Genomic DNA, 57671 nt, shown 5'->3' on the forward strand with positions numbered 1-57671 from the left:
CTGAAAAAGGGAAAATAAGAATTATTGACCAGTTGTTTTATCTATTCGGAATGACTCGTGCAGTTCAAATGACAATAACCTTGATAGGTATTTTAATTGCTTTAGGATATGTTGTTGCGACGCAATCATATCAAGATATCCCTGCAATAGGGAAACGTTTAGTTGCGATGATTTTAGGTGCGAGTATTCTTTCTTTAATATTATTCCTGTATCAATTTGTTGTTTGTATGTATTATGCAGTTAAGGTAGATACAAATAGAAAGTATAAACTTATCCAAATGAGTTTTTCTATCTTTTATTACGCATATACGTTTGTTTATGCTCAAATTGTTGGTCTAATTAAATGGAAGCAACAACATACATGGGTGAAAACAGAGCATAATAAGACAACGATAAATCATAAAGCGGATAAATGATAAAGGTTTAATATATTTCCAATAGAGAAATGAAAGAGCGATGCCATGAGGCAACGCTCTTTCATTTTTTTGTTCAAAGAATGCTTGTAAGAAAGCGATTAGTTGTGGGATCAGTAGGAGAATAAGACAAGATAACTTATCTGGTGGAAGTTTCACTGTATGGAAGATGTACTTGTGATAGTATATGTAGTAAGGATAAATTAAAAAGTCCTGCAAAACAGGACCATATTATTCTTCGTCTTTATTTTGTTTTTCTAATTCAACTAGCTTTTGAATTAAAATGTGTTGTGGCATATGCATGAGCTGTTCGAGCGGCACACCTAATGCTTTTGATAAGCGAACTGCAGTGTCTGGAGAAATTTGTAATGGTCTCATAGAAGTACCTCCTTTTTCGTATAGTATAGCATAAGATTGGGGGAGTGAGGATGACTCTTATATTTGCACATCGTGGTGCAGCGGGAACGTATCCGGAAAATACAATGGTTTCATTTGAAGCGGCGGAGGCTTTTAGAGCGGACGGAATTGAGCTTGATGTTCAACTAACGAAAGATGGAAAGGTTGTCGTCATTCATGATGAAACGGTGGATCGGACAACAAATGGAAAAGGTGCGGTTCGAAATTATTTATATGAGGATTTATGTAAGTTGGATGCGAGTTATAAATTCGGTGATAAAGTAGGTTTTTGTAAAATACCTCTTCTAGAAGAAGTATTAGAATGGCTCGCCAAAACGAAATTGCTACTCAATATTGAATTTAAAAATAATAAAATCCCATACAGAGGTTTAGAAGAAGAGGTTATAACACTTGTACGTAAGTTTAGTCTAGAAGATCGTGTTGTATTTTCTTCGTTTAATCACTACAGTATGAAAAAATGTCATATGATGGCTCCGGATATTCAAACAGCTATTTTATATCGTGAAGGTTTGCATAGTCCGTGGGCATATGCAAAAAAAATGGGAGCAACAGCAGTACATCCTAATTATCGTTACCTTCAAGATGCCATAGCTATACTAACAATGGAAAGTGGTGTAGAGGTTCGCCCCTATACAATAAATGAAGAAACTCTTATGCGTAAATATTTTGATATGAATATTTCGGCGATTATTACCGATTATCCTGAAACAGCAAGAACTTTATTGCCGATAAAAAAATGAGACCTAATATAAAGGTCTCATTTTTTATTTATCAAGCTCTTTGTTGTAGGACTCATCATCAGTTAGAAATGGACAAAACCTATTGATTAAAGTTTTACTTTATCTTCTAAAGCGAGCTTGAACTTTATTGCGTTTACGGTCTCGGTGTAAGACGAAGCCACCAAAGATGTAAAACCCGAGTGCGAAGCAGAGAGCGCCAATAAAAAACTGTAACCATAGTATAGAAATTGGGGGGAATAAAATCCCAAATACAGTATCTCTCATTAACTTAATGCCGAATACAGCTAATGAAATAGGGATGAGTGCTAATAATAGAGCAAGGTAACGCTGCATACATAACGCTCCTTTTCAGATTATTTAGTATATTATAATGATGTTATATGAGAAGGGGGTTTGTCAAGAGGGGGCTGAGCGAGTAAGATAAAGGTGTGAAAAATTTTGCAGAGATACTTCGAGAGGAAGTGTAATGTATGAAACAAAAGGTTTTAATTGTTGGTGCAGGTGAAGGTGGAAGTACACTGCTGAATCTGTTACAAAGTTCGAATATATTTCAAATTATAGGGGTTATTGATATAAATCCGATTGCGCAAGGATTACAAATTGCTAAGGAAAATGGGATTGCGATTGGAGAGAGTGTAACTCCGTTTTTTTCTATGCATATCGATGTCATATTTGATATGACAGGTGACGATGGTTTACATAAAGTTTTACTAGAGAAAAAGCATAAAGATACTCTTCTCATTCCAGGTGATATTGCGAAAATTGTTACGAAATTAGCGCATGAGAAGGAAGGTTTAATTGGACAGTTAGAGGAACAGACGCAACAAGGAGAATTAATTTTAAATTCTACACATGACGGTATGATTGTAATTGATAAAGAGGGACAAGTCCGTCTTTTTAATAAAAGTGCAGAGCGTATTATCGGATATAAAAAAGAAGACGCGATAGGGAAATATATTTTAGAAGTTATTCCAACTAGTAAGTTGCTTCGCATTATACGTACGAAACAAATAGAAGTAAATTATGAACTGACGTTAGAAAATGAAAAGAAAATTATTACAACACGTATTCCAATATTAAAAGAAGGAGGAGAGGTTCAAGGGGCATTTGCGATTTTTAAAGATATTACAGAAGTTGTAGATTTAGCGGAAGAAGTTACAGATTTAAAAGAAATTCAAACGTTACTAGAGGCAATTATCAACTCATCTGAAGAAGCAATTTCGGTTGTCGATGAGAAAGGAAGAGGATTAGTTATAAACCCTGCTTATACGAAGTTAACGGGTTTAACAGAAGAAGATATTCTTGGTCAACCGGCTACAACTGATATTGTAGAAGGTGAAAGTATGCATATGAAAGTACTTCGAACGCGTAGGGCGGTACGCGGAATACATATGAAGATTGGGCAAAAGAAGCGCGATGTAATTGTAAACGTAGCACCCGTTATTGTTGATGGGATATTAAAAGGAAGCGTCGGTGTAATTCGTGACGTATCAGAAATTCAAAAGTTAACAAATGAGTTGAATAGAGCGAGACAGATTATTCGTACATTAGAAGCAAAATATTCATTTGATGATATTGTCGGAAATTCAGATGAAACAACTGCAGCTATCGAGCAGGCGAAACTTGGGGCGAATACACCGGCAACAGTATTGTTACGCGGAGAATCTGGGACGGGTAAAGAATTATTTGCACATGCGATCCATAATGGAAGTAATCGAAAATATAATAAGTTCGTCCGTGTAAACTGTGCGGCGATTTCGGAGACGTTGTTAGAAAGTGAATTATTCGGTTATGAGGAGGGTGCGTTTTCTGGAGCGAAAAGAGGGGGGAAACGCGGATTCTTTGAGGAAGCGAATAACGGTAGTATCTTTTTAGATGAAATAGGTGAGTTGTCTGCAAATACGCAAGCGAAACTCCTTCGCGTGTTGCAAGAAAAAGAAATTGTAAAAGTTGGTGGAACGAAAGCGATACCTATTAATGTTCGGGTAATTGCAGCGACACATGTGAATTTAGAAAAGGCTATTCTAGAAGGAGAGTTTAGAGAGGATTTATATTATCGATTAAATAAAATTCCAATTCAAATTCCGTCTCTTCGTCAGCGAAAAGGAGATATACCGGCAATTGCTGAACGATTGATACAAAAAATAAACCAAGATTATGGTCGGAATGTAGAGGGGCTCACTGATTCGGCTATTTCCTATCTACAATCATATGAATGGCCAGGGAATGTAAGGGAACTTGAAAATATTTTAGGGCGAGCGATTATCTTTATGAATTATAACGAGATATATATTGATGTACAGCATTTACCCCCTTTGCATAAAGAAGAGCAGGCGGAGTTAGCTCAAAATAACTTATTACCTGAATTAGAAGAAAAGCCACTTGAACATTTAGTGACAGAGTTTGAAGGGAATATTATTCGTGGATATCTAGAGAAATTTGATGGGAATAAAACGAAAACTGCAAAAGCATTAGGAATTTCAGTTCGAAATCTATATTACAAGCTAGAAAAGTATGAGTGTGCAAAAAATAGCATGCAATAAATTGCGTACCGTGCAATTTATTGCATGGTATATAAAAAGTGACAAATTAAGACAGAATGTTTCGTTATTTTGCAAAGTATTGATTTTACTGCATTTTGAATGCGTTTTCATTATTGGTAAGACCACTTTAAAAAGTTGGCACGGTATTTGCTTTATAAATAAACGAGGGACGACGGAAAGGGTTGATTACAAAATATGAAGTTAGAACACTTAATTGATCAAGCAGCAGGACAGCCTAAAAAAACTGTAGCTGTAGCAGTAGCTGAAGATCATGAAGTAATTGAAGCTGTAGCGAAAGCGATTAAATTACAGCTAGCTCAATTTCGTCTATATGGAAATCAAGAAAAAATAATGGGGATGCTACAAGAACATGGTTTACAAACTTCAGACCACATTGAAGTGATTGCAGCAGCGTCAAGTGCTGAGGCTGCAGAGCTTTCTGTTAAATCTGTGAGAAACGGTGAAGCAGATGTGCTTATGAAGGGCAACATCCCAACAGCGAATATTTTAAAGGCTGTGTTAAATAAAGAGTGGGGGTTACGTAAAGGTAGCGTGCTTTCACATGTAGCAGCATTTGAAGTTCCAAATTACGATCGTCTTATTTTCGTTACAGATGCAGCGATGAACATCGCACCTGATATAACACAAAAAACTGCTATTATACAAAATACTGTAGAAGTTGCCCGGGCAATAGGAATCGAGTTGCCAAAAGTGGCACCAATCGCAGCAGTAGAGGTTGTGAATCCAGCGATGCAGGCGACAATTGATGCAGCGATGTTAACACAAATGAATCGCCGCGGACAAATTAAAAATTGTATCGTTGATGGACCACTTGCTTTAGATAATGCAGTATCACAAATCGCAGCAGAGCATAAAGGCATAGTAAGTGATGTAGCAGGTAAGGCAGACATTTTACTCGTCCCAACGATTGAAGCTGGAAATGTGCTCTATAAATCACTCGTTTACTTTGCAGATGCAAAAGTAGGAGCGATGATTGCTGGCGCAAAAGCACCGATAGTTTTAACATCTCGTGCTGATTCAGCAGAAACAAAAGTATATTCATTAGCATTGGCAGTTACGACTGCTTCAAAATAAACCAAAAAGGGTAAAACATTAGGGGGAAACGACAATGACATTAGAAATCTTCGAATACTTAGAAAAATATGATTATGAGCAAGTAGTATTTTGTCAAGATAAAGAATCAGGTTTAAAAGCAATTATTGCAATTCATGATACAACACTTGGACCGGCTCTTGGTGGAACAAGAATGTGGACATATGATTCTGAAGAAGCGGCGATTGAAGATGCATTGCGTCTTGCAAAAGGGATGACATACAAAAACGCAGCAGCTGGTTTAAACCTAGGGGGAGCGAAAACAGTAATTATCGGTGACCCACGTAAAGATAAGAGTGAAGCGATGTTCCGTGCATTAGGACGCTATATTCAAGGATTAAACGGACGTTACATTACAGCTGAAGATGTTGGTACTACAGTAGATGATATGGATATTATCCATGAAGAAACTGACTTTGTAACAGGTATTTCACCTTCATTCGGTTCTTCTGGAAACCCATCTCCAGTAACTGCATACGGTGTATACCGTGGTATGAAAGCAGCTGCGAAAGAAGCGTTCGGTACAGATAATCTAGAAGGAAAAGTAATTTCTGTTCAAGGTGTTGGTAACGTAGCATATCATCTATGCAAACATTTACACGCTGAAGGAGCAAAATTAATTGTTACAGATATTAATAAAGAAGCTGTACAACGTGCAGTAGAAGAATTCGGTGCAACAGCAGTTGAGCCAAATGAAATTTACGGTGTTGAATGTGATATTTACGCACCATGTGCATTAGGCGCAACAGTTAATGATGAAACTATTCCGCAACTTAAAGCAAAAGTAATCGCGGGTTCTGCAAATAACCAATTAAAAGAAGATCGTCACGGCGACATCATTCATGAAATGGGTATTGTATACGCACCAGACTATGTAATTAATGCAGGTGGCGTAATTAACGTAGCAGACGAATTATATGGATATAATAGAGAACGTGCGCTAAAACGTGTTGAGTCAATTTATGACACAATTGCAAAAGTAATCGAAATTTCAAAACGCGATGGCATAGCAACTTATGTAGCAGCAGATCGTTTAGCTGAAGAGCGCATTGCAAGCTTGAAAAACTCTCGTAGCACATACTTACGCAACGGTCACGACATTATTAGCCGTCGCTAATCATTCATATATAACTTTTACAAAAGGTGTGGTTACCTCTCATGAGGTTTCCACGTCCTTTTGAATTTATTAGTGGAGGTAGCAACATTGTCCTTAAATCGAATTCTTGTTATTAACCCGGGTAGTACATCCACAAAAATTGGTGTTTTTGATAATGAAAGACCTGTTTTAGAAGAAACAATTCGTCATGATGAAGAAAAGATTGGGAAATATAAACGAATTATCGACCAATATGAGTTTCGAAAAGAAACAATATTAGAAGTTTTACATTCTCACGGTATTAACATTTCAAAATTGAACGCTGTTTGTGGGCGTGGTGGATTACTTCGTCCAATAGAAGGCGGAACATACACAGTAAACGATGCAATGTTAGAAGATTTGAAAAATGGATTTAGCGGTCATCACGCTTCGAATCTTGGAGGCATTTTAGCATATGAAATCGCTTCTGGATTAAATATTCCAGCATTCATTGTGGATCCTGTCGTTGTAGATGAAATGGAACCGATTGCTCGTATAAGCGGTATTGCTGGTATGGAACGTAAAAGTATTTTCCATGCATTAAACCAAAAAGCAGTTGCTCGTAAAGTGGCTGTAGAATTAAACCACAAATACGAGGATTTAAATTTATTAGTTACACATATGGGCGGCGGTATTACAGTTGGTGCTCATAAAAAAGGAAAAGTTATCGATGTTAATAATGGCTTAAACGGAGAAGGACCATTTAGTCCAGAGCGTGCTGGTACAGTACCAGTAGGACAATTAGTTGAGATGTGTTTCTCTGGTGAGTATTACCGAGACGAAATGGTTAAAAAACTTGTCGGACAAGGTGGACTTGTAAGTCTTATCGGTACAAATGATGCAATTAAAGTAGAACAAATGGTTGAAAAAGGCGATCCTGAAGCAACTCTTATTTATAAAGCAATGGCATATCAAGTTGCGAAAGAGATTGGCGGAGCTAGTGCTGTACTTCACGGAAAAATCGATGCAATCGTATTAACTGGTGGACTTGCATACAGTAAAATACTTGTTGATGAAATAAAAGAACGAGTGGATTGGATTGCAGATGTTATCGTACATCCAGGGGAAGATGAGTTAGAAGCGTTAGCAGAAGGAGCACTTCGTGTATTACGTGAAGAAGAAGCGCCGAAAGAGTATGTGGTAAGAGAAAAACAAACAGTAGCTAGGGGTTGAGATAATGGCAAGAGAATATGATTTAGTCATCGTTGGCGGCGGTACAGGTGGATATGTTGCTGCAATTCGCGCATCACAACTAGGATTAAAAACAGCACTTGTTGAAAAAGAAAATCTTGGTGGTACTTGTTTGCATAAAGGATGTATTCCTAGTAAAGCTCTTTTACGTAGTGCGGAAGTATACGCAACTGCTAAAAAAAGCGAAGAGTTCGGAGTTATTGCAAGTAATGTAGAACTAAACTTTGCAAAAGTACAAGAGCGTAAAGAGAAGATTGTAACGCAGCTTCATAAAGGTGTTCAACATTTAATGAAACAAGGTAAAATTGATGTGTTTGAAGGTATTGGCCGTATTCTTGGCCCGTCTATTTTTTCTCCGATGCCAGGGACAATTTCAGTTGAACTTGCAAGTGGAGAAGAGAATGAAATGTTAATTCCAAAAAATGTACTTGTTGCAACGGGTTCTCGTCCAAATTCATTACCAGGTTTAGAGTTAGACGGAGAGTATGTAATGTCTTCAGATCATGCCCTAAAAATGGAAACGCTTCCTAGTTCGATCATTATCGTTGGTGGCGGTGTAATTGGTATTGAGTGGGCATCTATGCTTGCTGACTTCGGTGTAGAAGTTACAGTGTTAGAGTATGCGAAAACGATTTTACCACTAGAAGATCAGGACGTTTCAAAAGAAATGCAACGTCTGTTCAAGAAAAAAGGTATTAAAGTGGTGACTGGTGCAAAAGTATTACCAGAAACATTGGTAAAAGATAATGGAGTAACAATTCAAGCTGAACATAACGGTGAGAATAAAGAATTTAAAGCAGAAAAAATGCTTGTATCTGTAGGAAGACAAGCCAATACGCAAAATATTGGTTTAGAGAATACGGATATCGTTGTGGAAAAAGGATACATTCAAACAAATGAGTTTTATCAAACGAAAGAATCTCATATTTACGCAATTGGAGATGTAATCGGTGGCTTACAACTTGCTCACGTTGCTTCTCACGAAGGAATTGTTGCAGTAGAACATATTGCAGGGAAAGAAGTTACGCCAATTGATTACTCTATGGTATCAAAATGCGTATATAGCAGTCCAGAAGTTGCTTCTGTCGGTTTAACAGAACAAGAAGCGAAAGAAAAAGGCTATAAGTTAAAAGTAGGTAAGTTCTCATTCCGCGCAATCGGAAAAGCGCTTGTATACGGAGAATCTGATGGTTTTGTAAAGCTTGTAGTTGATGAAGAAACAAATGACATTCTTGGTGTTCATATGATTGGACCACACGTAACAGATATGATTTCTGAAGCTGGTCTTGCAAGAGTACTTGATGCAACACCTTGGGAAGTAGCACATACAATTCATCCGCATCCATCATTATCTGAGGCGATTGGTGAAGCAGCACTTGCTGTAGATGGAAGAGCGTTACACGCATAAAAATGTGGATTTAGGAGGTTATGAAAAATGGCAGAAGTAAAAGAAAAGCGCCATGAAGAGCTTGGCTTAAGTGATGAGCAAGTATTAGAAATGTTCCGTACGATGTTACTTGCACGTAAAATTGACGAACGTATGTGGTTATTAAACCGTGCAGGTAAAATTCCATTCGTAATTTCTTGTCAAGGACAAGAGGCTGCACAAGTTGGAGCAGCGTTCGCTCTTGATAGAGAGAAAGATTATGCATTACCATACTACCGTGATATGGGTGTTGTACTAGCGTTTGGTATGACAGCTAAAGAGCTTATGTTGTCAGCTTTCGCGAAAGCTGGAGATCCAAACTCTGGTGGTCGTCAAATGCCTGGTCACTTCGGTCAAAAGAAAAATCGTATTGTGACAGGTTCATCTCCAGTAACAACACAAGTACCACATGCAGTTGGTATTGCGTTAGCTGGAAAAATGGAGAAGAAAGATTTAGTAACGTTCGTTACATTTGGAGAAGGTTCTTCAAACCAAGGTGACTTCCATGAAGGGGCAAACTTTGCTGGTGTACACAAACTACCTGTTATTTTCATGTGTGAAAATAACAAATATGCAATCTCTATTCCGGTTGAAAAACAATTAGCATGTAAAAACGTATCAGATCGTGCAATTGGTTACGGTATGCCTGGATATACAATAGACGGAAACGATCCGCTTGCAGTATATAAAGCTGTAAAAGAAGCGGCGGACCGCGGTCGACGTGGTGAAGGTCCAACTTTAATTGAAACAGTATCATATCGTTTAACAGCACATTCTAGTGACGATGATGATCGTGTTTATCGTGATAAAGAAGAAGTAGAAGAAGCAAAGAAAAAAGATTCAATTATAACATTTGCAGCTTATTTAAAAGAAGCTGGCGTGTTAACTGAGGAATTTGAAAAACAAATGTTAGACGAAATTATGCATATCGTAAATGAAGCAACAGAATATGCAGAAAATGCTCCGTATGCAGCACCTGAAGATGCATTGAAGCACGTATACGCAGAATAGGGGGGAACGTTTCATGGCTGTAATGTCTTATATTGATGCTATTACATTAGCAATGCGCGAAGAAATGGAACGCGATGAGAAAGTATTCGTTTTAGGAGAAGATGTTGGTAAAAAAGGTGGCGTGTTTAAAGCGACACACGGTTTATATGATCAATTTGGTGAAGATCGTGCACTTGATGCACCGCTTGCAGAATCTGCAATTGCTGGGGTAGCAATTGGTGCGGCAATGTATGGTATGCGCCCAATCGCTGAAATGCAGTTTGCTGATTTCATCATGCCAGCAGTAAACCAAATTGTTTCTGAGGCAGCAAAAATTCGTTATCGTTCTAACAACGATTGGACTTGTCCAGTTACAATTCGTGCGCCATTTGGCGGGGGTGTTCACGGTGCATTGTATCATTCACAATCTGTAGAAGCGATGTTTGCAAACCAACCAGGTTTAAAAATTGTTATCCCTTCTACACCATATGATGCAAAAGGCTTATTAAAAGCTGCAATTCGTGATGAAGATCCGGTACTATTCTTTGAGCATAAGCGTGCCTATCGCTTAATTAAAGGTGAAGTGCCAGAAGATGACTACGTATTACCAATTGGAAAAGCAGATGTAAAACGTGAAGGTGATGATATTACTGTTATCACTTACGGATTATGTGTTCACTTTGCTCTTCAAGCAGCTGAGAAGTTAGCGCAAGATGGCATTTCTGCACACATTCTTGATTTACGTACTGTGTATCCATTAGATAAAGAAGCAATCATTGAAGCTGCTTCTAAAACAGGTAAAGTTCTTCTTGTAACAGAAGATAATAAAGAAGGAAGCATTATGAGTGAAGTGGCGGCAATTATCGCTGAAAATTGTCTGTTTGATTTAGATGCACCAGTTGCACGTCTTGCAGGCCCAGATGTTCCGGCAATGCCATATGCACCAACAATGGAAAAATTCTTTATGGTAAATCCAGATAAAGTTGAAAAAGCAATGCGTGAACTTGCGGAATTTTAATCGGGGGGACTATACATGGCTGTAGAAAATATTACAATGCCTCAGCTCGGGGAGAGCGTTACAGAGGGCACAATTAGTAAATGGCTCGTTAATGTTGGCGATCACGTAAATAAGTATGATCCGCTTGCAGAAGTAATGACTGACAAAGTAAATGCAGAAGTACCATCTTCTTTCACTGGTATTGTGAAAGAGTTAATCGCTGGTGAAGGCGATACGTTAGCTGTAGGTGAAGTAGTTTGTGTCATTCAAGTAGAAGGCGCGGATGAAGTAGCAGCAACAGCTGTAGAAGAAAAAACAAAAGAAGAACCAAAGGCAGAAGTAACTACGCCTGAAAAAGCGCCGAAAGTAAAACAACCAACTGATGGAAAACCACGTTTTTCACCAGCGGTATTAAAACTTGCGGGCGAGCATAACGTTGATTTAGATTTAGTAGAAGGTACGGGAGCAAATGGTCGTATCACTCGTAAAGATATTTTAAAACTAGTGGAATCTGGAAACATTCCGCAAGTAGGTGCGAAAAAAGAGGAAGCTGTAGCAGTAGTAGAAGCGCGCCCAGAAGCACCAAAAGCAGCGCCAGTAGCGCAAAAAGTAGAAGCTGCGAAACCAGTTTCTGTACCGACAATGCCGGGCGATATCGAAATTCCAGTAACAGGTGTGCGTAAAGCAATTGCAGCGAATATGTTACGTAGTAAACATGAGGCGCCACACGCTTGGATGATGATTGAAGTAGATGTGACAAACCTTGTGTCATACCGTAATTCAATTAAAGGTGACTTTAAGAAGCGCGAAGGCTTTAACTTAACGTTCTTTGCTTTCTTCGTAAAAGCAGTAGCACAAGCGTTAAAAGAGTATCCTCAAATCAATTCTATGTGGGCTGGCGATAAAATCGTTCAGAAGAAAGATATTAACCTTTCTATCGCTGTTGCAACAGAGGAAGAACTATTTGTACCAGTAATTAAGCAAGCGGACGAGAAAACAATTAAAGGTATCGCTCGTGAAATTACAGAGCTTGCAGGAAAAGTACGTACGAAATCGTTAAAAGCGGACGAAATGCAAGGCGGAACATTTACAATTAATAACACAGGATCATTTGGTTCTGTTCAATCTATGGGTATTATTAATTACCCTCAAGCGGCTATTTTACAAGTTGAATCAATTGTAAAACGCCCAGTAATTATGGATAACGGTATGTTCGGTGCTCGTGACATGGTTAACTTATGTTTATCACTTGATCACCGTGTACTAGATGGCTTAATTTGTGGTAAGTTCTTAGGACGTGTAAAAGAAATTTTAGAAAATACGTCAGAAAATAATACATCTGTATATTAATAAAAAGCTCGCTTATGCGAGCTTTTTATCATCTTATTTCTTCATCTACAACCTACTATATGTATAATATCTTTCCCAGTAATCTTACAATGAACGATTATGTATTAGGAATTTATGAAAATACATTGCTGATATATGGTATATGGATATAAAATAAGAAAAGAATAATTTTTTTGGCAAATCTTACTGACGAAACTGTAGTATAATATATTGTATTGTATGAAAAAGAGAGTTATTCTATATAAGTGTTTTATAGATAATGTGTAATCAGTCGTCAAAACATGAAGAATGTTGACTCCTGGTTTTTTATTTTGCTGTAACAATGTTTCAGGAGGATGTCATGAAAAGAAGTACCGAGTTTCTAAAAAGTTTAGATGTAAAATTAATTTTAATTTTGTGTGCACTATGTGTTACGAGTATAGCTGCTATATATAGCAGTCAGCAAACTGGCCAATATGGAGAGGCAAACTTTGCGATGAAACAGGGTTTGAACTACATAATTGGGGTTGTATTGTTATTGCTTGTTGCAAGCATTGACCTAGATCAATTACAAAAATTGTCTTGGCCACTTTATATCGTTGGATTTGCTTCACTTATTCTTTTGAAAATACTACCAGTTTCCACTTTCACACCTGAAAAATTAGGTGCAAAAAGATGGTTTGTATTTCCGCTAGTTGGACAAATTCAGCCGTCTGAGTTTTTCAAAATTTCATTGCTTCTCGTAGTAGCAAGTATAGCAGTGAAACATAATGCACAGTATATGGCAAGGACATTCCAAACGGACTTAAAATTAGTAGGTAAAATTGTGCTAGTATCCCTCCCGCCTATGGCTGTTGTATATAGCCAACCGGATACAGGGATGGTGTTCTTATATGCTGCTGCCATTGCATGTATTTTATTTATGTCAGGTATTCAGAAGAAATTGATAGCGTTATGTACAGTTATTCCAGTCACCATATTAACTACGTTAATATTTATTTACGTAAGGTATGAGGATTTCTTCTTTAATAAGTTAGTTACTTTACTAAAACCTCACCAACAATCACGTATTTTAGGTTGGTTAGATCCATTTGAACATACAGATCAAGGTTATCAAACGCAGCAATCGATTTTAGCTGTAGGTAGTGGCGGTATGGAAGGGAAAGGATTTGGCGAAGGGAACGTCTATATCCCTGAGAAGCATACTGACTTTATTTTCGCTACAATTGCCGAAGAAGGTGGATTTATCGTAGCAGCGTTAGTTGTGTTCTTGTTCCTATTACTACTATATAGAACAATTATTATTGGTTATTCTGCTGATAATTTATTCGGTACATTATTATGTGCTGGATCAATTGGGATATTAACGGTTCAAATATTCCAAAACATCGGTATGATCGTTGGATTAATGCCTGTAAAAGGGATTGCATTGCCTTTCTTATCGTATGGGGGAAGTTCCTTGTTCTCGAATATGATTATGATGGGTCTCATATTATCGGTACGGAAAACGTATAAAAAATATATGTTTTCAGTTAAGTAAAAAAGCTAGTTCGTGTAAAAACGAACTAGCTTTTTTACATATATGCTCTTAAACGTTGCAAACTAAAACAGACTAGCAGTTTGAGATGGGGTGCGAATGATGCATATGCATATTTTTGAAGGGGCACGGCACCTTTCAAATATGGAATGGGTTGTACGGGCTATAATAGCATACGTATTTTTAATATTAGTTACGAAAGCGATGGGGCAAAGATCTATCGCACAACTTCGTTTTTTAGATGTTGTATTAGTGCTATTGCTTGGTGGGAATATTTCTAACGCATTGTCTGATGAAAAAGTAGGGTTACTCGGTTCGATGATTACAACGTTCATACTCGTTGTACTTCATATTATAAGCTCAGTTTTAATGCTGAAATGGGATAGATGGAGACGTTTTTTAGAGCCAGCACCTATCATTCTTATACACAATGGTTCCATTGATTTTAGCAATTTGAAAAAAGCGAGAATTACCGTGGAATATTTATTTTCGGAACTTCGTATGCGAAATGTGAGCGATATTCAAACAATCAAATTAGCATTATGGGAAGCGAACGGTGTCGTTTCTATATTTAGATATCCAGAATATGAAGCAGTTTCGCGACTTGATCTTAAAGTGGCGGGAAAAAAATCTCCAGTTTCTTTTGTATTAGTAAAGGATGGGAGGATTCAGAAAGATGTTCTTGCTTTATTAGGAAAAACAGAAGCGTGGGCGAGAGAATTTCTAGAGGAGAGTACAGAAGTCGAATCTATTATGTTAGCTACAGTAGATGAAGCACATAAAATAAATATTTTGTTAAAAAAATGAAAAATATACGCATTTTGTCGTTTCATACATATGATACAATAGTGTGGACAACGAAAAAGGAGGCGATACGATGGGATATGTAGAAGAATTACGAAAAATAGTTGGTCATCGCCCTTTAATTTTAGTTGGTGCTGTTGTACTCGTTATAAATGAACATGGAGATGTATTATTGCAACAACGAACAGAACCGTATGGAAAATGGGGGCTGCCTGGCGGGCTCATGGAGCTTGGTGAATCACCAGAAGAAACAGCTTACCGTGAAGTATATGAAGAGACAGGTATAGAAGTAAAGAACTTACGATTAATCAATGTGTTTTCTGGAGCGAACTACTTTACAAAATTAGCAAACGGTGATGAATTTCAATCTGTAACGACAGCCTATTATACGGATGAATACGAAGGACATTTTGTTATGAATAAAGAAGAGGCGGTTCAGCTTAAATTCTTTCCAGTAACGGAGCTACCTGACTATATTGTTGGATCGCATAAAAAAATGATTGTTGAATATATGAAAATTATGGAAATGAATATATAATAATGAAAGAAATATAAAAACACAGCTCTGGTCGGTAGTCCAGACGCATGATTTCATGTCAGTAACCTTCCCCTCCGGGATGTCCAATATTTCTAATTTTATTAAAGGAGGGGCTGTCAATGGATTTGACAGTATATCACGACGGTCAATTTTTTGTAGGAATTATTACGCATAAAGAAAAAGGGAAATTGTATGGAGCGAGGTATATTTTTGGAATGGAACCTTCAGACGAGGAAGTACTTATATTTGTGAATGGTCCAATGTTAGCATATTTCCAGCACGTTGCAAAATGTGGTGTGGACGTTAAAGAAAAACAGCGTCCAAAAAATATAAAACGTATCATACGAGAAGCGGCAAAAGAAGTAAATGTAAAACGTTTTACAAAGGCACAAGAAGCAATTAGTTTATCTTATGAACTGCATAAACAAGAACAGAAAGTGCAATCTAAAGAGAAACGGGAAGCTGAAAAGCAGAGAAAACGTTTTATAAAAGTACAAAAAGCAAAGCAAAAACATCGTGGTCATTGAGAAAAGGTGTTAGAGCAAGAGCTCTAACACCTTTTCTATGCTTAAATACAAGTAAACTTACTTGTATTTCATAAACATTAACTGGTAAGATACAAATAGGTAGATTTAGAGGAGGGAAAAGATTGATTAATTTTAACTTTTTTATGAATGATGTTGTTCGTCAAGCGCGTGAAGAGATCGTTTCTGCTGGATATACAGAATTAACGACACCAGAAGCAGTTGAAGAAGCGTTTAAAAGAAATGGTACAACACTTGTAATGGTAAACTCTGTATGTGGTTGTGCAGGTGGTATTGCTCGCCCTGCTGCTGCGCATTCCGTACATTATGATAAACGTCCTAACCATCTTGTAACGGTGTTTGCAGGTCAAGATAAAGAAGCAACAGCAAGAGCTCGTGAATATTTTGAAGGGTATCCACCTTCTTCTCCATCATTTGCTTTATTAAAAGATGGAAAAATTGTAACGATGGTAGAACGTCATGAAATTGAAGGTCATGAACCGATGCAAGTTATTGCGAAATTACAATCGTATTTTGAAGAGAATTGTGAAGAACTATAAATAAGTGAAAAGGCGGTACGCCCACGATTAAGTGGGTGTACCGCTTTTTTTATTAATTATACAAAACGATGGAATATACATCATCTTGTTTTGTTATGCAGTTTTTTATGCATTGAGAATGCGTTATTTAATGTTATTTTATTTATTTTTATTTTATATATTGCATAAAAATAAAACTGCTGATACAATACAAACATCGAATAAATATTCTATTAAACTTTTAAATATACATTATTAGGGGGAAGAAAGATGAAGAAGTTATTATCGATATCGTTTGCACTTATTTTAATTGTAAGTATGTTTAGTGCGTGTAGTAATGGGGACATAAAAGAAGAAAAAGGAAATAAGAAAGTACTTGTAATGGGAACTTCAGCAGACTATAAACCTTATGAATATGTAGAAGCTTCAAAGAGTGATGAAATTATTGGCTTTGACATTGATATTGCAAAGTATATCGGAAAAGAACTTGGGTATGAAGTGAAAGTGAAAGATATGGATTTTGGTGGTTTATTAGCGTCTCTTAGCTCAGGAAAAGTTGATTTTGTAATGGCAGGTATGACGCCAACGGCAGAGCGTAAAAATAATGTAGATTTTACAGATATATATTTTGTTGCGAAAAACATGATTGTTTCTAAAAAGGATTCTAACATTAAATCAGTAGAAGATTTAAAAGGGAAAAAAGTAGGGGTACAAACAGGATCTATTCAAGAAGAGAAGGCGACGGAATTTAAAAAACAAGTTGATTTCAAAGCTGAGGGACGTGACCGTATACCAGAAATTGTACAAGAAATTAAAGCGGGTCGTTTTGATGCGGCGATTTTAGAAGATACAGTAGCGAAAAATTATTTAGAGAAAATGAAAGATTTACAAGGAATTGAAATTAAAGAAGCACCAGAAGAAGTAGGAGCGGCAATTGCCCTCCCGAAAAACAGTAATAAAACAGCTGAATTTAATAAAGTGATTAAAAAAATGCAAGAAAACGGAGAAATGGATAAATTAGTGAAGAAGTGGTTTGGCAGCGGAAAATAAGCTGCCTTTCACTTTTCTGTGAAGGGAATGAAAAGAATGAACTTGGATTTTTCAGCGATTACGCCTTCGATACCGTATATATTAAAAGGGCTAGAAGTTACTTTGAAAATTGTAGCAGTATCAGCTTTAGCAGGATTTATTTTAGGAACGTTATTAGCACTTTGTAAGATTGCTAGAATACGAGCATTAAATATAGCGGCAGATCTTTATACATCAATTTTCCGTGGTACACCACTTGTATTGCAATTAATGATTATTTATTTCGGTGTCCCGCAAATAATTGGTTATGAGATACCAGCCTTTTTAGCGGCTGTACTAGCATTTAGTTTGAATTCAGGTGCATATATGTCAGAAGTCATCCGTGCCGGCATTCAAGCGGTTGATAAAGGACAAACAGAAGCAGCGATGGCTTTAGGAATTCCATATGGAAAAATGATGCGAAATATTATTTTTCCCCAAGCTTTAAAAAATATATTACCGGCACTTGTAAACGAGTTTGCGACGCTTACGAAAGAGTCGGCTGTAGTAACAGTAATAGGTGCGACGGATTTAATGCGCCGCGCTTACATTGTAGGCGGTGAAACGTTTAAATATCTTGAGCCGCTACTATTTGTTGGTCTGATCTACTATACGCTAGTCATTATTCTTACATTAGTCGGGAAGGCAATTGAAGGGAGAATGAAAAAAAGTGATTAAAATTGAAAACCTTCATAAATCATTCGGGAAAAACGAAGTATTAAAAGGCATTACAACAACGATTGAAAAAGGGGAAGTAGTTGCAATTATCGGACCGTCCGGATCAGGGAAATCAACATTTTTACGCTGTATGAATGTGCTAGAAGCACCAACAAATGGTCACATTTGGATTGGAACGGAAGAAGTAACGAATCCGAAAACGAATATAATGCACGTTCGTGAAAATGTAGGAATGGTATTTCAGCATTTTCACCTATTCCCTCATATGACTGTATTAGAAAATATTACGTATGCTCCTATCAATGTAAAAGGAGTAACGAAACAAGAGGCTGAAAAGAAAGCCGAGAAACTTTTAGAAAAAGTAGGCTTGTTAAATAAAAAAGATACGTATCCGAATCGCCTTTCAGGGGGACAAAAGCAACGTGTAGCGATAGCGAGAGCGTTAGCGATGGAACCGGAAGTAATGTTATTTGATGAACCGACATCTGCTCTAGATCCAGAGATGGTGAAGGAAGTGCTAGAAGTTATGAAATCATTAGTGACGACAGGAATGACGATGGCTATCGTTACACATGAAATGGGATTTGCAAAAGAGGTGGCAGATCGCGTTCTTTTCTTAGACGGAGGAAACCTTGTAGAAGACAGTCCGCCAGCACAATTTTTTGCAGCACCAAAAAGTGAACGTGCGCAACAATTTTTACAAAAAATATTGTAATATGAAAAGGTTATGTGAATAATAAGTAGAAAAGGATGACATTGTGTCATCCTTTTTTTATACTAACTGTAAATACGTTTATACATATAGGAGTAATGATATGTTTAAAATTGGATACCGTACAGTAAAAACAGCAATAGGGACAGGAGCGGCAGTTTTTATTGCTCAGTTATTAGGGTTAGAATTTTATAGTTCAGCAGGTATTTTAGTTATATTATGTGTACAAAATACGAAGCGTAAATCACTTCAAGTATCGGTACATCGATTTTTAGCTTGTGTATTATCAATGGTATTCGCATTTTGCATTTTTGAAACAATTGGCTATACCCCACTTGCAATTAGCGTATTATTACTTACATTTATTCCGACTGCAGTTATGTTGAAAATTCAAGAAGGCATCGTCACGAGTTCAGTTATTGTTATGCATCTATATTCATTGAAACACATTACATGGCTTATAGTTGGAAATGAAATTGCTATATTAACGATAGGAATTAGTGTGGCGTTATTAGTGAACATGTATATGCCAAGTAGTGAAAATAAGCTAAGAGAGTATCGGAATAAAATAGAAAGTAATTTTAAAACGATATTGTTTGAAATGGTTGTGTATTTACGAAATCGAGAAAGTAGTTGGAGCGGGGCAGAACTCATTGAAACCGAGAATATGCTAAATGAAGCAAGAGATTTATCTTTTAAGAAGCTGGAGAATGCATTTATGCGCGAAGATGATTATTACTATCGTTACTTTAATATGCGCATGCAACAATTCGAAATTTTAGAGAGAATGATACCATTGGCAGCCTCTTTATCGTGGACATATGAACAGGCTGATATGATTGCCGATGTTGTTGAAAATATTGGGAATGCAATTAGCCCTGAAAGTACAGGTGTTATTTCCTTAAGGCAGCTTCAAGAAATGAGGGAATTGTTTAGAGAAATGCCGTTACCAGTCACACGTGAAGAATTTGAAATACGTGCAAAACTTGTTCAACTTGTATATGAAATGGAGCAATATTTACTCATTAAAAGTCGCTTTAAGGGAAAGGATAATATAAAAGAACTTATATAGAAGGTAGGAATTATTTATGCCGTATCTTCTCTCTTTCATATTATGTCTTTCTTTATCGCCGATTTGGCCTCTTGGTGATAATCCACGTGCCGGAGATCCTTTCATTATTGTAAATAAAGCGACGAATAAACTAGCTTACATTGACGATGGGAAAATTCAAAAGATTTTTCCCGTAGCGACAGGAAAAACGAATGAATTAACCCCAGAAGGAACTTTTGATATTGTAATGAAAGCGAAGGATCCGTACTATATTGCAAAAGATATTCCAGGTGGTTCACCAAAAAATCCACTTGGATCAAGGTGGATTGGGTTTAATGCAAGAGGAACTGATGGGAGTAAATATGGAATACATGGAACAAACCAACCAAGTTCAATTGGAAAGTATATTTCACAAGGATGTATAAGAATGAAGAAAAACGATGTGGAATATTTATTTGATCGCATTCCAATTGGAACAAAAGTGTGGATTGTGAAGTCGAAAAAAACATTTCAGCAATTGGCAAAAGAAAAAGGTGCCATTGCATATGAAAAAGCCAACGCAAAGGTTGGCTTTTTCTTTTATCATAAGTTGTCTTGACATGTGTACATAACCATGCGTTAATGAAAATATAGAAAGATAAAGTGAAACTTTAATCAGTGCGAGGTTATTCCCCGTTAATGCGGGATAAAAATAGGTAAAGGGGTTGCTCATATGTACTTGAATCCAAAAATTTCGTATATGCAGTTTTTTATTGGCTTTCTATTTGTGATTACATTCATATTGGCAACTTTTAATATATGCTCTTACGTTGTAGCGGTTGTATTGATGGCATTACTTAATCTTACTTTTGTTATTGGGGCGTTTCAGCAGAAACAGTACACGAGTTTTGTGATAGCGTTAGTAATGGCATTTTCCTTTAGTATTGTAGCGGTTGTGTTTTATATAAAATAAACCATCTCGATGTCGAGATGGTTTATTTTATTATGTGTAAAACGTAAAAAAAGGACGAACACATCGCCCTTTTTACCAAAACATACTTGCGCCAGCAAGTAATGTTGTTACAAGCATAGAAATTAGCATGATATAAACCATAACTTTTTGAGCTTTTTTATGCATCGTTAAACCTCCTTGCAAATCAGTACACCTTCATTGTAACGAGAAATGAAACTGTGGACAAGGGGAGAGAAAGGACAAATTTCGGGAAGGGGTTGCAAAATATAACAGGAAATTTAAGTATGCATAGAGAATATATTAAAAGATAGATTGTGAGTTTTTGTTTTGCAAGCTGAAGAATGGAGATACGATGATGAAAATATATGAGACAGGTCGCTTACATTTAAGGGAAATCGATGAGTCGTATGCTGAAAAAATTCTTCAATATTACGACAGAAATCGTGAATTTTTAAAAGCTTGGGAAGAGTATAGACCGGAGGATTTTTTTACGTTAGATTATCAAAAGAAAAAGCTACAAAAGGATAGAAAAGAGTTTACAGAAGGTAAGATCATTAGGCTATGGATTTTTAAAAAAGGTGATGACACGAAAATAATTGGCTGTATTTCATTTAATTTAATCGTTCGTGGTATTTATCAATCTTGTGTACTCAGTTATAAATTAGATAAGGAAGAGTTAAATAAAGGTTATACGACAGAAGCGCTTAGAAAAGCAATTGCAGTTGCTTTTGAGGAATTTCATTTACATCGTATAGAAGCACCAATTATGCCGCGTAATTTAGCATCTATACAAGTAGTGACGAAAATAGGCTTCCAGTATGAGGGTGTATCTAGGAAGATGTTAATGGTAAATGGAGTGTGGGAAGATCATATGCGCTGGGTATTGTTAAATGAGTAATCGAAAGCAGATGGTTATCTAGACATATAAACCGTCTGTTTTTTGTCTTGTATTTCGAAACTTTTGCGAAATTCTGTTATAATTAGTAGTGTTACATACATAATGGTAGTGCAGGAGGCGCAGTCTTATGATTAATCAAGAACGTTTAGTAAATGAATTTATGGAATTAGTACAAGTAGATTCTGAAACGAAATTTGAAGCAGAAATCTGCAAAGTATTAACAAAGAAATTTACAGATTTAGGTGTAGAAGTATTTGAAGATGACACAATGTCTGTAACTGGTCATGGTGCAGGTAACTTAATTTGTACTTTACCAGCAACAAAAGATGGCGTGGATACAATTTACTTTACTTCTCATATGGATACAGTAGTTCCTGGTAATGGAATTAAGCCTTCTATTAAAGATGGATATATCGTATCAGATGGTACTACAATTTTAGGTGCGGATGATAAAGCAGGATTAGCGTCAATGTTCGAAGCAATTCGTGTGTTAAAAGAGAAAAATATTCCTCATGGTAAAATTGAATTTATTATTACAGTTGGAGAAGAATCTGGACTTGTTGGTGCAAAAGCATTAGACCGTGAGCGCATTACAGCGAAATATGGTTACGCATTAGATAGCGATGGAAAAGTTGGTGAAATCGTTGTTGCAGCTCCAACACAAGCGAAAGTGAACGCAATTATTCGCGGGAAAACAGCTCATGCTGGTGTAGCACCAGAAAAAGGTGTATCTGCAATTACGATCGCAGCGAAAGCAATTGCGAAGATGCCACTTGGTCGTATTGATTCTGAAACGACTGCAAATATTGGACGTTTTGAAGGTGGTACACAAACAAATATCGTTTGTGATCATGTACAAATCTTTGCAGAGGCTCGTTCTTTAATCAACGAGAAAATGGAAGAACAAGTTGCGAAAATGAAAGAAGCATTTGAAACAACTGCAAAAGATATGGGTGGTCAAGCAGACGTTGAAATAAACGTTATGTACCCAGGATTTAAATTTGCTGATGGCGACCACGTTGTAGAAGTTGCAAAACGTGCAGCTGAAAAAATTGGTCGCACACCTTCTCTTCACCAAAGTGGTGGCGGAAGTGATGCAAACGTAATTGCAGGACACGGTATTCCAACAGTTAACTTAGCGGTTGGTTATGAAGAAATTCATACAACAAACGAGAAGATTCCTGTTGAAGAATTAGCGAAAACAGCAGAATTAGTTGTTGCAATTATTGAAGAAGTAGCGAAGTAATAAAATAAAAAAGACGTGTGAACCAATTATGGTTTACACGTCTTTTTTATTTTGACTCAACTGCTTTCACTAGGCGGATAAACCAATATAAGAAAATCCATGGCAATATATAAGTTGTTACGATACTTAGTAAACGAGGGAGGAGTCCAGCTGTATTAATATTAAAAATGGGGAGTAGTAAGTAATTAATTAAGAGGATTAATATAATAATGAGAAAGGTAGAGTTAAGTTTACTATTAGATTTCATAATAAGTCACTACTTTTACAATAATATCCATCTTACGTATTAAGTATAGCAAAATAAGGATAAAAAGAATAAGTAATTATTATATTGTACATGAATTTGGTATAATGAAGGAACAAATGTTCTTTGGAGGGGGTAGTACTATGCGAGAAATGTATCCGAAAAATGGCCGTGTTATTTTACATGTGGATATGAATTGTTTTTTCGCATCTGTTGAAATTGCTCATGATTCATCATTACAAGGAAAGCCATTAGCGGTTGCTGGAAATGAAAAAGAGAGAAAAGGAATTATTATAACGTGTAGTTATGAGGCGAGAGAATATGGAATACGTACGACGATGCCTCTTTGGGAAGCGAAAAGGTTATGCCCACAATTAGTTGTAAGGCGTCCTAATTTCACATTATATCGTGAAGCTTCATTTCAAATGTTTCAAATCCTTTCCCGTTTTACAGAAAAGATACAACCAGTCTCTATAGATGAAGGATATTTAGATATTACAGATTGCTATGCACTCGGTTCGCCTCTTGAAATAGCAAAGATGATTCAACAAGCGTTGTTAACAGAGCTACAGCTTCCGTGTAGTATTGGGATTGCTCCAAATCTTTTTCTAGCAAAGACCGCTTCAGATATGAAAAAGCCTCTTGGTATTACTGTACTTCGAAAACGTGATATTCCAGAATTGATTTGGCCACTTCCAGTTGGAGCCATGCATGGAATTGGTGAGAAAACAGCTGAAAAATTAAATGATATTCATATACAGACAATTGAACAATTGGCAAAGGGAGACGAGCATATCATTCGCGCTAAAATTGGAAAGCACGGTGTTGATTTACAAAGGCGTGCAAAAGGTATGGATGATAGAGAAGTTGATCCGAGTCAAATGGGACAGCATAAAAGTGTCGGTAATTCGACGACCTTTTCAAAGGATATGGATGAAGAGAAAGAGTTACTTGATATGTTAGAACGTTTATCAAAATCAGTGAGTAAAAGATTACAAAAGCGAACTCTTGTCAGCTATAATATTCAAATTATGATTAAATACCATGATAGGCGAACGGTAACACGGAGTAAGCAATTGAAAAATGCCATTTGGGAAGAACGCGATATTTTTCAAGCAGCATCCCGTTTATGGAAGCAACATTGGGATGGTGATTCCGTTCGTTTACTAGGTGTTACAGCTACTGAAATAGAGTGGAAGACAGAATCGGTGAAACAATTAGATTTGTTTTCATTTGAAGAGGATGCGAAAAAAGAACCGTTACTTGCTGTCATTGATCAAATTAATGATAAGTATGGAACACCGCTTTTACAACGAGGTAGTCAACTACTACGTAAGCAAGAGAAGTCGTTTCAACAAAAGTTAGAAAATAAGTTTATGTAGAAGGTGTCATGAAGTAGTAAATATCATGACACCTTTCATATTTAACTCGCTTCTAAATTTAAAGAAGTCTTCCACCCAGCAGCAGTAACGCCAGATTCTAATAACATTCTACTTATTATTTTTTCAATTAAGATAGCCGCATTTGTCTTGCAATGTAATGTAGCCTGTATACAGACTTTTTGCTTAGAATCTACATCTTCACTATATAACTCTTTTAAACCGAGACCTTCTGTACTTACCATGTGCATGAGTAAAAAACGAATATGTGCTTCATTTTCTTCGGAACAAGTAAGAGAAAGGAAGTAGTTTGTTTGTTCAGGTGATTCTTCTTTTGATTTTTTATTCATAAAGAGAGCGATCGGGCGAAGTAGTATATTTGCTAGTAAAACGCCGGTTGCACCTAATATAGCTGCAAGGAGAAAACCAGCGCCTGTAAGAGTACCGACAGCAGCAGCACACCATAAAGTAGCAGCACACCATAAAGTAGCAGCAGTATTTAATCCTCTAATACTAAAACCGTCACGGATAATCACACCGCCTCCTAAAAAGCCAATCCCACTAACAACTTGAGCAGCAATACGTGAGGGGCTAGCATCATGATCAAGCATGACGGATAATAAAACAAATATACAGGCACCAAGTGATACGAGAGCATTTGTCCGTAAACCGGCCATCCGGTGTCTCCATTGCCTTTCCATTCCGATGCAAGCACCTATAATAATTGCGATAAATAATCTTAATACAATGTCATACCATACCATCATGGTCACCTCCATACATATAAGTACGTGTTATGTTTTTAAGAATGAGTGGGGAGTACCCACTCATTCTCGTTTTTATCCCGCTATTTACGGGCAGTAAGACCCCCACCTCAAAATTAAGCGAAAACAAAACAGTTAGGTGGGGGTCGGGCTGCCCGTAAAAGCCCGATTGGTGTGGGCTAATAATCAGTGGGGGATGAAAAAAACCCCCACTGATTAAAGTTTCACTTTATAACCAGCTATGAAACTTTTTAATATAAACTTTTTTCAGGAATTGTGTTAAGAAAGCATAGCCTAATAGTATTCCTACTAGCCAAGGGAAATAGCTAAGTGGTAATGCTTGTAAACCAACGGCCGCACCAAGCGGTGAGAATGGAATATAAATTCCGATTGCCATAATACAAGCGGTTAATAAAAGTACCGGTGCTGATGCAGTACTTTGAATGAATGGAATCTTCTGTGTTCTTATCATGTGAACGATTAAAGTTTGTGTGAGCAGTCCAACGACAAACCAACCAGATTGGAATAATGATTGTTCGCTAGGTGTATTTGCACCGAAGACATTCCACATGACTACGTATGTGATAATATCAAATATGGAACTAATTGGACCGATACAAATAATGAAGTTCCGTAAGTTTGCAGTATCCCATTTTCTCGGTTTTTCTAAAAATTCTTTATCCATTTTGTCCCATGGAATAGACAGCTGTGAAATATCGTAAAGCAAGTTTTGAATTAAAAGGTGAATGGCAAGCATCGGTAAAAAGGGAATGAAAGCACTTGCCACTAACACACTAAATACATTTCCAAAGTTAGAGCTAGCCGTCATTTTAATATATTTTAAAATATTTCCGAACGTAGTGCGTCCTTCTAAAATACCCGCTTCTAATATAGTTAAACTTTTTTCAAGTAGAATAATATCGGAAGACTCTTTTGCGATATCAGTTGCAGTATCAACAGATATTCCAACGTCAGCATCACGTAGTGCTACGGCATCGTTAATACCATCCCCCATATAACCTACTGTATGACCGTTCCCCTGTAAGGCACGAATAATGCGAGATTTTTGCATTGGATTTAGTTTTGCGAACACTGTTGATTCTTCGGCTAGTTTTACTAATGCTTTATCTGGTAAAGAATCGATCTCGTAGCCAAGGATAGGCTCACCAATATCCAATCCAACTTCTTTACAAACTTTTTTTGTAACAATTTCATTATCACCAGTTAAAATTTTTACTTGTACACCATGTTTCTGTAATGCTTGAATAGCAACAGCTGCAGATGGTTTCGGTGGATCTAAAAAGCCAATATATCCAGCGAGAATCATATTAGTTTCATCTTTTACCGCGTACTCTTTATCATTTATTTTTCTATCTTTTTTATAAGCTACAGCAATTACACGCATACCTTCGCCATTCAATGTCTCACTTAGTTGTTTGACATTTGAGCGCATTTCCTCGGTAAGTTGAACAATCTTTCCGTTTGCTTCAGTGTAGTTACAAATGGATAAAATTTCTTCTACGGCACCTTTACAAACCATTGTATGTTCACCTGAGATGTCTTTGACGATGACGGACATGCGACGGCGGGCAAAATCAAATGGAATTTCATCTAGTTTTTGAAACGTTGAAGGGTCGAACTTTTGTTTTTCTTCTGTATGCTCAATAACAGCTTTATCTATTAAATTTTTCAATCCGGTTTGATAGAAGCTATTTAAATATGCAAACTGTAATACACGATCGCATGTATTACCAGTAGGATCTAAATGTCTAACAAGAACAACTTTATCCTCTGTCAATGTCCCAGTTTTATCTGTACAAAGAATGTTCACCGCGCCTAAGTTTTGAATAGAATTTAGCTGTTTTACAATAACTTTTTGCTTAGACATGTTCACAGCACCTTTAGCTAAATTAGCAGTTACAATCATTGGTAACATTTCAGGTGTAAGACCAACTGCAATAGCGATAGCGAAGAAGAAAGCTTCTTGCCAATCACCTTTTGTGAATCCATTAATGAGAAGGACAATGGGCGCCATAATAAGCATGAATGTAATTAAGAGCCAGCTTACTTTGTTTACACCTTTATCAAAGCTTGTTTCTGCGCGCTTTCCGATTACTTTATTCGCTAAAGAGCCGAAATACGTATCGGTACTTGTTGAAACGACAACAGCTTTTGCGCTACCACTTACAATATTCGTACCCATAAAGCAAAGGTTTTCCATATCGAGTGGATTGAAATTTTTTTTCATATTTTTCGGTAAGATATGCTTGTTTTCTGTATGGTAGCAGTTTTCGTATTTTTCTACAGGAAGTGCTTCCCCGGTTAATGAAGACTGATTAACAAATAAATCTTTAGCTGATAAAATACGCACATCAGCTGGAACGATGTCACCGGCTGAAAGTGAAATAATATCGCCAGGTACAAGTTCTTCAATTGGAATTTCTATTGTATAATTTCGATTTAAATTCGTTACGTTTTTTGTTTCGTGTACAAATCCATCTATTCTAAAGACGCTCGCGGTTGCTCGAACCATAGCCTTTAATTTATCCGCGGCTTTTTGAGAGCGGAATTCTTGTAAAAAGCGAATCGTTGAACTTAGCAGTATCATTACAGATACGACAATTGTTCCTTGCATGTCATCTGTGAAAAAAGAGAGCGCTCCAAGAGCTAATAAAACAAAAATAAATGGATTTTTAAATGCCAGCAGAAATTGAATGTACCACGGCAATGTTTTATTATGAGCAATTTCGTTCGGACCATATAAAGAAAGTCTACGGGACGCTTCTTGTTTAGAGAGTCCATTTTCTGTAGTTTCTAGAAGTTTTAATGCAGAGTTTATATCTTGTGTTGCAACTTCCACTAATACTTTGTTATTTGTTTGCATGCTATCTTGATCGTAAGCATGCTTTGCTTCTTGTCTTTGTAAATTTAACATCGGTAGTTCCTCCTTTGTCATGAAGGAGGAAACAATCTGTTACTCGACTATTTAAAATTAGGAGGAACAGCTTCTTTCCTACCTACATGATGAAATATGAACGTAAAACATATGGGTATCTGGGCCGAATCATCACTTGCCACTGTTCCTCACCTCCGTCCAATTTAATAGTTTCTGAATATGCTATGTTTGTTTCATAGTCAGGTGCATAAAGACATAAAAAAGACCTTTACTCACAACGAGTAAAGGTCTGAATTCACAGTTGAAAAACGTCCACACGAAAGCCTGTTAGTAAACATAGCTAAAAACAGTTTTTGTGTATGACAAAATACATGCACCTCTCCCTCGTTGAGTTTTAGCACTGTATAGCATAGGTACTGAAACCAGCTACGTTAAAAAAGGCCTTCATTCCGACCTTTCCTGTTGACCCATTGGCGTCTCTCGACATTTTTGGGCAGCAGCGTTTCTCTATACAGGAGCCTCACCTAACAGAGACCATATTCAATTACATGTTGAATGTTAGCACTGTAAAATCGTAGTGTCAATATCTTTTTAATCTGTTTTTTTGAAAAATCAAATAGATTTATGAAGGGTATATAGTATGAAATAAGTTGTATTTTTTGAGAATAAGTTGGAAAAATAAAAAATAATGAACATAAATAAAAAGCACTCATTACAGTGCTTTTTATAATAGATTATGAGATTGTAGGATTTTCAAAAATAACAATTTCTGAGTTATTTGTTGTTGAAACGCGTTGTGCGTAATATGTTAAAGCTGAAGAAATATATGTTGGTAATGTCTCATTTGTATGTGATGTTGTATATTCATGGATTAATTCTTTTAAAGTCGTCCATTCTAATTGTGCTGGGTGATCAGACACGAAAGAACTTACCCAGCGATCAAATGAAGATGAAAAATCAGTTTGTAAACGAAATACTTCTTTCATAATAAAACGCTCCCTTAAAATGTAGTACAATCATTTTACCACAAAACACGAACGATAGCTAAATTTTTTGAGTATAACGTTCGTGTTATATAGTTGTCTAGATGATTGGTTATGTAAATTCAATTTGCCATTTGAAATAACATTCCGTAAGATGAAAGATAGATTATATAAAGAGCTGGAGGAAAGAAAGTGGAATTTGTATTTTTAGGAACTGGTGCAGGTGTTCCTTCAAAAGGAAGGAATGTTTCAGCAATTGCTTTGCAGTTGTTAGAAGAACGAGGACAGACTTGGTTATTTGATTGTGGCGAGGCGACGCAACATCAAATACTACATACGTCTGTACGTCCACGCCGCATTGAAAAAATATTTATTACGCATTTACATGGCGATCATATTTTTGGATTGCCGGGTTTATTGGGTAGCCGTTCGTTTCAAGGTGGAACAACAAAATTAACAGTGTACGGACCAAAAGGAATTAAACAATTTATTGAAGTGGCATTATCAGTAAGTACGACACATGTGAAATATCCACTTGAAATCGTTGAGATAACAGAAGAAGGTACTGTGTTTGAAGATAATGAGTTTTATGTAGAAACGAAAAAATTGTCACATGGCATTGAATGTTTTGGATATCGTATTGTAGAGAAAGATATACAAGGTGTTCTTTTAGTCGATAAATTGCTCGAAATGGGAGTGAAACCAGGGCCAATCTTTAAGCGTTTAAAAGATGGAGAAGTAGTTGACTTAGAGAATGGTACGATACTAAATGGAAAAGATTTTATCGGTCCGCCTCAAAAGGGAAGAATTATTACCATTTTAGGTGATACACGATATTGCGAAGCGAGTAGAGAGCTAGCACAAAATGCTGATGTACTTGTTCATGAAGCAACTTTTGCGGCAGACGATGAACAACAAGCGCATGATTATTTTCATTCCACATCTAAGCAAGCTGCGAGCATTGCACTTCATGCAAATGCGAAACGATTAATATTAACTCACATTAGTTCTCGTTATCAAGGAGATACATATAAGGAATTATTGAAAGAGGCACGAGAGTTATTTCCTAATACAGAAATAGCGACAGATTTAAAATCATTTCCAGTAGAAAAATAATGATTTTTAGAAAAATGGTAACATTAGGTTACCATTTTTTTATGTCTAAAAAATTTTAAAAATAAAACTGTTATTATTTTATACTTAAACTTGGATGATACAGAAACTTAGAATGGTTTGAATATATAGGATAAAAATACGTAATAATGATTATTTAGAAAAACTGTTATATAAGTCAGATGACATACAAGTAATACAAATAGCAGAAAGGGACTTTTATTCAGAACTTTTAAAATTCAACAAAAGTAAGCGTTTTATAAAAAACAAGCTATAATGAGGGCAGATTACAATTTATTATAAGTCACATGCATATTAGTCATTGTCGTAACAAGTGAAGTTGACTAAAACATGAGAGAGTAATATGGAGATTATAATAGGAAAGATATCATTGTTTGTACTAAGTCTTTTTTACTTTTTAGCTAAACGGTATGATTAGCTAGTGTAGCTGTTGCAAGTGCTTTAGTAGAAGCTTTTTTAATAATAAGTTGGTGGGGATTTAATTGGTATACCACTCTTTAAAAGAGTTCAGAACATCAGCAGGTAGTCTAGGTTGAGTAGCGGGTGCAAATTTAGTTGTATTAGCAATGGTTATATCACCTGTTTATGCTATGCTTGCAATGGCTTCTGTGTTAAACTTTGGATTGCTACCAGGATTTATTGCTGGTTATCTTATATCGTTTTAAATGAAAGTAATGCTATATTTCTTATGTATTATGGTATCTGGTATTATTTCAGGATATTGGTTCATTTTATTCAAAAACTATCCAATTCGTACAGCGGAACAAATTCGTGGTAGAACTGGAACAGCAACAAATGTGGCAGCTTAATAAAATAGTAGAATAAATTTTTTTCATAGAGGTTTAGGGGGAGTTATGATGAAGTACCGCTCAGTGTTTGATATTATTGGTCCGGTTATGATTGGTCCATCAAGTTCACATACAGCAGGCGCGGCAAGAATGGGGCAAGTTGCTCGTCAGCTGTTTCGTCATGAGCCAGAGAGAGTTAGCATTTCATTATATGGTTCATTTGCAAAAACATACCGTGGTCACGGTACGGATGTAGCGCTAATCGGTGGAATACTTGGATTTGAAACAGATGATTTACGTATTCCAAGTGCGTTAGATATTGCAAAAGAACGCGGGATTGAAGTGGAATTCATTGAAGAAGATGCAAATGCTCCGCATCCAAATACAGCGAAAATTCGTCTGTATAAAGGTGAAGAGGAAATTGAAGTTGTTGCTTGCTCAATTGGTGGCGGTAAAATTGAAGTTGTAGAATTAAACGGATTCGATCTTCAATTAACAGGCACGAGTCCAGCACTACTTATTGTAAATAACGATCGCTTTGGTGCTATCGCAGCTGTAGCTTCCATTCTTGCGAAACACGAGATTAACATTAGTACAATGAGCGTTTCTCGTAAAGAAAAAGGAAGAAGAGCGCTTATGGTCATTGAAACAGATGAATTGTTAGCAGATGAAGTGATTGAAGAAATAAAAGGGCAACAAAATATTTGTCAAGTAACTATTATGGATTAATTGCAGGGGGGACACACCATGTTTCGGAACGCAGCGGAACTAGTGGCGCAAGCTAAAGAACAAAATGTAAAAATCGCAGAAATTATGATTCAATGTGAAATGGAAACAAGACATATTTCACGTGAAGAAGTAATTGCTGGTATGGAAAAGAACTTAGTCGTGATGGAACAAGCAGTAGAACGTGGTATTCGCGGCGTGAAATCACCAACTGGTTTAACTGGCGGTGATGCTGTAAAAGTTCAAGCGTATATGAAGAGCGGAAAAGGCTTATCTGGAGATACGATTTTGGACGCAGTGAGTAAAGCTGTTGCAACAAATGAAGTAAACGCGGCGATGGGGATTATTTGTGCAACACCAACAGCAGGTTCTGCTGGAACAGTGCCAGGTGTACTGTTTGCACTGAAAGAAAAATTACAACCTACACGTGAAGAAATGATTGAATTTTTATTTACAGCAGGAGCTTTCGGTATGGTAGTTGCGAATAATGCTTGTATTTCTGGTGCGGCAGGAGGATGCCAAGCAGAAGTTGGTTCAGCAAGTGGAATGGCAGCGGCAGCAGCAGTTGAGATGGCTGGTGGAACACCAGATCAAGCAGCTACAGCGATGGCAATTTCATTAAAGAATATGCTTGGTTTAGTGTGCGATCCTGTTGCAGGACTTGTAGAAGTACCTTGTGTAAAGCGTAATGCAGCGGGTGCTTCAAATGCGATGATTTCAGCGGATTTATCATTAGCTGGTGTAACGAGTACAATTCCATGTGATGAAGTGATTGAGGCAATGTTTAGAATCGGACAAACGATGCCAGTAGCACTTCGTGAAACAGCTGAAGGCGGGCTTGCGGCAACACCGACAGGTCGTCGTCTACAAGAAGAGATTTTTGGAAAGAGTAATAACTAAAAGTATATGATGATAAAAAATGGAGCTCAAGTAAGATTGAGCTCCATTTTTATTTTTCTTTTGTGAGTTGTTCCAATGTTTTTCCAAGATCATGTGATCGTTTCGTTGCCTGTGTAATACAAGAAACGAGTGCTTGTTGAAATTTATTTTCCTGTAATACTTCAATGCCTGCTTCGGTAGTTCCGCCAGGAGATGTAATTTCTTTTCGCAAAATAGAAGGGTGTTTTTCGCTTGCTTTTAGCATTTCAGCAGCACCAATCATCGTCTGAAGAATAAGCGATTTTGCAACATCTTCTTTTAAACCAATTTTTTTTGCGGCGTCTTCCATCGCCTCTACTACGTAATAAATATAAGCTGGTCCACTTCCAGACAATGCAGTGACAGCATGCATATCTTCTTCCTCTACAACAGAGACGAGACCGACCGTTTCAAATAAAGATTTTGCAGTTTGAATATGTTCCGCTGTTGTATGTTTTGAAGGCGAAATAGCGGTAGCTGATTTTAAAATAGCGGCAGATGTATTTGGCATTGCACGAATGATCGGAACGTTTTTTTGAAGTAGGTTTCTAATCGAGTGAGTAGAAACACCTGCTAATAACGAAATAATAAGCAAATCCTTATTTATATATTCTTTAAGAGGGGTAAGCGCTTCTGCAACATCCTTTGGTTTCATTGCTAGAAAAAGAATATTTGTATTAGCAAGTAGTTCTTTTTTGTTATGCGTACCTTTGACACCATATTTTGTATGTAGCTCTTGTAACCTTGTCTCGTTAGAACGATTACTTACGGTAATTTGTTCTCCTTTAACTACATTTGCGTGTAACAATCCACCAATAATCGCTTCGGCAATAGAGCCTGCACCGAGAAAGGATATGTTTTGAATAGACATGATGTTCCTCCTTTAAACTTGGTTAGAAATACTTATAAATGTACATACATTCGGTTTTTTATAGAAAACACCTCTTTTTATCTGAAAATAATGACAAATTTATATAGAAGTTGTAAACTGAAGAGGTATTCATTTTTGAACCGGAAAGAGTCAGGGGGGGCTAAGCATGACGGCGATTCACCGAATGGAGATTCCTGTGCCATTTGCAGTTGAGACTGTGAATGTGTTTTTAGTTGAGGGGGAGACATTAACATTAATTGATACAGGGACGAATACAGAAGAGGCAAAAAATGCGTTAGAAAGTCAATTAGGTGCATTAGGTTATACGATAGAAGATATTGAAACGGTAGTGATTACGCATCATCATGCGGATCATTGTGGACTTTTAAATATATTTTCTGAGAAAACGAATATTATTGGACACCCTTGGAATGAGCCGTGGATCACGCAAAATCCAGAGTTTTTAAAGCGGTATCATGAGTTTTTTAGAGAGACAGCCTTGCAGTTCGGTGTTCCAGCAGCATTTTTGAATGACGAGGCATTATTGACGACAAGGACACTTAAATATTCTTGTAATAGATCGTTAACACATACTGTGAGAGAGGGGGATCGTATTGATTCTTTACCTGGGTTTACAGTAATTGAAACCCCAGGTCATGCTTCTACTCATATTTCTTTATATAGAGAATCCGATGGGATATTAATTGGTGGGGATGCTCTCATTAGTCATATTTCTTCAAATCCAATATTAGAACCACCATATGAAGGGCAAACGGAAAGAGCACGTCCATTGCTACAATACAATCAAACGTTAAAACGTTTAAGTGAAATGAATATTTCACGTATTTTATCAGGGCATGGGGAAGATGTTCTAAATGTGAAACAACTTATTGAAACGAGGTTACAAAAGCAAGAAACACGTGCATTTAAAGTACTTGAGTTATTAAAGGAAAAACCGATGACAGCATTTGAAGTATGTGTGAAGCTATTTCCAGTATTATATAAAGAACAATTGCCGCTTACTATCTCCGAAACTGTTGGACAATTAGACTTTTTAGCATATAATCAACAAGTGATGATTGATGAATCTTCGCAACAATTGATTTATTATGCAAAGTAGGTGACAGCAATGACAGGACGCTTACAAGAAAAAGTAATCGTCATTACAGGCGCTTCTAGTGGAATTGGAGAGCAAGTTGCAATGCAAGTTGCAGAGCAGGGAGCGACTCCAGTATTAATGGCTCGAACAGAGGAGAAACTACAAGCGTTAGCAGACAAAATAAAAAAAACTTATAATACGCCTTGCTATTATTATGTATTAGACGTAAGTGAAGAGACGAAAGTACAATCTGTTTTTTCAAAGGTATTACAAGAAGTGGGACGTATTGATATATTGGTAAACAATGCGGGTTTTGGTATTTTTAAAACGTTTGAAGAGGCATCAATGGATGAAGTAAAGGATATGTTCCAAGTAAATGTATTTGGACTAGTAGCTTGTACGAAAGTGGTATTACCTTATATGGTAAAAAGAAACGAAGGACATATTATTAATATAGCTTCACTTGCTGGGAAAATTGCAACTCCGAAATCGAGTGCGTATGCAGCAACGAAACATGCCGTATTAGGGTTTACGAATAGTTTGCGCATGGAATTATCCAATACAGATATTTATGTAACAGCAATTAACCCAGGACCGATAGATACAAACTTTTTTGAAATAGCTGATCAATCTGGTACATATGTAAAAAATATGGGACGTTACATGTTAAAACCAACATATGTAGCAGAACAAATCGTAAAGGCGATGCAAACGAAAAAACGTGAAGTGAATTTGCCGAAGTGGATGGGAATGGGGCCTAAGCTCTATGCTTTATTCCCTGGTTTATTTGAACGTGTAGCGGGAAAATCATTAAGTAAAAAATAGGAGATTTCCATATGGAAATCTCCTATTTTTTTATTTTCCAGTCACATAATCGTAAACGGTATCCTCAATTGCCTCGTATACGTCAATTTCATTATTCGAATGAATGATCGCTTGAATATGTTTCACTAACATTTCCTGATCCTCTTTTGATACAGGATTGCATTGATATTGCTGAAAACTTTTTATAATCATTTTCTCAATTAATTTTTCATTCATATTTTTTCCCGCCTGTATGTACGTATGTATTGTTTTTATTGTACTTGAAGTGAAATAAAAAAACTACTATGCACTATTTTCGTATAAAAATTCGGTTGAGTATATTGTTTTTCTAGTAAAATTAAGTTTTTTTAGTTTTTAAAATTTATAAATATTTAATTGACTCTATAAATATACAATATTATAATCATACTTAATTTAAAGAATCGATTTGAGGAGGAACTTATGAAAGTCGCAATTATTGGAGCCACTGGATATGGGGGCATTGAGTTAATTCGTTTATTAGAACAACATCCATATTTTTCTATAGCATCTCTTCATTCTTTTTCACAAGTTGGTGAGTGTATAACAAATGTATATCCGCATCTTCGAAATGTCCTCGTTCATACGTTACAAGAAATTGATGTGGAGACAATAGGGAAAGAAGCAGAAATCGTATTTCTAGCAACACCAGCAGGAGTATCGGCGGAGTTAACTCCCAAGTTAGTAGCAGAAGGTTTAAAAGTAATTGACCTATCTGGAGACTTTCGTATGATAGATCCTTCGTCATATGAACTGTGGTATAAAAGGCCAGCAGCAAAAGAAGAAATTCTTAGAAAAGCAGTGTATGGGTTAAGTGAATGGAAAAGGACTGAGATTCAAAAGGCAAATTTAATTGCAAACCCAGGATGTTTTGCTACAGCTGTATTATTAGCGATAGCGCCGTTAATGCGTAGCGGCATAATTGAAGAAGATTCCATTATTATTGATGCGAAATCAGGAGTATCTGGAGCGGGCAAAACGCCAACAACAATAGCTCACTTTCCTGAGTTATATGATAACTTACACATTTATAAAGTTAATCACCATCAGCATATTCCTGAGATTGAGCAAATGCTTGCAGAGTGGAATAGTGAAATGAAGCCAATCACGTTTAGTACACATTTAATACCAATATCACGGGGGATTATGATTACACTTTATGCGAAAGTGAAAAAGGAAATGAAAATAGAGCAGCTTCAAAAATTGTATGAAGAAACGTATGAATACTCAGCTTTCGTTCGAGTTCGCTCTCATGGAGAATTTCCAAGTCCGAAAGAAGTAAGGGGCTCAAATTATTGTGATATTGGGGTAGCTTACGACGAAAGAACAGAAAGAGTTACGGTCGTTTCTGTTATAGACAATATGATGAAAGGCGCGGCTGGGCAAGCGATTCAAAACGCAAATGTATTAGTGGGATTGGAAGAGACAACAGGTTTACAGCATATGCCGCTTTATCCATAAGGGGGACATGATGATTAAAGTAGCGTCTATTACAAAATTAGAAAGTGGTTCAATTGTAACACCGAAAGGCTTTTCGGCAATCGGTACTAGCAATGGTTTGAAAAAGGAGAAAAAGGATTTAGGTGCAATCGTTTGTGACGTACCAGCATCATGCGCCGCTGTTTATACAACAAATCAAATACAAGCAGCACCCCTGCAAGTAACGAAAGATAGTATAGCAACTGAAGGGAAATTACAAGCAATTATCGTTAATAGCGGAAATGCAAATGCTTGTACAGGAATGAAAGGTTTGCAAGATGCTTACGAGATACGAACATTAGGGGCAGAACACTTTGGTGTAAAAGAAAATTACGTTGCGGTCGGTTCAACTGGTGTAATTGGAGTACCTTTACCGATGGATAGCATCCGCAAGGGAGTTACATCTCTTATACCGACAAAAGAAGTAAGTGAAGCTCATTCTTTTTGTGAAGCAATTTTAACGACGGATCTTATAACGAAAGAAACTTGTTATGAGATGATTATTGATGGAAAAGAAGTGACTATCGCTGGTGTTGCTAAAGGTTCAGGAATGATTCATCCGAATATGGCAACGATGCTTAGTTTTATTACAACAGATGCCAATATAGAGCATGAAGTATTGCAAACAGCATTATCACAAATTACGAATCATACATTTAACCAAATTACGGTAGATGGAGATACTTCTACAAATGATATGGTCATCGTTATGGCAAGTGGATTGTCGGAAACGAAACCAATCAATATGGAACACACAGATTGGGAAACTTTCGTATTTACTTTACAGAAGGTATGTGAAGATTTAGCAAAAAAAATTGCACAAGATGGTGAAGGTGCTACGAAGTTAATAGAAGTAAATGTGCTAGGGGCTAAAGCGAGTGAAGAGGCAAAGAAAATTGCAAAGCAAATAGTTGGTTCAAGTCTTGTGAAAACCGCAATACACGGTGAAGACCCAAATTGGGGGCGAATTATTAGCAGTATTGGACAAAGTGAAGTAACGATTAATCCAAATACAATTGATATTACTCTTCAATCTATCGTTGTGCTAAAAAATAGTGAACCTCAAATATTTTCTGAAGAGGAAATGAAAAAGAAATTAAAAGAACATGAAATTATTATTGATGTGTATTTACATGTAGGAAAAGAGACCGGATCAGCTTGGGGATGCGACTTAAGTTATGATTATGTAAAAATAAACGCTTGTTATCGTACATAAGGAGAGAGAAGATGAGTGATTATATCGTAATTAAATGCGGCGGTAGCATGTTGGATCAATTAAATGATGTGTTTTTTGATTGTATAAAGAAATTGCAACAGAAGTATAAGGTAGTGATTGTTCATGGTGGTGGCCCAGAAATTGATGCCAAATTAAAAGAGTGTCATATCAAAGTGGAAAAAAGAGATGGATTACGAGTAACACCAAAAGAAGTGATGGATGTTGTTCAAATGGTGCTATGTGGTAGTACAAATAAAAAGTTTGTAATGAATTTACAAAAGCATAATTTACTGGCCGTAGGGCTTTCAGGGTGTGACGGTAATTTACTTCAAGTTCAACCTGTCAGCGAAGAAATAGGATATGTAGGAGAGGTAAGTTATGTAGAAACAACCTTATTAAAAAAATTAATAGATATGAATTATATTCCTGTTATTGCCCCAATCGGAATAAATGGTAATGAGGTGTATAACATAAATGCGGATACTGCTGCAGCTGGGATTGCGGATGCGCTATCCGCAAAAGAACTTATTTTCATTACAGATGTAGATGGGATATTACATGAAGGGAAATTGGTAAAGAAAACGGATGAGTCTGAAATTGCAACTTTTATAGAAAAAGGTGTTATTACAGGCGGGATGATTCCGAAAGTACAGGCGGCACTTACATCATTAAAAATGGGAGTACAAAAGGTAAGTATTGTGAATGGTACAAAGGATTTTACTGAGGTCACAGGCGAGTGTATCGGAACGACGGTAACGAAAGGCGTGAGTATTGTATGACGAGTCATCTTTTTCAAACGTATGGAAGAAGAAACGTTGAGTTTGTAAAGGGGAATGGAACGAAAGTTATTGATAAACATGGTAAGCAATATGTAGATTTCACTTCCGGTATTGGAGTATGTAATTTAGGACATTGTCATCCTACTGTTGTAAAGGCGGTTGAAAAGCAACTTGGAGACATATGGCATATATCGAATTTATTTACAAACTCCTTACAAGAAGAGGTTGCATCGTTAGTAACAGAAAATACAGCATTAGATTATGTGTTTTTTTGTAATAGCGGGGCAGAGGCGAATGAAGCAGCTTTAAAGCTAGCTCGTAAGCATACTGGAAAATCTCTAGTCGTAACATGTGAGCAGTCTTTTCACGGTAGAACATTTGGAACGATGAGTGCAACAGGTCAAGATAAGGTGAAAGAAGGGTTTGGTCCACTACTTCCGTCTTTTTTACATATCCCTTTTAACGATATACAAGCATTAGAGGAAGTAATGAATGAAGAAGTTGCGGCAGTAATGATAGAAGTTGTTCAAGGAGAGGGCGGAGTCATACTAGCTGATTCGTTTTTTTTAAAAGAAATCGAAATATTATGTAATAAATACGGTTCTCTATTTATTATAGACGAAGTACAAACGGGTATAGGAAGAACCGGAACACTATTCGCTTACGAACAGATGGGAATAAAACCTGATATCGTTACTATCGCTAAGGCTCTTGGAAATGGTATTCCCGTTGGAGCAGTAATTGGTAGGAAAGAACTGGGCTCTTCTTTTAATGCGGGATCACACGGTTCAACTTTTGGAGGGAATTATATTGCGATGACTGCTGCGAAAGAAGTGTTACAGGTAAGCAAGGAACCATCCTTTTTAAAAGACGTACAGGAAAAGGGCGAATACGTATTAAAGAGATTGCAAGAAGAGTTATGTCATGTCGAATGTATTCAAAATATTCGTGGCAAGGGGCTTATGATTGGAATCGAATGTAAGCATGAAGTTTCAAATTTTATAGAACAACTTGAAAAAGACGGGCTACTCGTATTACAAGCAGGGCCTAATGTCATAAGACTATTACCACCACTCATTGTAACGAATGAAGAGTTAGAACAGGCAGTATATATGATAAAAAAAGTAGTTTGTACAAAAAACGTATCAATCATATAAGGGGGAAATTTCATGTCAACTGTACAAGTACCGAAATTAAATACGAAAGATCTTTTAACACTAGAAGAATTAACGAAAGAAGAAATTATTTCTTTAATTGAGTTCGCTATATATTTAAAAAAGAATAAGCAAGAGCCTTTATTACAAGGTAAAATATTAGGGCTTATCTTTGATAAACATTCAACTCGTACTCGTGTATCTTTTGAAGCAGGAATGGTACAGCTCGGAGGACATGGAATGTTTTTAAGTGGGAAGGAGATGCAAATCGGAAGAGGAGAGACCGTTTCTGATACTGCGAAAGTACTGTCTCATTATATTGATGGGATTATGATACGTACATTCTCACACGCGGATGTAGAAGAGCTGGCAAAAGAATCGAGCATTCCTGTTATTAATGGATTAACGGATGATCATCATCCTTGTCAAGCATTAGCAGATTTAATGACGATATATGAAGAAGTGAATACATTTAAAGGAATTAAATTGGCTTATGTAGGTGATGGGAATAATGTGTGTCATTCGTTACTGTTAGCGAGTGCAAAAGTCGGAATGAATATGACTGTGGCAACACCCGTAGGGTATGAACCGAATGAGGAAATTGTTAAAAAAGCGTTAGCGATTGCTAAAGAAACAGGCGCTGAAATTGAAATTTTGCAGAATCCTGAATTAGCGGTACAGGAAGCAGATTTTATTTATACTGATGTTTGGATGAGTATGGGGCAAGATGGAGAAGAAGAGAAATATACTTTATTTCAACCTTATCAAATCAATAAAGAACTTGTTATGCATGCAAAGCAAACATATCGTTTCTTACACTGTTTACCTGCTCATCGTGAAGAAGAAGTAACAGGAGAAATTATTGATGGACCACAGTCTATCGTTTTTGAGCAAGCTGGTAATCGATTACATGCTCAAAAAGCATTATTAGTAAGTTTATTTAATAATGTAGAAGAACCTTCCTAAAAGGAAGGTTTTTTATATTAAAATGTCGGATGTATATTTGGTTAATTATTTTTATATCATTTATAATAGAAAGAGAAAACTAAATTTGTTATTCAGTGCGTGTAAGGACATACTACATATAAAATATAGTTAAAGAGATGATGAGAGTGAAAACAACTAAGCAAACATATTCGTTTTTTCAGCGGATGTGGAGAATATTAAAGTTTCAATATTATAAGTTGCTTCGATCGCCAGAAGGAGCAAAGAAAGTGTCGTTAGGTTTTGCTATTGGTTTTGGTTTAGAAATGTTAGTAATTTATACAGCATCGCTCGTATATGTAATATTTTATCCAATCGTTCGATTAGCAAAAGGATCATTTCCTGCTGCAGTTATTGGCAATATTATTGGGAAAATATCGTTTCTCCCAGTGTTTTTATTTCCGCTTGCGTATGCGCTAGGGAAAATGATTTATCCATTTCATGTACAAAAAATACATCATGAACCATTCACGATATCGGACTTGTTTTCAAGTCACATTTTCACGATGTTAAAGAGCTTATTACAGAGTGAAGTATATGTATTAATTGGAATGACAATTTTAGGAGTTGTATTCGGTGTAGTTTCATATTTCGTTGTGCATTATTTATATGAAAAGAATCGTAAGTTACGTTTGAAGAACAGAAAGAAAAAAGTGAGAGAACCACTTGTACAAATATAAAGAATGGCACATTCATTTTCTCCTTTGAATATGTTTAAGAAAAAGGGGGAGAGAATGGATGTATTATTACTATGTACCTCAAGTATACCCATATATAAATTATTATCCGGTAAATGATCTGAGACAGCAAGTTGGAGTGTATCAACAGCAACAATTTCAGCAATTGCCACAAATACCACCACAACAATCGACGCAAGATCAAAAACCATATTTAACGACATGGCCATATTCAAATGTATACTACGGTAACTATTATGAATCATAAAGCTGCTTCTATTTAGAAGCAGCTTTATGCGTTTGTTTTCAAAATTAAATTTTGAATGGTTTGAAGAGATTGAATGAGCTTTTCGCGCTCTTCCTCAGATAATGTTTGGAAATTTTCTTTTAGTTTGTCTAAAATGAATTGCTGATACTGATTTACTAATAATTTCCCTTCAGCTGTTAGAGAAATTAAAATGACCCGTCGATCTTTTTCGCTATAATGACGCTCTATTAGTTCCTCTTGAATAAGTTTGTTTAATAGAGGTGTCATGTTAGGCCTTGAAATCGCTAGCCGCTTGCCGATTTCGGAAACTGCTAATGTGCCATTTTCATGCAAAAGTAGTAATACTTGTGTATGTGATGGCGGCATATGTCTTTGAGAAGAAAATTCTCCAGGAAGCATAAATTTGCGATAAAAAAGAGGCACTAGCGAAAGAAGATGATCAACAATACGTTCCCACTCGCGTGATTCCATATAAAGGCCCCCTTCCACTTTCATTGTAACAAAAAAGACATGGTATAAAAATAGAATTGTTTCACAGCAGCTTTAATATTTGTAGGATAACACTTGCTTTGTAAATGTATTAGCAATAATCGCATAGCCGTTATCATTTGGGTGCACTTGGTCAAATAGTAAATCTTTTTTATCATTCGATATTAATTTACGAATTGGTAAAACGATAGACGGTTGATTTGCTTTTGAAATGGAATAAACGGATTCATTCCATCCGTCTAAAAACATGTCTGCATAACTTGCGATGGAGTCATCGAGTTGTAACGGGTTATAGAGTTCTGAGAGAATGAGTAAAGCGTTCGGATTTTGATCTCGAACTGTCTTTACAATAGTTTGTATATCCGCTTCAAAATGAGCTTTTTCTTTATTTAACATTTTAATACCATCTATAACACCGACATCACGATTTAAGCGAAATAAATTATTTCCTCCAATATTAATCGTAATTATATTTGCAGCTCTAATTTTTTGCTTTACATCTTCTGATTGAACTTTTTTAGCGAGACGATCTGTAGTAAGGCCGTTTATCCCAAGATTTTCTACTGTAATTGGTTTATGAATTTGTGCCTCTATTTGTCTGGAAGCTAATTCAGCAAATCCACCTTGTGTCGATCCATATCCTTTAGCGAGTGAATCGCCTAATACGAGGTGATAAAAGGAGTCGTTTGTTTGCTTATCAATCCAACTTGGAGCAGATGTTTTCTCTGTTTTGTCTTCAGGTTCGTTTTGTTTTGTCTCATCGTTCTTTTCAAAATTAGAATAAGAAATGATTAGAAGGAGGAGACAAACAACTATTAAGATGACTTTTTTCATAAATTCATCCTCCTTGTAATTGGTAATTGTATCATATTCAGCAGTATTAGCAATGTAAGGGCATATTATATGTTTATGAAAAGTTTACAATAACTTTACAGAAAATTTGTTGAAGTTTGTCAAAAAATATTGACGATACGAAAGAGTTTTATATATGATAATGTCAGATAAGGTGAAATGCTACTTAGTGGGAGCTTTATCTCCCGTTAATTGTTAGTCTTCATCAATCGAGCGTTTAAGGGGACTACTCGTTAGCGCAGGATGAAATGAAAATCGTGTCTCTAATAGAAGAAAAAAGGTATGTGATTATGGACCGATAGGGATTCATTTCATTATTTCTGGTAATTGTATAAGGGGGATTTTTTGTGAAAAAGTCAAAAAAAATGCTAGCTGGAGCAACTCTTGCTATAGGTGTAATAGCGCCGCAAGTATTGCCAACAACAGCTCATGCGGATGAGAATACTGGGGAGAGTACAGTTAACTTACGAATTCTAGAAACATCAGATATTCACGTTAACTTAATGAATTACGATTATTATCAAACGAAAACAGATAATAAAGTAGGTCTCGTGCAAACGGCAACACTTGTTAATAAAGCACGTGAAGAAGCGAAGAACTCTGTCCTATTTGATGATGGGGATGCATTACAAGGGACACCGCTTGGAGATTATGTAGCGAATAAAATAAACGATCCGAAAAATCCTGTGGATCCTAGTTATACACATCCATTATACCGTGTAATGAATTTAATGAAGTATGACGTCATCTCTCTTGGGAATCATGAATTTAACTATGGTTTAGATTATTTAAACAAAGTGATTAGTAAAACAAAGTTCCCGGTTATTAACTCGAACGTCTATAAAGATGATAAAGATAATAATGAAGAGAACGACCAAAATTACTTTAAACCATATCATATTTTTGAAAAAGAAGTAGAAGATGAATCAGGTCAAAAACAGAAGGTGAAAATTGGGGTAATGGGATTTGTTCCACCTCAAGTTATGAACTGGGATAAAGCAAATTTAGAAGGAAAAGTTAAAGCGAAAGATATAGTTGAAACAGCGAAGAAAATGGTGCCGAAAATGAAAGCGGAAGGTGCAGATGTTATCGTTGCACTAGCGCATTCTGGTGTTGATAAGAGTGGATACAACGTTGGCATGGAAAACGCATCGTATTATTTAACAGAAGTTACTGGTGTAGATGCAGTATTAATGGGACATTCACATACTGAAGTGAAGGATGTATTTAATGGTGTTCCAGTTGTAATGCCTGGTGTGTTTGGAAGTAACTTAGGTATTATTGATATGCAATTGAAAAAGGTAAGCGGAAAATGGGAAGTACAAAAAGAGCAATCGAAGCCACAACTTCGTCCGATTGTTAATAATGAAGGTAATGTAGGACCTGATCAAAATTTAGTTAATGAAATTAAAGATGATCATCAAGCGACAATTGATTATGTGAATACAGCTGTAGGAAAAACGACAGCGCCAATTAATAGTTATTTCTCATTAGTACAAGATGATCCTTCTGTGCAACTTGTGACAAATGCCCAAAAATGGTATGTCGAAAAGTTGTTTGCTGAAAATGGACAATATAGTAAATATAAAGGAATACCAGTTTTATCTGCAGGCGCACCATTTAAAGCAGGTGGCCGAAACGGTGCTACATATTATACGGATATTCCAGCTGGAACGTTAGCAATTAAAAACGTTGCAGATTTATACGTATATCCAAATACTTTATATGCTGTAAAAGTAAATGGGGCACAAGTGAAAGAATGGCTTGAAATGTCTGCAGGTCAGTTTAATAAAATTGATCCAAAGGAAACGAAAGAACAGCCGTTAGTAAATATAGGCTATCCTACATATAACTTTGATATTTTAGATGGTTTAAAATACGAAATTGATGTGACGCAACCAGCAAAATATGATAAAGATGGAAAAGTTATAAAGGAAAATGCGAATGCGAATCGTATTGTAAATATGACGTATGAAGGTAAGCCAGTAGCTGACAATCAAGAATTTATCGTCGCTACAAATAACTATCGTGGAAGTAGCCAAACATTCCCAGGTGTAAGTAAAGGGGAAGTTGTATACCAATCACAAGATGAAACACGTCAAATCATTGTGAAGTATATGCAAGAAACACCAGTTATTAATCCAGCAGCCGATCAAAACTGGACATTTAAGCCGATTGTTGCAGATAAATTAAATACAACATTCGATTCTTCACCAAATGCACAAAAGTATATAAAGAAAGATGGGAAAATATCATATGTTGGACCATCTGAAAATGAATTTGCTAAATATGCAATTGATATAACGAAGAAGAACGATGGTGGAGAAAAACCAACAACACCACCAACAGGTGAAGGTAATAATGGAGGAAATCCAACGACACCACCAACAGGTGAAGGCAATAATGGAGGGAATCCAACGACACCACCAACAGGTGAAGGTAATAATGGAGGGAATCCAACGACACCACCAACAAATGAAGGTAATAGTGGAAACAATGCAGGATCTGGACAAACTACAACAGATGATCAAAATACAAAAGAAACAACGACAACTGTAAGTGAAAATAAAGAAGCTGACAAAGATGAACGTGATTTACCGAAAACAGGTGCAAGTGTTGCTTCTACAATTGGAGCGGGTCTTGCATTTGTTGGAGCGGGATTACTTATGTTATTTAGAAGAAAGAAAGCAAATAGATAGTAAAGTGTTGTATAAAAAAAAGGATTACCGCAATCGGTAATCCTTTTTTTACTTGTATATTATGAAACTGGTACTGCTTTTTCTTTTTTCCATGAAAGACCGAATCCAGTAAAGCCGACGATAATGGTTACAACTGGACAAGCTAAACAGAAGATTGCGTATGGCAGGTAATCGAATGTTGGAACGCTAAGGACGTTTGTTAAGAATACGCCACTTACACCCCATGGTACGAGTGGATTAATTACTGTACCAGCATCTTCTAGTACTCGTGATAAATTACGACGTTCTAAACCGACTTCATCGTATTTGTTAGCGAATGCTTGTCCTGTTAAAACGATTGACAAGTATTGTTCGCCGAGTAAGAAGTTTACACCAATTGCAGTTGAAGCAGTAGAAATAATTAAGCGTGTACTATTTTTAACAAAGCTAGAGATGATATTCATCAGCTGCGCGATAATACCCATCCCTTGTAGTAATCCTCCCATGCAAAGAGCTAGGAAAATAAGGGCAACGGACATCATCATACTTTGTAAACCGCCGCGAGATAATAAGCTATCAATATCTTTTATACCAGTTTTAGAAACGTAACCGTCCTGCATAACTTTCATTAAATCAGTTAGAGATGTACCAGGTTTGAAAATAAAGAGAATAATGATTCCTACTACGATTCCAGCAAGTAATGTTGGAACTGCTGGAACCTTTTTGAATGCGAATAGGAACAGTAATAAAATTGGAATAAGTGTAACGATAGAAATTGTTGCATTTTTTTCTAACGTGCTAATAAAGGATGTGAAATCAACATTGCCTCCAGATCCACTGCCTAAAATGAAATATGCAATAAAAGCAATAATGAAAGCTGGAACTGTCGTCCAAAGCATGTTACGAATATGTTCAAATAAATCTACACCGGTTACAGCAGGAGCTAAGTTTGTTGTATCAGATAAAGGAGACATTTTATCCCCAAAGAATGCACCAGAAATAATTGCACCAGCGATAAGCGCTGGATCGTATCCAAGAGCACTACCCATGCCCATAAAGGCAAGTCCTACAGTTGCAGCAGTTGTAAATGCACTACCGATACTCGTTCCAACAATCGCACAAACAACAAAAACAGTTGGAACGAAAATTTTCGGAGATACAAGTTGGAAGCCGTATACCATTAAAGTTGGAATTGTTCCAGCTGCGATCCATACACTAATTAATACGCCTACAAGTAAGAAAATAAAAATAGAAGGAATCCCCGCTGAAATACTACTGATCATCCCTTTTTCCATAGTAGACCAAGAGATTTTTTTCATAAACCCAAACGCTAATAAAATAACGATACCGAATAAAATCGGGATATGCGGTGAAACTTCTAATTGAATAACACTAAAACCAATACAGAAAAAGATAAAAATTGTTAAAAGAACAGATTCAATTTTTGAAACCATTGTTTTCCCCTCCTAATTAATCGAGAATAGCCTTTTTTATATAAAATTCGCCAATATTGTATATTTCCTTTTAAATTTTAGAATTTTTTGACAAATTACCGGTAATTTGTTAATACTTCTATATGATACGGAAATGATTGGATAAAAAAACATCCCTGCATATAATTATGCAGGGACGAAGAAATCGCGGTACCACCCTAGCTTGTAAAATGAATGTATCACAAAATAAAGGGTCGTATGATATGCGTTAATAAAATAAAAAACGCCCCTGCAATATATGCAGGGACGAAAAATTCGCGGTACCACCCTAAATTGTGAAACAGTGTCGTTTCACCACTCTTTAGACATAACGGTCTATAACCGTCTTTCACTACTCCTTATGTTTCGTAAAAGAAGCTCCAGGGGGTAATTCATAATTCGCTCTGTACTGGTTCGCACCGACCACCAGCTCTCTGAAATCAGAAATCGAAATACTACTAAATCCTATCAACGCCGATTCATATGATGTTAGTTAAATTTTTATCATATATTCATCATACATGTCAATAAAAATGTGTAATATTTTTTTAGGGAAATAAAGGAGATAGGTTTTAACATTGAAAAATGTGCGTTATAATGAATTCGAAAGGGGAGAAAAGAGTGAAGAAAAAACTAATTCTTTTTACCACCTTACTAGTCATTGGCGGAAGTGCTGGAATTTACACAGCTTTTGCAGCTGAATCAGAGCAGGTGAAGCAAAAGCAAATCCAGCAATCAGAAGTGAAGAAAGTGAAAGAAACGGAAGAGAAGAAGTCGATGGAAAAAGCAGCTGCGAAACTAGGAGTTTCTACTGATGAGAAAACAAAAGAGGAAATTACGAAAGAAGTAAACACAGCTAGATTTGAGAAGCGTCATGATTTATTAATTGAGCACGCAAAACAACTGGGAATTGATACAGAAGGAAAAAAAGATGAAGAGATTATTTTAGAAATCGGAAAGATACAGCATGGAAAGTAGAACAACTTATCGTATGATAAGTTGTTCTTTTTTAAGAACTTTTTAATTTAAAAATAATTGACAGTCTTTTGGATTTAATGTTAACTATATCTATAAACTAGTTAACATTAGGGGTGACAATTGTGACTGTAAATAGTAATACGACTGAAAAATCATCTTATACATATGAAGAATTATCAGAGAAAAATAAAGCTTACGTATGGCACCCATTTACACAAATGAAAGATTATTTAGAAGAAGATCCTGTCATTATTGAACGTGGAGAGGGAAGAAAGCTATACGATGTAAATGGAAATGAATATTGGGATGGGGTTTCATCTATTTGGCTAAATGTTCACGGACATCAAGTGCCAGAATTAGATGAAGCAATTCGTGAGCAATTAAATAAAATTGCTCATTCTACTATGTTAGGACTTGCTAACGTTCCATCAATTTTATTAGCAGAAAAAATTATTGAGGTTGTACCAGAAGGATTGAAGAAGGTGTTCTATTCAGACTCTGGTTCTACAGCTGTTGAAATTGCAATTAAGATGGCTTTCCAATATTGGCAACTTAAAGGGAAACCGAGAAAACAAAGATTTGTTACATTAAAAGAAGCATATCACGGTGATACGATTGGTGCTGTTTCAGTAGGAGCAATAGACTTGTTTCACCAAGTGTATAGTTCACTCTTATTTGAAGCAATTAAAATGCCGTATCCATATACATATCGTTCTCCTTATGGAGATAATAAGGAACAAATTGTAAAAAAACATTTAGAAGAAATGGAAGAAATGCTGAAAGAAAAACATGAAGAAATTGCAGCTATTATTGTAGAACCTTTAATGCAAGGTGCTGGCGGTATGATTAAAATGCCGAAAGGATACTTAAAAGGGCTAAGGGATTTATGTACAACATATAATGTTTTATTTATTACGGATGAAGTAGCAACGGGATTTGGGCGCACTGGAAAAATGTTTGCATGTCAACATGAAAATGTGACGCCAGACATTTTAACCGCTGGGAAAGGTTTAACAGGTGGTTATTTACCGGTTGCAGTTACGGTAACGACAGACGAAATATATAATGCCTTCTTAGGAGAATATGAGGAACAAAAATCATTTTTCCATGGTCATAGTTACACAGGTAATCCGTTAGGGTGTGCAGTAGCAATTGCGAATCTAGAATTATATGAAAAAACAAATTTAATAGAAGATGTTGCACGTAAAACAGAATATGTAGCCAAGCAATTAGAAGCGCTCTTTGCATATAAACATGTAGGTGATATTCGTCAGTGCGGGTTAATGATTGGTATTGAACTAGTGAAGAATAAGGAAACGAAAGAATCGTTTGAATGGACAGAAAGAGTCGGTGTGCAAGTATGTAAACGCTCAAGAGATCTTGGCATGATTTTACGACCGCTCGGTAACACGATTGTATTTATGCCTTCTCTTGCTTCTACAATTGATGAGATAGATGATATGTTACGCATTTTATATAAAGCAATCTCAGATGTTACGGAGGGAGAAGAATGAGCGGTTTTTTCATAACAGCAACAGATACTGAAGTTGGAAAAACTGTGGTTGCAGGTGCGTTAGCAGGTGTATATAGAGAGTTGGGATATAACGTAGGGGTATATAAACCGTTGCAAAGTGGACATGTTGCATCAAACCCTGAGGGAGATGCAGCAAGATTAAAAGCATTATCGGGTGTACCGACAAAAGAAGATGAAATTTGTCCTTATTCCATTGAAGAACCGCTTGCTCCGAGACTTGCGATGAAAAGAGCTGGAAGAGTCGTAAAGTTAAAAGACATTATGAGGCACTATGAAGAACTATTAAAAGAGTTTAATAGCGTATTTGTCGAAGGGGCAGGCGGGCTTGCAGTCCCATATACTGAAGATAGTTTAGTAATTGATTTCGCAAAACAATTACAGTTGCCTCTTATTATAGTAGCTCGCCCTACGCTAGGGACAGTAAATCATACTGTCTTAACAATTTCTTATGCACAGGCACACGGTTTAACAGTAGCAGGTGTAATTTTGTCTAGTTGTAAAGAATGTGACAAAGAAAGAGTGCAAGAAAATAAAGAAATGATTGAGGAGTTAAGTGGAGTACCAGTTTTAGGTTTATTACCATTTCTTGAAGGTGAATTTACTAGGGAAAAATTATTGGAATCAGTAAAAGAACATATTATGATTTCAAAATTAGAGGAGTTCATTCAAAATGAATCAAACGTGGCGCACACATCTTCAATCTAAATTACAACAATTACATGAGCAAGGACAGTATCGTAATTTGCATGTAACAGAGCAAGCAGAAGAGACGTGGCTTATTCGAGATAAAAAAAGGTTGTTAAATTTAGCATCAAATAATTATTTAGGATTAGCTGGGGATGAAAGATTAAAAGAAGCTGCTATTGCGTGTACAAAAAAATATGGAACTGGTGCGACTGCCTCTCGCCTCGTTGTAGGAAATTATCCATTGTATGAAGAGGTTGAGAGAAGTGTATGCAACTGGAAAGGTACTGAAAGAGCACTAATTGTAAATAGTGGATATACAGCAAATGTAGGTGCTATATCTGCTTTAGCCTGTCGTCACGATATTGTGTTTAGTGATAAATTAAATCACGCAAGTATTGTTGATGGAATTATATTAAGCGGCGCAGAACATAAAAGGTACCGTCATAATGATTTGGATCATTTAGAGAAGTTATTGAAAATAGCGTCACCTGAAAAGAGGAAATTAATCGTAACTGATACTGTTTTTAGTATGGATGGTGATACTGCATACTTGAGAGAATTAGTGCAGCTTAAGGAGAAATACGGGGCAATCATTATAGTTGATGAAGCGCATGCGAGTGGAATATATGGAATCGATGGAGCTGGGTTATCTCATATAGAAAAAGACATTGCTCAAAAAATTGATATACATATGGGGACGTTTAGTAAGGCTTTAGGGTGCTATGGTGCGTATTTGACAGGCGATGCAATTTATATAGAGTATTTACGAAATATGATGAGAAGCTTTATTTTTACTACAGCCTTACCACCAGGAATATTAGGGGCGATACGAAAAGCAATTGAAATTGTGAAAGAAGATAACGAAAAAAGAGAGAGTCTTATAGCGAATGGTGCATATTTCAGAACCCATTTACGAGAAGCTGGTTTTGATATTGGGAATAGTTCAACTCATATTGTACCGATTGTAGTCGGTTCAAATGAAAATGCTTTACGGTTTAGTAAAAGATTACAAGAGGTAGGCATCGCAGCAATTGCAATTCGTCCACCGACGGTTCCATTTAATAGTTCCCGGGTCCGTTTTGCTGTTACGTCACAACATACAATAGCTGATTTAAAATGGGCCATTGATCAAATTATTCACATTGCGAAAGAAGAGGAGCTTTTCGTATGAAAGAGCTAAAGATTATTTTTATCCCTGGATGGGGAATGGAAGAAAATGTTTGGGATTTAGTACTTCCGTATTTCAAAGAATATCCTGTTCAATGTATAGATTGGCGTAACGTGAAAGAGATAGGCGAGTTTGCGGAACGAATAATAGATGTAGCGCATGATGAAAATGTAATTTTAGTTGGATGGTCATTAGGAGCTTTAGCGGCAATTCAAGCCTATAAAAAGATTAAGGCGAAAGGTATCGTATTAATTGGTGGTACTGCTAAATTTACAAATACGAGTGACTATACAAGTGGATGGAATTCTTTGCATGTAGAACGGCTGAAAAAGAATTTGGTGAGAAAGAAAGAAGATACGCTCAAGCGGTTCTATGAAAATATGTTTACGAAAGATGAGCTGAAAGAGAATAAATGTTTTGAAGATATTGTAAAACATTTTAAAGGGGATTCTATTCAGTCTTTACAATTAGGTTTGGATTATTTAATAGAAACAGATATGAGAGGAGAGCTGAAAGAAATTCAAGCACCTATACTACTTATTCATGGAGAGCAGGATGTAATATGTCCATTGTCTGCTGCTCATAGTATGGCGGACAATACAAATGTAACACTCAAGGTAGTAAGTGAGGCAGGACACGCATTATGTATAATAAATTTCGAATATTGTGTAAATGAGGTAATTCAATTTGTAGAGGGGATACGACATGATCAACAAAACGTTACTGCAAAAACGGTTTAACGGGGCAGCCGTATCTTACGATCGATATGCAAATGTACAAAAAAAGATGGCCCATTCGTTACTTTCTGTATTGAATCGGCGATACAGTGAAACATCATCGATACGTATTTTAGAACTTGGATGCGGGACAGGTTATGTCACAGAGAAATTATCAAACTTATTTCCGAAAGCGCATATTACAGCTATTGATTTTGCTGAAAGTATGATTGCGGTTGCGAAAACTAGACAAAATGTAAAAAATGTAACGTTTCACTGTGAAGATATCGAACGATTACGATTAGAAGAATCATATGATGTCATTATTTCAAATGCTACATTTCAATGGCTAAATGATTTAAAACAAGTGATTAGAAATCTATTTCATCATTTGTCTACAGATGGGATACTACTCTTTTCAACGTTTGGACAAGAAACTTTTCAAGAGCTTCACAATTCGTTTCGGAGGGCGAAAGAAGAAAAAAATATACGAAATGAAATAGCGATAGGTCAACGTTTTTATTCGAAAGATCAGTTACGCCATATATGCAAGATAGAAACAGGGGATGTACATGTTTCTGAAACATGTTACATAGAGAGTTTTGCAGAAGTTAGAGAGTTTCTGCATTCTATTCGAAAAGTAGGAGCGACCAATAGTAATGAAGAATCATATTGCCAAAGTCCCTCACTCTTTCGTGCGATGCTTCGTATATACGAAAGAGACTTCACGGGAAATGAAGGGATAATGGCAACGTATCATGCTTTATTTACGTATATAACAAAAGAGGGGAAGAGATGAAATGAAACAAGTACAAACAAAAAGGGATTGGAAAAAACTTGCATACGACGTAGTAGAAGAGAAAATGATTACGAAAGAAGATGCAATAGCAATATTAGAAGCTGATGATACAGAAGTTTTAGAAATTATGAATGCAGCCTACATCATTCGTCATCATCATTTTGGTAAGAAAATAAAATTGAATATGATTATTAATACGAAATCTGGCTTATGTCCTGAAGATTGTGGGTATTGTTCACAGTCTATTATTTCAGAAGCACCAATTGATAAATATGCATGGTTAACGCAGGAGAAGATTGTAGAAGGAGCACATGAAGCAATTCGCCGTAAAGCGGGTACATATTGTATTGTAGCATCTGGCCGTCGCCCGACAGATAAAGAAGTAAATCACGTAATTGGGGCTGTGAAGGAAATTCGTGAAACGACAGATTTGAAGATTTGTTGCTGTTTAGGTTTCTTAAACGAAGATCAAGCAGGACGCTTAGCAGAAGCTGGTGTTCATCGTTATAACCACAACTTAAATACACATGAAAACAATTATGAAAGCATTTGCTCAACTCATACGTATGACGATCGTGTTGATACGGTTCAAAAAGCGAAACAAGCTGGTATTTCACCATGCTCTGGGGCGATTTTTGGAATGGGAGAAACAATTGAAGAACGTGCTGAAATAGCATTTGAATTACAACGTATAGATGCAGATTCTATTCCGTGTAATTTCCTCGTTGCTGTAAAGGGCACACCGCTTGAAGGACAAAAAGAGTTAACACCTGTAGAATGTTTAAAAGTATTGGCGATGATGCGTTTCGTAAACCCAACAAAAGAAATTCGTATTTCAGGAGGTCGCGAAATTAATTTACGTTCTGTACAGCCACTCGGCTTATTTGCAGCAAACTCTATTTTTGTCGGGGATTACTTAACGACAGCTGGACAAGAGCCAACTGCAGACTGGGGTATGATTGAAGATTTAGGATTTGAGATTGAGGAATGTGCACTATAAGATAGAGGAAAAAGCAAACTTGTAAAAGAGTTTGCTTTTTTTGTAAATAAAATGTAATAAAAGGCTATTATCACTTGATACGAATGGGTTTTGAGTGAGAAAAAGAATTTTTGCGGACGAATTTTCCAAGCCCTAGTTGTACATAGTAAATATGTATTTTATATTGGGTTGGAGGATTTTACATGCACAAATACATATTAGCGATTATGACCTGTCTAATTTTAATAAAAGCAATAAGTACTGATCCAGTTAAGGCCGCTGAAAATCCTGAACAAAAAGAGATGCAACAAAGAATTGAACAACATTTTCGAACGAAAGCTGAACATTTTGGATTGAAAACGGAAGGGAAAGATTTAAAGGAAGTACGAAAAGAAATTACTATTATAGAAGAAGCGAAAAAAAGAGAGAATGTATGGAGAACAGCGCAAGCACTTCGTATAAAGACAGAAGGAAAAACGATGAATGAATTAATAAAAGATGTACGAAAAAAAGCGAAAAAATAAAAAGAGGCCGTAGCCTCTTTTTTTATGCCCATTGTTTTGATAAGTGAGCCATTTCAATGGCAGCAACGGCTGATTCATATCCTTTATTACCAGCTTTCGTACCTGCACGTTCAATCGCTTGTTCAATTGTTTCTGTCGTTAATACACCGAAAATAACAGGGATGTCAGTTTGTAGTGATAAAGACGCAACACCTTTTGCTACTTCATTACAAACGTAATCGTAATGTGTAGTAGCTCCACGGATTACAGTACCTAAAGTAATAACAGCATCATACTTTCCGCTACTGGCCATCTTTTTAGCGATTAAAGGAATTTCAAATGCACCAGGAACCCAAGCGACATCAATATCATTTTCTTCTACGCCGTGACGTTTTAATCCGTCTAAAGCGCCGCCAAGTAATTTACTTGTAATAAATTCATTAAAACGTCCAACAACAACCCCAACTTTTAATCCTGTACCAACTAAATGACCTTCGAATACCATAATAAATCTCTCCTTTGATTATAAGTTTAATAAATGTCCTAATTTGTTTACTTTCGTTTGTAAATATGTTTTATTCTCTTCTTTTGTTGGCATTTGCAACGGTACACGCTCGACTACTTCTAAATCGTAACCTTGTAAGCCAGCAATTTTTCTTGGATTATTCGTTAATAATCGTAAACTTTGTAAGCCTAAATCTTTTAATATTTGAGCACCGATACCATAATCACGAAGGTCAGCAGGGAAGCCGAGTTTTTCATTTGCTTCTACAGTATCGAATCCTTCTTCCTGCAATTTATAAGCGCGAAGCTTATTAAGAAGCCCGATGCCTCGTCCTTCTTGTCTCATATAAAGAAGAACACCTTTTCCTTCACGCTCAATTTGAGCAAGTGCTGCATGGAGTTGTGGTCCGCAATCACAGCGACATGAACCGAATACATCTCCTGTTAAACATTCAGAATGAACACGTACAAGCACCGGTTCACCTGTTGAAATATCACCTTTTATGAGCGCAATATGTTCTTTCGTATCTAATGAGTTAGAATAGCCAATTGCTTGGAAAGTACCGAAATCTGTAGGTAAGGTAATTTCCACTTCTCTTGTCACAAGTGTTTCATGATGGCGGCGATAAACAATTAAATCTTCTATCGTAATCATTTTTATATCAAATTGTTTTGCGCACTGTAGTAAATCAGGTACACGTGCCATCGTACCGTCCTCATTAATAATCTCGCAAATGACTCCAGCAGGTTCTGCTCCGCAAAGTTTTGCTAAATCGACAGCAGCTTCTGTATGACCTGAACGGCGAAGGACACCGCCTTCTTTTGCGATTAATGGAAAGATATGTCCAGGTCGATTGAAATCAGCACCTTTAGATGCAGGATTTAACAATTCTTGTATCGTAGTTGCACGTTCGTGAGCGCTAATCCCTGTTGTTGTAGAAACATGATCAATGCTCACTGTAAACGCAGTATGATGTGAATCTGTATTATGAGATACCATTGGTTCTAATTGTAGGCGCTCTGCGTACCCCTCCGTAATCGGTACGCAAACGAGGCCGCGACCATGTGTAATCATAAAATTAATTGTTTCTGGCGTAATATACTCTGCTAAAGCGATAAAATCGCCTTCATTTTCTCGGTTTTCATCGTCGCATACGATAACGACTTTTCCTTGTTTTAAATCTTCTAGAGCTTCTTCAATACGATGAAACATTATGTTTCCCCCTTATAGAAATCCGTTTTCTTGTAAAAAGCTTTCGGACATTGACCCCGTTCGTTTTACAGGTTTAGAAATAAAGCGTTCGATATATTTACCAATCATGTCACACTCAATGTTTACGATATCTCCGGCATTCTTTTCTCCGATGACAGATTCGCTTACTGTGTGTGGGATGAGTGAAATTGTTATGGAAGATTCGTCTATATCAAATATCGTTAAACTCGTTCCATCAACAGCAACGGATCCTTTATGCAAACAATAGCGTAGCAATTCATCGGAAATTGCTATTTTGTAATAGACGGCATTGTAATGTTGTTTTTTAGTTAAAATTGTCCCGATGCCATCGATATGTCCTGAAACGAAATGTCCACCAAAGCGCCCGTTTGCAGCCATGGCTCGCTCTAAATTTACTTTAGAGTGTGATTTAAGCAGGCGAAGTGATGTTGATTTCATCGTTTCAGGCATTGCATCAACTGTAAATGAAGTAGTTGTAAAGCTCGTTACAGTTAAGCAAATCCCGTTAACCGCGATACTATCACCTAAATGGACATCAGATAAAATTTCATTTGCATGGATCGTTAATTTCATCGCTTCTCCGCTTTGTTGCATGTTTGTGATCGTTCCTAATTCTTCTACAATTCCTGTAAACATTTCGTCACCTCATTTCGGGCAGTCGCAACAATTTTGATATCATCGCCAATTTGTTTCATCTCTTGAATTTTCAAGGAAAGCGAATCTTGTAATTTTGAAAAACCGTTTCCTCCAAAAAGAGTAGGAGCACCTTTCCCGCCAATTAATTTCGGGCTTATATAGGTTACAATTTCATTGAAATTGTTTGTTTGTAAGAAACTTGCATGAACAGTTTGTCCACCTTCGATGAAGAGAGACAGGATTTGTTTTTCACCGAGTAGATCTAAAACATCTTGAATTTCAATTTGCTTCGTTTTCATTTGGAATATCGCTATATTTTTAGATTCATAAGAAGCTATTTTCTCTTTATTTACATCCTTACCTACAATAATCCATGTCGGTGCTAAAGTATCTGTTATG

At 36.4% G+C, this 57671-nt stretch carries 62 protein-coding genes, 1 riboswitch and 1 other annotated feature (2 of these 64 cut by a window edge); of the genes, 46 read left to right on the top strand and 16 right to left on the bottom strand.

From position 1 onward, the window contains the following. A protein-coding gene (locus JDS81_RS02790) for a glycosyltransferase family 2 protein (protein WP_000395074.1) crosses the window boundary here: on the top strand, positions 1 to 416 show its 3' portion. The gene continues 910 nt to the left of window position 1, outside the view; 416 of the gene's 1326 nt are visible here — the last part of the coding sequence; its start codon lies beyond the left edge, outside the window; it ends in the stop codon at positions 414 to 416. 228 nt (positions 417 to 644) lie between these two features. On the opposite strand, the gene JDS81_RS02795 is transcribed toward JDS81_RS02790, so the two are convergent. Beyond that, on the bottom strand, positions 645 to 791 hold the full coding sequence (locus JDS81_RS02795) for a YycC family protein (protein ID WP_001247671.1): 147 nt from the start codon (positions 789 to 791) through the stop codon (positions 645 to 647). A 50-nt stretch (positions 792 to 841) separates the two neighbouring features. Between JDS81_RS02795 and JDS81_RS02800 the strand changes: the two genes are divergently transcribed. Continuing rightward, entirely contained in the window at positions 842 to 1570 is a 729-nt protein-coding gene (locus tag JDS81_RS02800; RefSeq protein ID WP_000172598.1) for a glycerophosphodiester phosphodiesterase, read from the top strand. 99 nt (positions 1571 to 1669) lie between these two features. Here JDS81_RS02800 and JDS81_RS02805 read toward each other — a convergent pair whose 3' ends face one another. After that, positions 1670 to 1903 (bottom strand): DUF2627 domain-containing protein, encoded by a 234-nt coding sequence (locus tag JDS81_RS02805; RefSeq protein WP_001190186.1) that lies wholly within the window; start codon positions 1901 to 1903, stop codon positions 1670 to 1672. Between the two features lie 137 nt (positions 1904 to 2040). Between JDS81_RS02805 and JDS81_RS02810 the strand changes: the two genes are divergently transcribed. The 19 genes from JDS81_RS02810 to JDS81_RS02900 all read left to right on the top strand — a co-directional run bounded on the left by JDS81_RS02810 (position 2041) and on the right by JDS81_RS02900 (position 20697). Further along, positions 2041 to 4113: a sigma-54 interaction domain-containing protein gene (locus JDS81_RS02810; RefSeq protein ID WP_097952992.1), complete on the top strand. Its 2073-nt coding sequence runs from the start codon at positions 2041 to 2043 to the stop codon at positions 4111 to 4113. A gap of 195 nt (positions 4114 to 4308) precedes the next feature. Continuing rightward, the gene (gene yqiS / locus JDS81_RS02815; protein ID WP_097952993.1) at positions 4309 to 5208 is read left to right on the top strand and encodes a phosphate butyryltransferase; all 900 of its coding nucleotides are present in this window, start codon (positions 4309 to 4311) and stop codon (positions 5206 to 5208) included. Positions 5209 to 5242: 34 nt separating this feature from the next. After that, a complete protein-coding gene (locus tag JDS81_RS02820; protein WP_000171363.1) occupies positions 5243 to 6343 on the top strand; it encodes a leucine dehydrogenase in 1101 nt (366 codons plus the stop codon). Positions 6344 to 6430: 87 nt separating this feature from the next. Beyond that, a complete protein-coding gene (gene buk / locus JDS81_RS02825; protein WP_000056190.1) occupies positions 6431 to 7534 on the top strand; it encodes a butyrate kinase in 1104 nt (367 codons plus the stop codon). Positions 7535 to 7538: 4 nt separating this feature from the next. After that, a complete protein-coding gene (gene lpdA / locus JDS81_RS02830; RefSeq protein ID WP_000090439.1) occupies positions 7539 to 8960 on the top strand; it encodes a dihydrolipoyl dehydrogenase in 1422 nt (473 codons plus the stop codon). A 27-nt stretch (positions 8961 to 8987) separates the two neighbouring features. After that, on the top strand, positions 8988 to 9989 hold the full coding sequence (gene bfmBAA, locus JDS81_RS02835; protein ID WP_000852549.1) for a 3-methyl-2-oxobutanoate dehydrogenase subunit alpha: 1002 nt from the start codon (positions 8988 to 8990) through the stop codon (positions 9987 to 9989). A gap of 13 nt (positions 9990 to 10002) precedes the next feature. Next, positions 10003 to 10986 carry a 3-methyl-2-oxobutanoate dehydrogenase subunit beta gene (gene bfmBAB, locus JDS81_RS02840; protein ID WP_000290072.1) on the top strand — a complete coding sequence of 328 codons (984 nt, stop codon included), beginning with the start codon at positions 10003 to 10005 and terminating at the stop codon, positions 10984 to 10986. Between the two features lie 15 nt (positions 10987 to 11001). After that, on the top strand, positions 11002 to 12315 hold the full coding sequence (locus tag JDS81_RS02845) for a dihydrolipoamide acetyltransferase family protein (RefSeq protein WP_088055242.1): 1314 nt from the start codon (positions 11002 to 11004) through the stop codon (positions 12313 to 12315). Positions 12316 to 12655: 340 nt separating this feature from the next. Beyond that, positions 12656 to 13834 carry an FtsW/RodA/SpoVE family cell cycle protein gene (locus JDS81_RS02850; RefSeq protein ID WP_000831187.1) on the top strand — a complete coding sequence of 393 codons (1179 nt, stop codon included), beginning with the start codon at positions 12656 to 12658 and terminating at the stop codon, positions 13832 to 13834. 99 nt (positions 13835 to 13933) lie between these two features. After that, on the top strand, positions 13934 to 14638 hold the full coding sequence (locus tag JDS81_RS02855) for a DUF421 domain-containing protein (RefSeq protein ID WP_000550952.1): 705 nt from the start codon (positions 13934 to 13936) through the stop codon (positions 14636 to 14638). A gap of 70 nt (positions 14639 to 14708) precedes the next feature. Beyond that, entirely contained in the window at positions 14709 to 15173 is a 465-nt protein-coding gene (locus JDS81_RS02860; RefSeq protein ID WP_000542539.1) for an NUDIX hydrolase, read from the top strand. Positions 15174 to 15292: 119 nt separating this feature from the next. Next, positions 15293 to 15700 carry a YjdF family protein gene (locus JDS81_RS02865; RefSeq protein ID WP_002044836.1) on the top strand — a complete coding sequence of 136 codons (408 nt, stop codon included), beginning with the start codon at positions 15293 to 15295 and terminating at the stop codon, positions 15698 to 15700. 143 nt (positions 15701 to 15843) lie between these two features. Next, entirely contained in the window at positions 15844 to 16257 is a 414-nt protein-coding gene (locus tag JDS81_RS02870; RefSeq protein WP_001979317.1) for a BrxA/BrxB family bacilliredoxin, read from the top strand. 249 nt (positions 16258 to 16506) lie between these two features. Next, positions 16507 to 17286, top strand: a complete 780-nt coding sequence (locus tag JDS81_RS02875; RefSeq protein ID WP_097952994.1) for a transporter substrate-binding domain-containing protein — start codon at positions 16507 to 16509, stop codon at positions 17284 to 17286. Between the two features lie 36 nt (positions 17287 to 17322). Continuing rightward, complete coding sequence (locus JDS81_RS02880) at positions 17323 to 17982, top strand: amino acid ABC transporter permease (protein ID WP_001046918.1); 660 nt, start codon at positions 17323 to 17325, stop codon at positions 17980 to 17982. Continuing rightward, positions 17975 to 18697, top strand: coding sequence for an amino acid ABC transporter ATP-binding protein (locus JDS81_RS02885; RefSeq protein WP_000590220.1), 723 nt, complete (start codon positions 17975 to 17977; stop codon positions 18695 to 18697). The genes JDS81_RS02880 and JDS81_RS02885 overlap by 8 nt, the downstream gene beginning before the upstream one ends. 100 nt (positions 18698 to 18797) lie before the next feature. Next, positions 18798 to 19766, top strand: coding sequence for an aromatic acid exporter family protein (locus JDS81_RS02890; protein WP_000472694.1), 969 nt, complete (start codon positions 18798 to 18800; stop codon positions 19764 to 19766). Between the two features lie 16 nt (positions 19767 to 19782). After that, complete coding sequence (locus JDS81_RS02895) at positions 19783 to 20343, top strand: L,D-transpeptidase (protein ID WP_001146537.1); 561 nt, start codon at positions 19783 to 19785, stop codon at positions 20341 to 20343. A 114-nt stretch (positions 20344 to 20457) separates the two neighbouring features. Beyond that, positions 20458 to 20697 (top strand): DUF3894 domain-containing protein, encoded by a 240-nt coding sequence (locus tag JDS81_RS02900; protein ID WP_000281161.1) that lies wholly within the window; start codon positions 20458 to 20460, stop codon positions 20695 to 20697. A 72-nt stretch (positions 20698 to 20769) separates the two neighbouring features. Here JDS81_RS02900 and prli42 read toward each other — a convergent pair whose 3' ends face one another. Then, positions 20770 to 20862 (bottom strand): stressosome-associated protein Prli42, encoded by a 93-nt coding sequence (gene prli42 / locus JDS81_RS02905; protein ID WP_000549039.1) that lies wholly within the window; start codon positions 20860 to 20862, stop codon positions 20770 to 20772. A gap of 187 nt (positions 20863 to 21049) precedes the next feature. On the opposite strand from prli42, the gene JDS81_RS02910 reads away from it, so the two are divergent. Further along, positions 21050 to 21595 (top strand): GNAT family N-acetyltransferase, encoded by a 546-nt coding sequence (locus tag JDS81_RS02910; RefSeq protein WP_002044843.1) that lies wholly within the window; start codon positions 21050 to 21052, stop codon positions 21593 to 21595. A 127-nt stretch (positions 21596 to 21722) separates the two neighbouring features. Beyond that, entirely contained in the window at positions 21723 to 22841 is a 1119-nt protein-coding gene (locus JDS81_RS02915) for a tripeptidase T (RefSeq protein WP_000609820.1), read from the top strand. Positions 22842 to 22887: 46 nt separating this feature from the next. On the opposite strand, the gene JDS81_RS02920 is transcribed toward JDS81_RS02915, so the two are convergent. Continuing rightward, a complete protein-coding gene (locus JDS81_RS02920) occupies positions 22888 to 23088 on the bottom strand; it encodes a hypothetical protein (protein ID WP_002093303.1) in 201 nt (66 codons plus the stop codon). 140 nt (positions 23089 to 23228) lie between these two features. Here JDS81_RS02920 and JDS81_RS02925 point away from each other — a divergent pair, with 140 nt between their 5' ends. Then, on the top strand, positions 23229 to 24467 hold the full coding sequence (locus tag JDS81_RS02925) for a DNA polymerase IV (RefSeq protein WP_087949748.1): 1239 nt from the start codon (positions 23229 to 23231) through the stop codon (positions 24465 to 24467). A 41-nt stretch (positions 24468 to 24508) separates the two neighbouring features. Here JDS81_RS02925 and JDS81_RS02930 read toward each other — a convergent pair whose 3' ends face one another. The 3 genes from JDS81_RS02930 to JDS81_RS02940 all read right to left on the bottom strand — a co-directional run bounded on the left by JDS81_RS02930 (position 24509) and on the right by JDS81_RS02940 (position 29110). After that, positions 24509 to 25228 (bottom strand): MgtC/SapB family protein, encoded by a 720-nt coding sequence (locus JDS81_RS02930; RefSeq protein WP_199688496.1) that lies wholly within the window; start codon positions 25226 to 25228, stop codon positions 24509 to 24511. Positions 25229 to 25457: 229 nt separating this feature from the next. Further along, a complete protein-coding gene (gene mgtA / locus JDS81_RS02935; RefSeq protein WP_142316300.1) occupies positions 25458 to 28163 on the bottom strand; it encodes a magnesium-translocating P-type ATPase in 2706 nt (901 codons plus the stop codon). A 332-nt stretch (positions 28164 to 28495) separates the two neighbouring features. After that, positions 28496 to 28663, bottom strand: a riboswitch (M-box (ykoK) riboswitch). Positions 28664 to 28858: 195 nt separating this feature from the next. Continuing rightward, positions 28859 to 29110, bottom strand: a complete 252-nt coding sequence (locus JDS81_RS02940) for a DUF3932 family protein (protein ID WP_000665711.1) — start codon at positions 29108 to 29110, stop codon at positions 28859 to 28861. 189 nt (positions 29111 to 29299) lie between these two features. On the opposite strand from JDS81_RS02940, the gene rnz reads away from it, so the two are divergent. The 4 genes from rnz (at position 29300) to sdaAA (ending at position 32655) form a co-directional block, all read left to right on the top strand. Further along, on the top strand, positions 29300 to 30223 hold the full coding sequence (gene rnz / locus JDS81_RS02945; protein ID WP_097952996.1) for a ribonuclease Z: 924 nt from the start codon (positions 29300 to 29302) through the stop codon (positions 30221 to 30223). 683 nt (positions 30224 to 30906) lie between these two features. Then, a complete protein-coding gene (locus JDS81_RS02950; protein WP_000867046.1) occupies positions 30907 to 31050 on the top strand; it encodes a hypothetical protein in 144 nt (47 codons plus the stop codon). Positions 31051 to 31098: 48 nt separating this feature from the next. Further along, the gene (sdaAB, locus tag JDS81_RS02955; RefSeq protein WP_000877455.1) at positions 31099 to 31758 is read left to right on the top strand and encodes an L-serine ammonia-lyase, iron-sulfur-dependent subunit beta; all 660 of its coding nucleotides are present in this window, start codon (positions 31099 to 31101) and stop codon (positions 31756 to 31758) included. Between the two features lie 18 nt (positions 31759 to 31776). Then, positions 31777 to 32655, top strand: a complete 879-nt coding sequence (gene sdaAA / locus JDS81_RS02960) for an L-serine ammonia-lyase, iron-sulfur-dependent, subunit alpha (protein ID WP_000489451.1) — start codon at positions 31777 to 31779, stop codon at positions 32653 to 32655. 49 nt (positions 32656 to 32704) lie between these two features. On the opposite strand, the gene proI is transcribed toward sdaAA, so the two are convergent. Then, positions 32705 to 33544: a pyrroline-5-carboxylate reductase ProI gene (proI, locus tag JDS81_RS02965; protein ID WP_000027276.1), complete on the bottom strand. Its 840-nt coding sequence runs from the start codon at positions 33542 to 33544 to the stop codon at positions 32705 to 32707. 166 nt (positions 33545 to 33710) lie between these two features. On the opposite strand from proI, the gene JDS81_RS02970 reads away from it, so the two are divergent. Both JDS81_RS02970 and JDS81_RS02975 read left to right on the top strand, forming a co-directional pair. Beyond that, positions 33711 to 34664 (top strand): MBL fold metallo-hydrolase, encoded by a 954-nt coding sequence (locus JDS81_RS02970; RefSeq protein WP_000125110.1) that lies wholly within the window; start codon positions 33711 to 33713, stop codon positions 34662 to 34664. A 9-nt stretch (positions 34665 to 34673) separates the two neighbouring features. Next, on the top strand, positions 34674 to 35468 hold the full coding sequence (locus JDS81_RS02975) for an SDR family oxidoreductase (RefSeq protein ID WP_097952997.1): 795 nt from the start codon (positions 34674 to 34676) through the stop codon (positions 35466 to 35468). A gap of 30 nt (positions 35469 to 35498) precedes the next feature. Here the strand turns inward: JDS81_RS02975 and JDS81_RS02980 are convergent, their stop codons facing one another. Next, complete coding sequence (locus tag JDS81_RS02980) at positions 35499 to 35684, bottom strand: YqzH family protein (RefSeq protein WP_001003213.1); 186 nt, start codon at positions 35682 to 35684, stop codon at positions 35499 to 35501. A 225-nt stretch (positions 35685 to 35909) separates the two neighbouring features. On the opposite strand from JDS81_RS02980, the gene argC reads away from it, so the two are divergent. From argC to JDS81_RS03015, 7 genes are all read left to right on the top strand, one after another. Next, positions 35910 to 36947: an N-acetyl-gamma-glutamyl-phosphate reductase gene (gene argC / locus JDS81_RS02985; RefSeq protein WP_097952998.1), complete on the top strand. Its 1038-nt coding sequence runs from the start codon at positions 35910 to 35912 to the stop codon at positions 36945 to 36947. Positions 36948 to 36957: 10 nt separating this feature from the next. Then, positions 36958 to 38181 (top strand): bifunctional glutamate N-acetyltransferase/amino-acid acetyltransferase ArgJ, encoded by a 1224-nt coding sequence (gene argJ / locus JDS81_RS02990; protein WP_000598404.1) that lies wholly within the window; start codon positions 36958 to 36960, stop codon positions 38179 to 38181. A gap of 11 nt (positions 38182 to 38192) precedes the next feature. Further along, positions 38193 to 38960: an acetylglutamate kinase gene (argB, locus tag JDS81_RS02995; RefSeq protein WP_001286769.1), complete on the top strand. Its 768-nt coding sequence runs from the start codon at positions 38193 to 38195 to the stop codon at positions 38958 to 38960. Next, a complete protein-coding gene (locus tag JDS81_RS03000; RefSeq protein WP_000200529.1) occupies positions 38957 to 40117 on the top strand; it encodes an acetylornithine transaminase in 1161 nt (386 codons plus the stop codon). Before argB ends, JDS81_RS03000 begins: the two co-directional genes overlap by 4 nt. A 12-nt stretch (positions 40118 to 40129) precedes the next feature. Then, positions 40130 to 41080: an ornithine carbamoyltransferase gene (argF, locus tag JDS81_RS03005; protein ID WP_097952999.1), complete on the top strand. Its 951-nt coding sequence runs from the start codon at positions 40130 to 40132 to the stop codon at positions 41078 to 41080. Between the two features lie 137 nt (positions 41081 to 41217). Next, positions 41218 to 41778 (top strand): DUF2062 domain-containing protein, encoded by a 561-nt coding sequence (locus tag JDS81_RS03010; RefSeq protein ID WP_002059978.1) that lies wholly within the window; start codon positions 41218 to 41220, stop codon positions 41776 to 41778. Between the two features lie 58 nt (positions 41779 to 41836). Then, positions 41837 to 42043 carry a hypothetical protein gene (locus tag JDS81_RS03015; RefSeq protein WP_000291937.1) on the top strand — a complete coding sequence of 69 codons (207 nt, stop codon included), beginning with the start codon at positions 41837 to 41839 and terminating at the stop codon, positions 42041 to 42043. 24 nt (positions 42044 to 42067) lie between these two features. On the opposite strand, the gene JDS81_RS03020 is transcribed toward JDS81_RS03015, so the two are convergent. Together JDS81_RS03020 and JDS81_RS03025 are read right to left on the bottom strand one after the other, a co-directional pair. Next, positions 42068 to 42514, bottom strand: coding sequence for a MarR family winged helix-turn-helix transcriptional regulator (locus JDS81_RS03020; protein ID WP_000445820.1), 447 nt, complete (start codon positions 42512 to 42514; stop codon positions 42068 to 42070). A 72-nt stretch (positions 42515 to 42586) separates the two neighbouring features. Further along, positions 42587 to 43366: a GDSL-type esterase/lipase family protein gene (locus JDS81_RS03025; RefSeq protein WP_097953000.1), complete on the bottom strand. Its 780-nt coding sequence runs from the start codon at positions 43364 to 43366 to the stop codon at positions 42587 to 42589. A gap of 365 nt (positions 43367 to 43731) precedes the next feature. Between JDS81_RS03025 and cpdB the strand changes: the two genes are divergently transcribed. Beyond that, positions 43732 to 46083, top strand: coding sequence for a bifunctional 2',3'-cyclic-nucleotide 2'-phosphodiesterase/3'-nucleotidase (gene cpdB / locus JDS81_RS03030; RefSeq protein WP_000748632.1), 2352 nt, complete (start codon positions 43732 to 43734; stop codon positions 46081 to 46083). A gap of 59 nt (positions 46084 to 46142) precedes the next feature. Here the strand turns inward: cpdB and nhaC are convergent, their stop codons facing one another. Continuing rightward, a complete protein-coding gene (nhaC, locus tag JDS81_RS03035; protein ID WP_097953001.1) occupies positions 46143 to 47516 on the bottom strand; it encodes a Na+/H+ antiporter NhaC in 1374 nt (457 codons plus the stop codon). A 278-nt stretch (positions 47517 to 47794) separates the two neighbouring features. Further along, positions 47795 to 48015 (bottom strand) — a binding site (T-box leader). 140 nt (positions 48016 to 48155) lie between these two features. Here nhaC and JDS81_RS03040 point away from each other — a divergent pair. The 8 genes from JDS81_RS03040 to JDS81_RS03075 all read left to right on the top strand — a co-directional run bounded on the left by JDS81_RS03040 (position 48156) and on the right by JDS81_RS03075 (position 54919). Next, on the top strand, positions 48156 to 48512 hold the full coding sequence (locus JDS81_RS03040) for a hypothetical protein (protein ID WP_000727842.1): 357 nt from the start codon (positions 48156 to 48158) through the stop codon (positions 48510 to 48512). A gap of 122 nt (positions 48513 to 48634) precedes the next feature. Then, positions 48635 to 50026, top strand: a complete 1392-nt coding sequence (bioA, locus tag JDS81_RS03045; RefSeq protein WP_097953002.1) for an adenosylmethionine--8-amino-7-oxononanoate transaminase — start codon at positions 48635 to 48637, stop codon at positions 50024 to 50026. Continuing rightward, positions 50023 to 50751, top strand: a complete 729-nt coding sequence (gene bioD, locus JDS81_RS03050) for a dethiobiotin synthase (RefSeq protein ID WP_097953003.1) — start codon at positions 50023 to 50025, stop codon at positions 50749 to 50751. The genes bioA and bioD overlap by 4 nt, the downstream gene beginning before the upstream one ends. Beyond that, positions 50717 to 51904 carry an 8-amino-7-oxononanoate synthase gene (bioF, locus tag JDS81_RS03055; protein ID WP_097953004.1) on the top strand — a complete coding sequence of 396 codons (1188 nt, stop codon included), beginning with the start codon at positions 50717 to 50719 and terminating at the stop codon, positions 51902 to 51904. Before bioD ends, bioF begins: the two co-directional genes overlap by 35 nt. Next, complete coding sequence (locus tag JDS81_RS03060; RefSeq protein ID WP_097953005.1) at positions 51901 to 52641, top strand: alpha/beta fold hydrolase; 741 nt, start codon at positions 51901 to 51903, stop codon at positions 52639 to 52641. The genes bioF and JDS81_RS03060 overlap by 4 nt, the downstream gene beginning before the upstream one ends. Continuing rightward, positions 52607 to 53416: a malonyl-ACP O-methyltransferase BioC gene (bioC, locus tag JDS81_RS03065; RefSeq protein ID WP_097953006.1), complete on the top strand. Its 810-nt coding sequence runs from the start codon at positions 52607 to 52609 to the stop codon at positions 53414 to 53416. Before JDS81_RS03060 ends, bioC begins: the two co-directional genes overlap by 35 nt. A 1-nt stretch (position 53417) precedes the next feature. Next, positions 53418 to 54416 carry a biotin synthase gene (gene bioB, locus JDS81_RS03070; protein ID WP_000815851.1) on the top strand — a complete coding sequence of 333 codons (999 nt, stop codon included), beginning with the start codon at positions 53418 to 53420 and terminating at the stop codon, positions 54414 to 54416. 182 nt (positions 54417 to 54598) lie between these two features. Then, positions 54599 to 54919 (top strand): hypothetical protein, encoded by a 321-nt coding sequence (locus JDS81_RS03075; RefSeq protein ID WP_000549775.1) that lies wholly within the window; start codon positions 54599 to 54601, stop codon positions 54917 to 54919. A 22-nt stretch (positions 54920 to 54941) separates the two neighbouring features. Here JDS81_RS03075 and ribH read toward each other — a convergent pair whose 3' ends face one another. The 4 genes in view from ribH to ribD are tightly spaced (at most 18 nt apart) and all read right to left on the bottom strand, a layout consistent with a single transcriptional unit that may run on beyond the window. Then, complete coding sequence (ribH, locus tag JDS81_RS03080) at positions 54942 to 55403, bottom strand: 6,7-dimethyl-8-ribityllumazine synthase (protein ID WP_000230897.1); 462 nt, start codon at positions 55401 to 55403, stop codon at positions 54942 to 54944. Positions 55404 to 55421: 18 nt separating this feature from the next. After that, entirely contained in the window at positions 55422 to 56615 is a 1194-nt protein-coding gene (ribBA, locus tag JDS81_RS03085; RefSeq protein WP_000469004.1) for a bifunctional 3,4-dihydroxy-2-butanone 4-phosphate synthase/GTP cyclohydrolase II, read from the bottom strand. A 12-nt stretch (positions 56616 to 56627) separates the two neighbouring features. Further along, positions 56628 to 57272, bottom strand: coding sequence for a riboflavin synthase subunit alpha (gene ribE / locus JDS81_RS03090; protein ID WP_000493925.1), 645 nt, complete (start codon positions 57270 to 57272; stop codon positions 56628 to 56630). After that, positions 57254 to 57671, bottom strand: the 3' portion of a protein-coding gene (gene ribD / locus JDS81_RS03095; RefSeq protein WP_000132003.1) for a bifunctional diaminohydroxyphosphoribosylaminopyrimidine deaminase/5-amino-6-(5-phosphoribosylamino)uracil reductase RibD. Its footprint extends 695 nt past the window's final position; only the last 418 of its 1113 coding nucleotides appear in the window; its start codon lies beyond the right edge, outside the window — the gene reads right to left on this strand; it ends in the stop codon at positions 57254 to 57256. Before ribD ends, ribE begins: the two co-directional genes overlap by 19 nt.

Source organism: Bacillus cereus group sp. N31, from assembly GCF_016483245.1.
GTDB classification, from domain to species: Bacteria; Bacillota; Bacilli; order Bacillales; family Bacillaceae_G; genus Bacillus_A; species Bacillus_A toyonensis.

Coding starts and splice junctions, on each gene's coding strand:
- JDS81_RS02975 (WP_097952997.1), top strand. CDS start 34,674: ATGACAGGACGCTTACAAGAAAAAGTAATCGTCATTACAGGCGCTTCT.
- argC (WP_097952998.1), top strand. CDS start 35,910: ATGAAAGTCGCAATTATTGGAGCCACTGGATATGGGGGCATTGAGTTA.
- JDS81_RS03000 (WP_000200529.1), top strand. CDS start 38,957: ATGACGAGTCATCTTTTTCAAACGTATGGAAGAAGAAACGTTGAGTTT.
- prli42 (WP_000549039.1), bottom strand. CDS start 20,862: ATGCATAAAAAAGCTCAAAAAGTTATGGTTTATATCATGCTAATTTCT.
- JDS81_RS02900 (WP_000281161.1), top strand. CDS start 20,458: ATGTACTTGAATCCAAAAATTTCGTATATGCAGTTTTTTATTGGCTTT.
- sdaAB (WP_000877455.1), top strand. CDS start 31,099: ATGAAGTACCGCTCAGTGTTTGATATTATTGGTCCGGTTATGATTGGT.
- sdaAA (WP_000489451.1), top strand. CDS start 31,777: ATGTTTCGGAACGCAGCGGAACTAGTGGCGCAAGCTAAAGAACAAAAT.
- JDS81_RS02925 (WP_087949748.1), top strand. CDS start 23,229: ATGCGAGAAATGTATCCGAAAAATGGCCGTGTTATTTTACATGTGGAT.
- JDS81_RS02980 (WP_001003213.1), bottom strand. CDS start 35,684: ATGAATGAAAAATTAATTGAGAAAATGATTATAAAAAGTTTTCAGCAA.
- JDS81_RS02800 (WP_000172598.1), top strand. CDS start 842: ATGACTCTTATATTTGCACATCGTGGTGCAGCGGGAACGTATCCGGAA.
- ribBA (WP_000469004.1), bottom strand. CDS start 56,615: ATGTTTCATCGTATTGAAGAAGCTCTAGAAGATTTAAAACAAGGAAAA.
- JDS81_RS02850 (WP_000831187.1), top strand. CDS start 12,656: ATGAAAAGAAGTACCGAGTTTCTAAAAAGTTTAGATGTAAAATTAATT.
- proI (WP_000027276.1), bottom strand. CDS start 33,544: ATGTCTATTCAAAACATATCCTTTCTCGGTGCAGGCTCTATTGCCGAA.
- JDS81_RS02805 (WP_001190186.1), bottom strand. CDS start 1,903: ATGCAGCGTTACCTTGCTCTATTATTAGCACTCATCCCTATTTCATTA.
- argF (WP_097952999.1), top strand. CDS start 40,130: ATGTCAACTGTACAAGTACCGAAATTAAATACGAAAGATCTTTTAACA.
- JDS81_RS02860 (WP_000542539.1), top strand. CDS start 14,709: ATGGGATATGTAGAAGAATTACGAAAAATAGTTGGTCATCGCCCTTTA.
- JDS81_RS02810 (WP_097952992.1), top strand. CDS start 2,041: ATGAAACAAAAGGTTTTAATTGTTGGTGCAGGTGAAGGTGGAAGTACA.
- JDS81_RS02795 (WP_001247671.1), bottom strand. CDS start 791: ATGAGACCATTACAAATTTCTCCAGACACTGCAGTTCGCTTATCAAAA.
- lpdA (WP_000090439.1), top strand. CDS start 7,539: ATGGCAAGAGAATATGATTTAGTCATCGTTGGCGGCGGTACAGGTGGA.
- bfmBAA (WP_000852549.1), top strand. CDS start 8,988: ATGGCAGAAGTAAAAGAAAAGCGCCATGAAGAGCTTGGCTTAAGTGAT.
- bioB (WP_000815851.1), top strand. CDS start 53,418: ATGAAACAAGTACAAACAAAAAGGGATTGGAAAAAACTTGCATACGAC.
- JDS81_RS02950 (WP_000867046.1), top strand. CDS start 30,907: ATGAAAGTAATGCTATATTTCTTATGTATTATGGTATCTGGTATTATT.
- JDS81_RS03060 (WP_097953005.1), top strand. CDS start 51,901: ATGAAAGAGCTAAAGATTATTTTTATCCCTGGATGGGGAATGGAAGAA.
- JDS81_RS03010 (WP_002059978.1), top strand. CDS start 41,218: ATGATGAGAGTGAAAACAACTAAGCAAACATATTCGTTTTTTCAGCGG.
- JDS81_RS02930 (WP_199688496.1), bottom strand. CDS start 25,228: ATGGTATGGTATGACATTGTATTAAGATTATTTATCGCAATTATTATA.
- JDS81_RS02855 (WP_000550952.1), top strand. CDS start 13,934: ATGCATATGCATATTTTTGAAGGGGCACGGCACCTTTCAAATATGGAA.
- JDS81_RS02890 (WP_000472694.1), top strand. CDS start 18,798: ATGTTTAAAATTGGATACCGTACAGTAAAAACAGCAATAGGGACAGGA.
- mgtA (WP_142316300.1), bottom strand. CDS start 28,163: ATGTTAAATTTACAAAGACAAGAAGCAAAGCATGCTTACGATCAAGAT.
- JDS81_RS02920 (WP_002093303.1), bottom strand. CDS start 23,088: ATGAAATCTAATAGTAAACTTAACTCTACCTTTCTCATTATTATATTA.
- bioC (WP_097953006.1), top strand. CDS start 52,607: ATGATCAACAAAACGTTACTGCAAAAACGGTTTAACGGGGCAGCCGTA.
- JDS81_RS02820 (WP_000171363.1), top strand. CDS start 5,243: ATGACATTAGAAATCTTCGAATACTTAGAAAAATATGATTATGAGCAA.
- argB (WP_001286769.1), top strand. CDS start 38,193: ATGAGTGATTATATCGTAATTAAATGCGGCGGTAGCATGTTGGATCAA.
- JDS81_RS02845 (WP_088055242.1), top strand. CDS start 11,002: ATGGCTGTAGAAAATATTACAATGCCTCAGCTCGGGGAGAGCGTTACA.
- bioF (WP_097953004.1), top strand. CDS start 50,717: ATGAATCAAACGTGGCGCACACATCTTCAATCTAAATTACAACAATTA.
- JDS81_RS03020 (WP_000445820.1), bottom strand. CDS start 42,514: ATGGAATCACGCGAGTGGGAACGTATTGTTGATCATCTTCTTTCGCTA.
- JDS81_RS03015 (WP_000291937.1), top strand. CDS start 41,837: ATGTATTATTACTATGTACCTCAAGTATACCCATATATAAATTATTAT.
- JDS81_RS02910 (WP_002044843.1), top strand. CDS start 21,050: ATGATGAAAATATATGAGACAGGTCGCTTACATTTAAGGGAAATCGAT.
- JDS81_RS02875 (WP_097952994.1), top strand. CDS start 16,507: ATGAAGAAGTTATTATCGATATCGTTTGCACTTATTTTAATTGTAAGT.
- JDS81_RS02865 (WP_002044836.1), top strand. CDS start 15,293: ATGGATTTGACAGTATATCACGACGGTCAATTTTTTGTAGGAATTATT.
- argJ (WP_000598404.1), top strand. CDS start 36,958: ATGATTAAAGTAGCGTCTATTACAAAATTAGAAAGTGGTTCAATTGTA.
- JDS81_RS02880 (WP_001046918.1), top strand. CDS start 17,323: ATGAACTTGGATTTTTCAGCGATTACGCCTTCGATACCGTATATATTA.
- JDS81_RS03075 (WP_000549775.1), top strand. CDS start 54,599: ATGCACAAATACATATTAGCGATTATGACCTGTCTAATTTTAATAAAA.
- JDS81_RS02915 (WP_000609820.1), top strand. CDS start 21,723: ATGATTAATCAAGAACGTTTAGTAAATGAATTTATGGAATTAGTACAA.
- JDS81_RS02870 (WP_001979317.1), top strand. CDS start 15,844: ATGAATGATGTTGTTCGTCAAGCGCGTGAAGAGATCGTTTCTGCTGGA.
- ribE (WP_000493925.1), bottom strand. CDS start 57,272: ATGTTTACAGGAATTGTAGAAGAATTAGGAACGATCACAAACATGCAA.
- JDS81_RS02940 (WP_000665711.1), bottom strand. CDS start 29,110: ATGAAAGAAGTATTTCGTTTACAAACTGATTTTTCATCTTCATTTGAT.
- bioD (WP_097953003.1), top strand. CDS start 50,023: ATGAGCGGTTTTTTCATAACAGCAACAGATACTGAAGTTGGAAAAACT.
- bfmBAB (WP_000290072.1), top strand. CDS start 10,003: ATGGCTGTAATGTCTTATATTGATGCTATTACATTAGCAATGCGCGAA.
- nhaC (WP_097953001.1), bottom strand. CDS start 47,516: ATGGTTTCAAAAATTGAATCTGTTCTTTTAACAATTTTTATCTTTTTC.
- yqiS (WP_097952993.1), top strand. CDS start 4,309: ATGAAGTTAGAACACTTAATTGATCAAGCAGCAGGACAGCCTAAAAAA.
- JDS81_RS03025 (WP_097953000.1), bottom strand. CDS start 43,366: ATGAAAAAAGTCATCTTAATAGTTGTTTGTCTCCTCCTTCTAATCATT.
- JDS81_RS02970 (WP_000125110.1), top strand. CDS start 33,711: ATGACGGCGATTCACCGAATGGAGATTCCTGTGCCATTTGCAGTTGAG.
- JDS81_RS02895 (WP_001146537.1), top strand. CDS start 19,783: ATGCCGTATCTTCTCTCTTTCATATTATGTCTTTCTTTATCGCCGATT.
- ribH (WP_000230897.1), bottom strand. CDS start 55,403: ATGGTATTCGAAGGTCATTTAGTTGGTACAGGATTAAAAGTTGGGGTT.